Genomic DNA, 57,516 nt, shown 5'->3' with positions numbered 1-57,516 from the left:
ACTAAAGATGGTGCGAAGTTTACTATTATGCTAAAAAAAGGTTATTAAGATGCAAGCCATACATAAAAAACTACACTCCCTTACTCTTTTGATTGCAGAAGATGATGAGAGCACTCTAAAGTGGCTTAGTCGTGTTTTGTCCATCTATTTCAAAGAGGTTAGAGTTGCAAAAGATGCCATGGAGGCTTTAGAGCTTTTTGAACAAACTCCATCTGATGTTATCATCTCAGATATCCAGATGCCACAAGTCGATGGTTTGCATCTTCTGCAAAAGATATCACTACTCTCTCCAAGTACCACGAGAGTTGTCATGACAGCTTACAATACCCCAGAGTACATTAACAGAGCGGTAGAGTCAAATGTTGATTTTTATCTTAAGAAGCCAATAGATATAGATGAATTTTTAGTCGCAATAGCTTCAAGTAGAGCTAAAGTAGATGAGCAGGTGTTTTTTTTAAATGAGGGCTACATGTATGACTACAAACAGAAGTTAGTAAAAAAAGATGAGCAGAGTATAAAACTAACAAAAAAAGAGGTTTTGCTTCTTGAACTTTTGTTAAAAAACAGAAAATCTATAGTTAGTATAGAGCAGATTGAACATAGCGTTTGGGAGGAGAGTGTTAGTGATGATGCTATTAGAATGGTGGTAGTAGGTATCCGAAAAAAACTCTATCAAGGTGTTATAGAAAATGTTAAAGGGCTTGGATATAGAGTAGAGTAGCTTGCATAATTTCAGCAGATAAAACCTTATGCAAATCTTATACATCCCTTATACTAAACTTCTTATTTTAAGTTAGCATTCATAATAGCTAAAATAAGGAGAGAGTATGAAGAAAAAAATTCTTATAGTCGGTGGCGGAACTGCTGGAACTATGACTGCAAATAATCTTGCAAAAAAACTTATGCCAGAGATTGATAGAGGTGAGATAGAAATTACACTGATTTCTAACTCTAAAAATCACTACTATAGACCAGGTGCTATGTATGTTGCTTTTGGAAAATCAGAAGGATATGAGTTTGTAAGAGACCAGCGTTCACTGCTTATGAGCGAGATAAACTTTGAGATACAAGAAGCTACAGAGATAGATACAAAGAACAACTTTGTAAAAGCAAAAAGCGGTAAAAAATTTGAGTATGATTTTTTAGTTTTAGCTACTGGCTGTGAAGCGGCTCCAGATAGAATTCCTGGACTTAGTGAGGGCGGAGACTGGTTTTATACTTATGAGGGTGCTACAAAGTTAGCAAAAAAGTTTCATAACATTACAAAGGGAAGAGTTCTTGTTACAGTAAATTTTCCAAAAACTCCAAACATTCCACATCAGTGTGGTATAGCGCCTGTTGAGACAACCATCATGTTGCATGATTTTTTAACACAAAGAGGTGTAAGAGAGAATATTGAGATACTCTATACTTACCCAACTCATGCGCAAAGTGTAACAAATGGGCTTTTTCTTCAAGAGCCAACTTCAAAAGTTTTACCTGCTGTATTTGATGGTGCAGGAATAAAACATAGAACAGGTTTTACGTTGAGTAAAGTTGATGCCAAGAAGAAGATAGCTTATTCAGCGGAGGGAGAAGAGATTGAGTTTGATATACTCATGTCAACACCACCTTTTATAGCTACAAAATTTATAAGAGAATCAGGTCTCTCGCAAGCATTAGATAATGAGGGTTGGCTTCCAACAGATAAAAAAACTCTAAAGGTAAAAGGGTTGAGTAATGTTTACACACTAGGAGATGTTGTTGACTTGCCCGTATCAAAAGCTGGTGGAACGATACATAATCAAACAGATGTAGTAGCAGATAATATCGCATCAGAACTTCGTCATGGTTACCCAACAGAGAACTATGACGGACTAGTTATTGCCATCGCTCAAATGGGGTTATCTTGCGGTATGCCTCTTTGGTACAACTATGAAGAGGATGTTCAACCAACACCTTGTAGTAAACTAGGTAGCTTTGTGAGAAAAGGCTTTAATAAAGGCATCTACTGGGCAGCAGCTCGTGGTATGGTATAGGAGAAAAAGATGAGCGAAAAAGTGGAAGTTTTAAAAACAAAAGAGATGCAAGAGCTAGAAGCAAAGATGACTATGCTAATCCAAACAGGACGCATAGACAATCTTATAGACCTAATGGCAGTTATTTCAGACAACATAGAGATGACAACACAACCAATGGTTGAGAAGATGATAGGAACAGTTGATAACTTAGCTACGGCTGGATTTATAACAGAAAATGCAGTTCGTTTTGCAAAAAGAGAGAGTGCAAACAATCCAGTGCCTACTCTTTTTGGTATATTAAAGTTGATGAAAGATGAAGAGACAAGAAAGGGGTTGGCCTTTATGCTAAACCTTACTAAGGGAATCGGCAAACAATTATAGTTTTGTTGTTTTATCAGGTTTAGCCCTCCTAATAATGATAGCAATAAACTTAACTGCTTCACATTTTTATATAGAGATAAAGCCATTAGAGCTTTATCTCTCAATGAATAATTTTTATATCAATTTTTTACATGTAAATAACTCTTTTTCCTTCCTTATAAAGTGACACTTCCCAAGGATTAATACAACATAAACATCATTTTAGATAAAATAGCGACAATTTTTATGTAGTAATTATTGGAGAAGCAGATGGATGCAGCTAAGTATATTTGGATGAATGGAAAGTTTGTTAGTTGGGATGATGCAAAGGTACATGTACTCTCTCATACACTACACTATGGTAATGGCGTAATTGAAGGCACTAAGGCATATAAAACCCAAAAAGGTTACGCTATTTTTCGCCTAAATGACCATACAAAAAGATTAAAAGAGTCTGCAAAGATGACTATTATGGAAATTCCTTACTCAGTTGAGGAGCTTAACAAGGCACAAATAGAACTAGTTGCAAAAAATGAGTTTAAGGGCGATAATGTATATCTTCGTCCATTTGCATTTTTAGGTTATGGTGTTATGGGTGTTTACCATAAACACGCACCAGTTGAAACTGTTGTTGCAGCTTGGGAGTGGGGCGCTTATCTTGGTGAAGAGGGTATGAAAAAAGGGATAAAACTTAAAATCGTATCTATGAGCAGACCAGCAAACACTTCAAATATGGGTAAAGCAAAGGCAGTTGCAAACTACTTAAATTCTCAAATGGCTAAGTATGAAGCTATAGACTGTGGATATGAAGAAGCGCTTTTGCTTGATGATCAAGGCTATGTTGCAGAAGCTTCGGGGGCTAGTTTTTTTATGGTAAAGAATGGAGTTTTAATTACTCCTCCAAACGACAACTCACTAGAATCAATTACTCAAAAAACAGTGATTGAGTTAGCGACTGATATGGGCATCAAAGTTGAGCGTCGCCGTCTCTCAAGGGAGGATGTTTACGTTGCAGATGAGGCATTTTTAACTGGAACTGCTGCTGAGATTACTCCTGTTCGTCATGTTGATGGCAGAGATATAGGATGTGGCGCAAGAGGCGAGATGACAGAAAAACTTCAAAGTAAATATTTTGACGTTGTATTTGGCAGAGATAAAAAATATGAGCACTACTTAACATACGTAAACTAAAAAATTAAGGAATTAAAACATGAAGGAAAACATAACAATGGCATCGGATATGAATGACTATTTTAATAAGAAAAAGAGCCAGAGTGATGGGTTTGAGAAAAAATCGAGCGGCGGGAGCGGCGGCGGTGGAAATATTCCTCAAATGCCAAAGATAGATTTTAACTTTGGCGGAGGAAAAGCAGGAGTTGCTTACTTTTTAGTAGCAATTATAATTATTTTAGTTTTAGCAAAACCTTTTACGATTATTGAAGAGGGTGAACGCGGAATTTTAAGTACAAACGGAAAGTACCAAGATCAAGCGCTTCTTCCAGGACTACATTTTATTTTACCTGTAATTCAAAAAGTTTATATTGTAGATACAAAGGTGCGTATCTTTAACTATGCATCTGGAATTGAAGCTGGTGGCGGAAGTCTCTCATCAGGCATAAAGGCTCAACCAGCAATTGCTGTTCTAGATAAACGTGGTCTTCCAGTTGCTATAGAGCTTACAGTGCAGTACAGATTAAATGCGCAATTCGCAGCACAAACAATTTCAAACTGGGGATTTAGCTGGGAAGATAAGATAATCAATCCAGTTGTACGTGACGTAGTTCGTAATGTTGTAGGTAAGTACGATGCTGAGAGTCTTCCACAGATGAGAAATAGCATAGCAGAAGAGATAGAACTTGGAATTAGAGGAAGTGTAACGGGGCTAGAGAACTCTCCAGCAGATTTACAGTCTGTTCAGCTTCGTGAAATTTTACTTCCTCCAAAAGTAAAAGAGCAGATAGAGAATGTTCAAATAGCAAAACAACAAGTTCAAAAAGCTGAGCAAGAGGTTCTGCGTGCTGAGCAAGAAGCACTAAGACGTGCTGCAGAGTCAAGAGGTATAGCAGAGAAGGCTAGAATTGAAGCTCAAGGTCTAGCTGATGCAATTACAATTGATGCAGATGCAAAATCAAAAGCTAACTACTTGATTTCAAAATCATTGACTACTCAGCTACTTCAGTTGGAGCAGATGAAAGTTCAAGGTCAATTTAATGAAGCCCTTAGAGATAATAAAGATGCTAAAATTTTCTTAACACCTGGTGGATCAACTCCAAATATCTGGGTTGATATGAAAGATGCTAAACAGAGAACTTCAACAGCTACTGAGTAGATTTATATGCAAGAGATTATAAATAAAATAGACTGGCAGAAAATAGAACTTCTGCCAGTAGTTGTTCAAGATATCATAACCAATGAAGTGTTGATGATGGCATACATGAACGAAGAGGCATTAACGCTCTCGCTTAGCACAAAAATTGCTCACTACTTTTCTCGTTCAAAACAGCGTATCTGGAAAAAAGGTGAGAGCAGCGGGCATATACAAGAGATAGATAGTTTTAGTATCGATTGTGATAATGACACTCTTTTGATAAAAGTTAAACAGCATGGTGTAGCTTGCCATACAGGGAGACGCTCTTGTTTTTTTACAGAGCTACAAACAGGAACGATAAAGAGCGAGATAGAAGTTAAGAGTGAAGCTCTTTATGGAGTTATTGATACACTCTATCACACCATTCAAGAGAGAAAATTTGCAGATCCAAGCACGTCATGGACTGCAAAACTTCTTAGCAAAGGCGATAATACAATACTCAAAAAAGTTGTAGAAGAGGCAGCTGAGTTTAGTTTTGCATGTAAAGATAGTGATGAAAAAGAGATAATTTATGAAGCAGCAGACTTAACTTACCATGTGCTTGTCGCACTTGCTGCAAAAAATATATCTCCAGATAGAATCAAACAAGAGCTCTCTCGCAGATTTGATATGAGTGGAATCGCTGAGAAAAACTCAAGAGATACATAGAATAACATGTATAAAATAAACGAATTCATTAAAGAGTTAATCCTTTATGATTATATTCTTTTTGGTTCTTTGTTACTTGTTTTTCTGATTTTGCTAATTATTGGCATAGTTTTTCGTCAAAAAACGCTCTTGGCTGTATTTTTAATCTTTTTTGCATTTATAATCCTCATATTTGGCTCAACAGTTGGTTATGTAGAGATGCACAATTATCTTTTTAAAAACGAGACAACACTTACTAGCCAAAAAAAACTCTCCTTTACACAAGCGGTTGTAGTTTATGGAAGAGTTAAAAACGTTTCACAAAGAGATTTTAAAAGTTGTAAGGTTAGTGCTACTGTATATAGATTCAGTGGCAACGAAATTAAAGATTATATAAAAAAATTCAAGCCTATCGTTAAAATGTCGATTGTTGAAGAAGATATTGCCATTGGGCAAGAGCGTGAAATTAAGATTATTATTTCTCCATTTGTTTATGGTGGTGATTATAATGTCTCTCTTGGAGCAGATTGCAGATGATTACACTTTTTAACTTTTGGCACTATTTAGCATTTACGATTGGATTTATTGTTTTGGGTGTGGGAGTTTTTTTTGCATTAAAGCAGAAAAAACAGAGCATGGTTTTCTCTATAATATTTTCAGTTTTGCTTATAACCATTTTAATGTCTGCTGTTTCAATAGTTGTTATTGATAAATATACGAAAATCGCAAAACTTTATAAGCTTGAAAATAAAAGAAATTTAAGTACAGAGCAGATTATGTATAGTGGAATTGTAAGAAATGAGGGTGATTATGAGATTGGAGAGGTCACCTTTGAGATAAAACTCGTAAACAAAGGACATGTAAGTGGCAATGTAAAAGCTGGTACATTTTTTAGCCCAAGAGGTTTTTTTGATTTTTTTGATTTTATAATATCTGATGAATCAAGAAAAGATACCAAACCGCAGCAAATTGAATATAAGTTTGTAGTAGCAAAAAATTTAAAGCCTAAAGAGAGTCAAGAGTTTAGAGTATATTTTGATTATCCACCATACTTTAGTAGTGTTTCACATTTCTCTAACGTTTCTGCGCATTAATACTTAAGATTAAAAGGTTTGAGTGAGCTGTTTATCTTTTTAATCTGAGCATTTTTATCTCTACACCACTCTGGTGCTAGAAGAGAGTCATTATCTATTCCAGCTGTTACTCTTTGAACTGAAATAGTATCTGGCTTCATATTTATAGCTTTTGTAAGCGTATCAAGATATAACTCTTCATTAATTGGCAAAAAATCTCCTTTTGTAAAATCATTTGCAAGAGCTGTTTTTTTTACAACATAAAGAGGGTGATACTTCACAGAATCAATTCCCCACAGATAAGCTTCTTTTGCGGTATGAAGCATCATCTCCTGTGTCTCATCAGGCAGACCAAATATAAGATGTCCACATACATGTAACCCGCTCTTCTTTGCCTTTAAAATCCACTCTTTAACATTTGCGCTATCATGACCGCGATTTATTTTTTTGAGTGTTTCATCATAGACTGATTGTATCCCAAACTCTATCCATATCTCTTTTTCTTTGTTAAGTTGTGCTATGTACTCTAACGTCTCATCTGTTATGCTATCTGAGCGTGTGCCAATACTAAGACCTACTACATTATCAAATGAGAGAGCTTTTTCGTAGAGAGCCTTTAGTGTTGAGAGTGGAGCATAGGTATTTGTAAAAGATTGGAAATAGACTAAAAACTTTTTAGCTCCATACTCATCACGTTGTCTTTTACTAATTGCATTAAATTGCATCTCAAGTTGTAGAAGTTGTTTATCTAAATTTGGATTTATTTGTGAGTTGAGATTTAAATGAAACCCTTTTAGCTCTTGAGTCTCATTTGTACTTGCGCTAAAGGAGTCATTCTCACAAAATGTGCATCCGCCCTTCGCTACTGTTCCATCTATATTTGGACATGTAAAACCAGAGATATTGATACCGACTTTATAAACTTTACAACCAAACTTATCTCGTAAGTAGTTGCCAAAGGTAAAAATTTGTTTCATTAAACTATGTATTTTCCTGTAAAACAAGCAGTACAGTAGTTGTCTGTATCGGTTTTAACACTTCTAAGAAGTGAAGCCTCATCAAGATATGCCAATGAATCAGCTTCAATGAACTTACATATATCATCTTGGCTCATATTTGCAGCGATTAGCTTATCTTTATTTGGTGTGTCAACTCCATAGAAACATGGATCAGTGGTTGGAGGAGAAGATACTCTCATATGAACTTCACTAGCTCCTGCCTCTTTTAACATTCTTACAATTCTTTTTGATGTTGTTCCACGAACTATTGAGTCATCTACAACGATAACTCTTTTGCCTTTGATAATGTCAGTCATTGGAGAGAGCTTCATTTTAACTTTTAAATCTCTCATCTCTTGAGTAGGTTCGATAAAAGTTCGTCCGATATAGTGGTTTCTCATAATTCCCATCTCATAAGGAATACCACTCTCTTGAGCGTAACCTATAGCCGCTGGTACACCGCCATCTGGAACAGGGATAACCATATCTGCTTCAACAGGTTTTATATGCGCTAACTCTCTTCCCATATCTTTTCTGGTCTGATAAACACTTTGTCCAAAAACTTTTGAATCAGGTCTTGAAAAATAGACATATTCAAATATACAGTGCTTTGGAGTTGGCTCAAAAACTTGAATACTCTCTGGCTCTTTGTCTTCATCAAAGATAAGAAGTTCTCCAGGCTTTACATCTCTTATAAACTCAGCTCCTACAAGGTCAAATGCGCATGTTTCACTAGCAACAATATAACCGCCACCTGGAAGTTTTCCAAGGCTTAGTGGACGAAAACCATGACGGTCACGCATAGCAAACATCTTTGTTCTACTTAAAAAGACAAGTGAGAAAGCACCCTCGATTTTCCCAACAGCATCAATAATTCTATCTAGGAGTTTTCTTTTTTCACTTTTTGCTATAAGGTGGATAAGGTTTTCAGTATCCATAAATGTCTGAAAAATCGCACCTTTGTCTATGAGTCTGTTGCGAATCTCTTCAGCATTTGTTAAATTTCCATTATGAACAATTGCCATTTCACCCAAATCATATCTTGCAAAAACTGGTTGAGCATCTAGGATTGAGTCATCTCCAGCAGTTGAGTAGCGGGTATGACCTATTGCACTTGAGCCTCTTAGGGTTTCGAGTTTTTTCTCATCAAAAACACGCATAACTAAGCCACGTTTTTTAATAGTTTGAAGTTTAACTCCGTTTGAAGAGCTTATTCCAGCTGCTTCTTGGCCACGATGTTGAAGTGCGTGAAGTGAAAAATAAGCCAGTTTTGAAGCCTCTTTATTGCCATAAATCCCTACAACTGCACACTTTTCATTCATATCTTCTAGCACATTTCTCTCCTTGGCTAAATAGTTAAATATTTTTGCGATTATACTAAAATCAAATTAAAATAAAATTGATTTAAATTTCTAAACAGTCACTTATAGAATAGAGTCCTGCTTCTTTTTTTGCTAACCATGAGGCAGCTCTTATAGCCCCTTTGCTAAATGTATTTCTTGAAGTAGCTGTATGATTTAGTTCTATAAACTCTCCATCGTTGTAAAAACCTACAGTATGGCGACCAACAATATCTCCGCCACGAAGAGCCATTACGGCTATCTCATCACTATTTCTCTCACCGATGTTGCCATCTCTTCCGCTTACACGAACCTTGTTAAGGTCTAAACCACGCCCACTTGCAGCTGAGTGTGCTAAAGTGAGTGCAGTACCGCTTGGTGCATCTTTTTTATGTTTATGATGCATCTCTACAATCTCTATATCAAAGCCTTTTAATGCTGCTGAAGCTTGATGTACGAGCTTGTTTAAGAGAGCAACTCCTAAAGACATATTTGTAGCATATAGAATAGGCATATTCTCACTTGCTTGTTTTAAAAGATTTAGTTGATGAGCATTTAATCCAGTTGTCCCAATAACTAAAGGTTTTGGAGTTTTAATTGCAGCTTCAAGCAAATCTTCACAAGCCTCAGGAAGTGAAAAATCGATAACTATATCACATGCATTAAGAAATGATTTCATATCAGTGCTAACAAGCACCGATGGGTCAATTGAGAAATCAAGAGAGTTTCTTACATATACAGAACTAAGACTAATATTTTCACTTAATTTGAGGTCGTCTATAAGCAGTTTACCAACTCTTCCATTTGCACCAAAAACACCAACTTTTACCATTTTATTCCCCTTTTATACTTATAACATTTAAAAATTTTATTTTAGTGATTTAATAGCTCATCAACATAAGAGATTGCTTTTAATGCAGCGACTGCACCATCACCAGCTGCACTTACAACTTGCTTAGGAGCTGCAACTCGCATATCTCCAGCAGCAAAAAGTCCTTTTATGGAAGTCTGCATGCTAATATCTACAATAACTTCACCTTGTTTATTCATTTCACATAAAAAGGTCCCATCTTTTTGTTTTAGGGTTTGGTTGTTTACATCATTGCCAACAAAAGTAAATACTCCTGGAACTTTAATATCACGTATTTCACCATTGTTATTTTTTATAAAAATCCCAGTAACACCCATTTCATCGCCATACACTTCTTGTGGAGAGGAGTTTAGGACAAGTTCTATGTTTTGTGTTCTTTTAACTCTCTCTACCGTATTGGGAGCAGAGCGGAATGTGTCACGTCTGTGAACAAGATATACTTTTGAGCATATTTTAGCAAGATAAAGTGCCTCTTCAAGAGCTGTATCGCCTCCGCCAATGACAACTACCTCTTTTCCTTTATAGAAAAATCCATCACATGTAGCACAAGTACTCACACCTTTTCCAAAGAGAGCATTCTCTCCCTTAAAACCAGCACGTCTTGGAGATGAGCCAGTACAAACAATTACACTGTGAGCCTCCGCTACTGTGCCATCTTCTTTAAGAATTTTAAAAATATCTCCATCTTTACTAACTCTAAGAACAGCAACCATCTCATGCTTAAGTCCAAATTTTTGGCACTGTGCTGGCCATGGAATCATTAAATCCATTCCACTGATTTCGCCTGTAACACCAGGATAATTCTCTATCTCAGAACTTTGTGTAATCTGACCACCAGGCATTCCTTTTTCAAACATAACTACATTTTCTAATCCGCCACGAGTAGCGTAGAGTCCAGCAGTTAGACCAGCAGGTCCTCCACCAATAATTGCACAATCCAAAATCATAAACATAATCCTTTTATAAATCTTTTATTTTATTTGATAACTCATTCAAATTATCTAGTTTGAGTATCATACTATCTTGTTTATAAATCTGCTCTTTTGTTTTTTTTATAAAGAAGATAGATGGGGATTCATAGATATTAAACCTCTGGATAAAGCTAAGTGACGTTTTTGTTCCAGACCTAAGAAATGTTGTACCATCGGTCTTTGGAAATACTTGATTGTAGTAGTCAATTGCCAAAATTTGATAGTTAAGTTTTGTTTGAGATAAGAGTTTTGCAGTCTCAGGCTCTCTTGAAGAGTAAAATACTATTATATAGTCATCTTCTGTGGGGCTAAATATATCTTTTTGTTCATAAAACGTCCACTCTTTGAAGTCGATGAATTTATATTCTGAAAACTTGTAGTTGAAGTAAGCAAAAGCAGCAGCTATCATAGCTGCCCCAAAAAAAGAGGCTAGGAGGGTAGATAAAGAAAAGAGACTTCTGCCTCCTTGCTTCACCGAAGAAATCTTTACGCTAAAAGAGCGTCGATTTTTTGTGCAAGAGCAGCTTTAGATTGCGCTCCAACAACTTGATCTACCATTTTGCCATCTTTAAAAAACATGATAGTTGGGATAGAACGAATACCAAATTTTACAGCAATATCTTGCTCTTCATCAGTGTTTACTTTACAAATTTTAGCTTTGCCATCATAATCATTTGCTAACTCTTCAATTACAGGAGCAATCATACGACAAGGTCCACACCATGGTGCCCAAAAATCAACTAAAGAAACACCTTTACTTAATGTAGCTTCAAAATCTGAGCTAGTTAATTCTATATATTTTCCCATTTTAATTTCCTTACTTAATTTTATGTTGGGGCATTATACAGAGCTAAGTCTTTAAAATTGCTTTTACAGTGAATCTATTAAAGATTTATAAACTCTTTTTTTCTGTTGCGATATATTACGCATTGGCTAAAACCTAACTCTTTGACCATTTTCATAGTTTCATCGCTAAATAGCCCAACTTGCTCTGGCTTGTGCGCATCAGAGGCGAATGTTATAGAAATATTTAATTTTTTAACCTCTTTTAGTAAATCATACGATGGGTATGTTTGAGCAATAGGTTTTCTAAGACCCGCAACGTTTATTTCAACAGACATATCAGCATCTTTAATTGCTTTGAGAGCATTTTTTGCAATATATGCAATATTTCCTTTTGGCATAAATTTAAAAATTTTTATTAAATCTAAGTGTCCAACTATGTCAAATAGTTTGCTCTTAGCCATCTCCTCTATCGCATCGAAATATTTTTGCCAGATTTCATCAATATCTTGATTTTCATAATCTTTTATAAACTCTGGATTATCAAACCCCCACTCATTTATAAAGTGTACGCTCCCAATGAGATAATCAACTTTTGCATTTAATACTCTCTCGTCCATGTAGCCTCTTAGATAATCTACTTCATACCCCAACAAAATCTCTATCTTTTCTTTATATAGCTCTTTGACCTCTAAAATGCTCTGCTCATAGCTCTGCATCTGCTCAAAACTAATACGGTATTTTGGATCAAAATTCATCGGTGCATGTTCTGCAAATCCAAAATATTTAATATTGCACTCAATCGCTTTTTCTATATATTCATTTATTTCTCCCTCTGCGTGGTTGCAAAGTTTGGTGTGATTATGTAAGTCAGCTATCATATTGGCATTCCAATTTTATATATTTTTATGATATTATAGTGTCAAACAATAAATTTAGCTAATTTTATAAATATGGAGAATTGATTATGACCCAAGAAGAACTTGATGCTTTGATGAGTGGCGATATTGATGATTTGGATTCATTAGGGGATGAACAGAGCGTTTCTGAGCAAAATGATTTAGAAGAAGATGAAGAAGTTGATGATGATGATTTAGTTTTTGAAGAAGAAGAAACTAAAACAGTTAAAGAGAAACCAGTAGGCTATACAAAAAAAACTGCTCATCACTGGCCTATGCCTGCAACAGAAGAGAATAAAATGGTTCATCAATTAGATGATGTAACCAAAGAGAGTGAAGAGAAAGCTAGTGAAATATTTGACATTATAGAGGGTGTTTCAAATAACCTTATGGATAGTGAAGAGGTTATGAATGGCGTTGTTGAAGTTATAAACAGCAATATCGCCCTCTTTAAAACATTAAACAAAAAATTTCCAGATGTTGAAGCTTTTGCAACACAGTTAGAAAAAAATAGCGCTGCATTAGATGATGCAAATCAGATAATAGAGTCTATGCAGTCTGGCGGAGATTCTATCATGAGCGTTATGGATATTATGCAGTATCAAGATATTCATCGTCAGAAGATAGAGCGTGTTATAAATGTTATGCGCGCACTCTCCAACTATATGAACTCTCTTTTTGAGGGTAGAATTGATGATGAGAAGAGAGTCTCTTCCGCTCAACATATTGTAGGCGATACTCATAACGAACTTGCTTCAAACGAAGATATAGAAGCACTGTTAGCAAGTTTTGTAAAACAATGAGTCAAGTTGAACTGTTGTCTCCCGCTGGGACGCTTGAGAAGTTAAAGATTGCTATTGATTTTGGAGCTGACGCCGTTTATGGCGGAGTGAGTCATTTTTCTCTTAGAATTCGCTCTGGAAAAGAGTTTAGCTTTGAGGAGTTTGAAGAGGGCATAGCTTACGCACATGCAAGAGGCAAAAAAGTTTATGCAACTATCAATGGCTTCCCTTTTAACTCTCAACTTAATCTTTTGAAAAAACATATATTAAAAATGGCAGAATTAAAACCTGATGCTTTTATTGTCGCAACGCCAGGAGTTTTAAAACTATGTCATGAGTTAGCTCCAAACATGCCACTTCATCTCTCAACTCAAGCCAACGTTATGAATGTTTTAGATGCAAAAGTTTACTATGATATGGGTGCTACTCGCATAATTACGGCAAGAGAGATTTCACTTCGTGATTTGGTGGAGATTAAAAAAGAGCTTCCAGAGTTGGAGCTTGAAGTATTCGTTCATGGCTCTATGTGTTTTGCTTACAGCGGACGATGTCTTATCTCTACTCTTCAAAGTGGGCGCGTTCCAAATCGTGGAAGTTGTGCAAATGATTGCAGATTTCCTTATGAGATGTATGCTGCAAATCCAGAGACTGGAACACTCTTTAGGCTTGAGGAGGATGAGGGCGTTGGAACTTATATCATGAACTCCAAAGATTTAAATCTTGCTTCACATGTAAAAGAGATACTCGATACTGGTGCAGTGGATTCTATAAAAATAGAAGGTCGAACAAAAACATCATACTATGCAGCAGTTACAGCAAAAGCTTACAGAATGGCGATTGATGATTATTATAATGGCGTAAATGATGTAGAAAAATATCAGTATGAACTTCAATCTCTTCAAAACAGAGGCTATACAGATGCTTATCTTATCTCAAGACCCTTTGAGAAACATGACACCCAGAGCCTTGATTTTACTATGCAGCTAGGAACTCATCAGGTGAGCGGGCAAGTGGACGAGAGAGGTACACATTTTTTATGCAAATATAAAACTCTTCCACATGATGAACTAGAACTTGTCGCTCCGCTTGATGCAAAGATAGAGATGGTGGATAATGAAATTGGTACTATTTATGAGAGAGAAGGCAGAGTTTATATGAAGCTAAAAAAACTCATAGCCCAAAATAAAAAAGTTTGGGATGAGGTACATAGCGGAAACTTAAATCCGATTACACTGCCGATTAAACTTCCGCCTTATACTTTTTTGAGAATCCCAGCACATCCTGATATGGGAACTTATCCAAAAGTTTAATAAGCTCTATTTATCTATCAAAAAATAGTTTAAAAAGCTATGATATAATCGTCCACCAAAAAAAAAGGAAGATAAATATATGAAGTTTGTTTCAATTGTGATAGGTAGCAGAAGTGATTATGAGATTATGAAGTCATGTTCAGATACGCTTGAGGCGTTTGGTGTCTCTTACGAGATGATTATATCTTCAGCACATCGCTCTCCTGAGAGAACGAAAGATTACATTGTACAAGCAGAAAAAAAAGGTGCTCATGTTTTCATAGCTGCAGCTGGCATGGCTGCACATTTAGCAGGTGTTTTATCTTCTAAAACAGTAAAACCAATTATTGGTGTTCCTATGAGCGCATCAGCTCTAAGTGGAATAGACGCACTTCTCTCAACTGTTCAGATGCCAGCTGGAATGCCAGTTGCTACAGTTGCAATAGGAAAAGCAGGAGCTATAAACTCTGCATATTTAGCTATGCAAATTTTAGCTCTTGATAATGAAGAGTTGGCAGTTAAGTTAAAAGAGGATCGTATAGCAAAAGCTAAAAAAGTTGAGATGGATTCTATGGAGATAGAGACTATCTTACCATAGTAAAAAAAGATAAATGCTAAACGACAGTTATGTCGTGGGCTTCTTGCCGAGGGAAATTAAATGTTAGAGTAAGTTAGAGAATCATCTCTCTAACCCTTACGAATTAACATAAAGATTCTCTTGAATTTACTATGTACTCTTGAGGGTGTGAAATAAATTAAAGGAATGGCTATGAAGTGGATGCGTGATGAAGAGTATATGGAACTAACAGGGCTAGATATGTCTGCTATTGACGATTTAGCACACAGAGGCAAACTTACTCTAAAAGTTGAAGATGGCATAAGATATATCGACCCATCCAAAGGTGCAAGAGAAGTGGTTCCCGCTCAATTAAAAGAGCTCTCTTCACATAACACAAAAGAGATGTTAGTTCAGCCTCAGTTTGTTGAAAAAACAATAGGCACCATCATAAATTTACATGAAAAGGTTCTTGATGCAAAAGATGAGACTCTAAGAGCTGTTAGAGTTGAAAATGAGTTTTTAAGAGAGGCGCTCTCTTCTTTGCAAGAACTTTATGATGAAGATAGAAAAACTATACATACACTTCAAGAACAATTAAAACTCTCCCAGCAAGAAGTCGAATTTATGAGAAGAAAATATAAGCTTATGTGGAACAAAGCCATAGAAGAACATACTGAAAAATAGTGGGTATTTCACAATATGACTATTGATGAAGCTTGTGTTACATGTATAATAAATCAAAGTGTAAAAGTAGCAAATGCAATTGGCGCAGATGAGTTGCTTTCTAAAAAATTAACTTCAACTGTAGAGGAGATGAGCAAATCTTTCTCCTTTAGCGATGCTCCTCCTGAAATAGCCTCTTATGTTTATGAAAAAATGGCGCAAATAGCCAATAAAATAGATTTATACGATGAAGTAAAGACTCTCTCAACAAAAAAAGCTCTCTCTTTTGTTCCACTGTTAAAAGAGAAGTTATTAAAATCTCAAAACAAATTATTAACCGCTACAAAAATAGCTGTGGCTGGAAATGTTATTGATCTTGCTGCTGAAGTGGAATTTGACTTAAAAGAGGAGCTTGATAAAATCTTTTATACTGATTTCGCCTATGATGATTTTTCTCTCTTTGAAGAAAAACTACAGAGTTCAAAGAGTGTTTTAATAATCGGAGATAATGTAGGTGAGCATATTTTTGATTATATGTTTATTGAAACACTCCAAGAGTTCTATCCTAAGATAAAATTTTCATATATGGTTAGAGGAACACCAATCATAAATGACGTAACTATGAAAGAGGCAAAGGAAGCTGGATTTGATGAACTTTGTGAATTAATTGACAGTGGAGTAAACAGCCCTGGATTTGCATATAGTAGAGCAAATTCTTATGCTAGAGAAATTTTTGATAACGTTGATTTAGTCATAAGCAAAGGTATGGGGAATTACGAGTGCATGAGTCCATCGCATAGAAAAAATATCTGCTTTTTACTAAAGGTAAAGTGCGCAGTGGTTGCGGCGCACTTACAAAAAGAGATAGGTGATATAATATGTAAAATCGTATAAAAGATTACTCAAAAACCATAAGTGCGTAGCCATTGTTTTGATACTTGATAGTATCTAAATAGCTATTTGGAGAGATTTTTACAGCTGAGATTACGCTACTCTCATCTATCGCATTTGCGTTTAGACTCATAGCGCAAACAACTATCTTAACGCCCCTTTTATCAAGTTTTATAAGCTGAGACTGAGCTAGTTTTACACTCTCTATTTCATCCTCTTTTACAATCAAATCATAATCTTTTGAGACAATCTTGGAACAGTTTCCATGAATGGTTAGAGCAAAATCAGTGCTATCGCCACTCTTTTGTATCATATCCATGGTTCTCTCTATAAGTACCATTCTGCTGGCTATGTATGACATATCTTTGGCATTGCAATTAAAAACAGATTTGTACTCATGTGCACTAGCAACCGTTATAAAAAGAGAGATTAAAATAAAAATATTTCTCACGACTACTGCCCTAGTCCAAAAACATTTGAGAGTGTGTTTATGTAGTTGAAATATCCAGTAATTGCGACTGCTTCAAGAATCTGCGCATCACTATAACCTAAATCTCTAATTGCATCAATATCCTCTTTTAACATCTTGTAACTATCTTTTTGAGCAGCTCTTAGACAGAAGTTTAGAAGAGCTTTCTCTTTTGCGTCAGTATCTATTGCATCAACACCCTCTAAAATTTTTTCAATTTTTTCATCAGACAACCCGAGCATTTTTGCGATACCTTTATGAACGTCAACGCACATTTTACATCCGTTCTCTTTTGAAACCAGAAGAGCAATAGCCTCTTTTGTGTCGTAAGAGAGTGTCGTCTCATCAAGAAGATATTTTTGAATCATCATATCTGTTGCAAAGTAGATTTTTTCATCCATTGCCATTAGCTTAAAAATTTCTCCAAGTTTTCCTGTTTTTTCTAAAATAGGACGAGCTCTCTCTTGTATAGCTGGAGTCATCTCTTCAAATTCTGGTAGTTTAATATGTGCCATTTTTTTCCCTTTAGGTTTAGTTTCTATTAAAACGTTAAGTAGTGCTTAACGTTTAGAATTATAGAGTACAATCCTTAGTTAAAAGTAAACAGGCAAAAGATGAAATACAAAGTATCTCAAATAGTAAAACTTACTCAAACTCCAAAATCAACAATTTTATACTACATAAGAGAAGGGTTACTTCCAGAGGCAAAAAAACTAAAATCAAACGTTCATAGATACTCAGATATACATGTAGAGATTTTAGAGTATATACGCTACATGAAGCAAGAGATGGGGAGCTCTAACGAAGAGCTCAAAACAATGCTAAAAAATAAAAACAGCTCTTTATCCAGCTCTTTTTCGATGATAGCACCCATGATGCAGACACTAGAAAATATCCCAAAAAATGCAAAACACTACACAAAAGAGGAGTTTTTAAATGAGTATAATATTGAGAGAGAGTTTTTAGAAGAGCTATTAAAAGATGATATTTTAATGCCTCTAGGGAGTGATGACTTTACGCAAAAAGAGGCTTCTCTAATCAAGCTTGTAAAAAACTTTCAAGAGATGGGAGTTGAGCATAACATCCTAAGCGAGTATGTTGCTCACGCAAAAGCTTTAGCAGAACTTGAATACAAAATGCAGAAAAATTTATGTGCAATTAGAGATGATGATAACTTTCAAACTCTATGGAAAATCATGTTTGAGACACTCTTTGGTGCAAAAGAGTACATACATAAGCGCTCAACACATAAAGTTTTATATAAGGCTCTCAAAGAGGAGATTTCAAAAAAGTAAAGTATTGCTTTGATATAATTTCATAATTTTTAAAAGAGGCAACTATGATAACTTTTAGCTCCATGTTACTAAAACTACAAGAATTTTGGATGAAACAGGGTTGTAATATTGTTCAACCTTACGATATTCCTGCAGGTGCGGGAACATTTCATCCAGCTACGTTTTTACGCTCACTAGATTCAACTCCATGGTCTGTTGCTTATGTAGCACCATCACGCCGTCCAACCGATGGAAGATATGGCGAAAACCCAAACCGTTTGGGAAGTTACTACCAGTTTCAAGCACTCATAAAACCTTCCCCTGACAACATTCAAGAGCTTTATCTAAAGTCGCTAGAGTATCTTGGGCTTGATGTAAAAAACCATGACATTCGTTTTGTAGAAGATAACTGGGAGTCGCCAACACTTGGGGCATGGGGACTTGGCTGGGAAGTTTGGCTAAACGGCATGGAAGTAACGCAATTTACATATTTTCAACAAGTCGGCGGGATAGAGTGTAATCCTGTTGCGGTTGAGATAACTTACGGAACAGAGAGACTAGCCATGTATCTACAAGGTGTAGACACTGTTTTTGATATAGTTTGGGGTGAAAATGAGCATGGAAAAACTCTCTATAGAGATGTTCATAAAGAGGCTGAGATAGAGTTTAGTAAGTATAATTTTGAGATAGCAGATACTGAGATGTTATTTGCAGAGTTTAACGCAAAGAGTGCAGAGTGCCTAAAAACCATAGAAGCTAGGCTTCCTCTTCCAGCGTACGACCTTTGTATGATGGCGGCAAGCACTTTTAATGTCCTAGATGCCAGAAAAGCAATCAGCCAAACGGAGAGACAAAACTACATCTTAAAGATTAGAGAGCTATCAAAAGGTTGTGCAGAACTTTACAAAGCTCAAGAGGAAGATAGAAACAAGAGGGTTAAGGGCTAGAGAGCCTTAACCAACAATCGACATACTAAAGTCTGCTTCTACCATTTTTGGCTCAGAGGCAAGTCTCTCTTTTATCATCTGGGCAAAAACGTCTGGAAATATATCAAACTCACCCGCTTTAACATCTTTTAGAACCTTTTTTGCCACATCAATAGGATCTGCTTTTGGCATGTCAACTCCCTCTGTTAATCTTGTGTCAATTGGTCCAGCAAAAACCTCATAAACTTCGCTACCATAGGCTTTTAACTCAGCTCTTAGAGCTTGTGTAAAGGAGTGCAAAGCGCTTTTAGAGATGGAGTACTTTGCCATCAAAGGGAGATTGCAAAGAGCGACTATGGAAGAGATGTTGATGATTTGTAGCTTATGCTCTTTTGCGTACTCAAAGTAGCTTTTGCAGAGGCTTGCCGTACCTTTGTAGTTGACTTGCAAATCGATAAAATCGCCATCAAAAACTCTTGAGTTGGAGTTAACACCAGCATTGTTTATTAGCACATCTATATCGCTCGCCTTCTCTCTTGCCGCCTTTATAGATGTAATATCGGTAATATCAAGCTCTAAGAGTTCAATATTGCTTATATCTTTTAAATGCGCAAGGGAGCCTATATCTCTAGCAGCCGCATAAATCTTTTTTGCTTTTTGCTCTAAGAGAACCTGAACAAAAGCATTCCCAAGCCCACCGTTTGCCCCTGTTACCAAAACTATTTTGTCTTGCATGATATATTCCTTAAAATAAATTAAACAAGATGGTAACATAAAAAGGTGTCTTAAATGTGACACAAAGGGAGTTCAAGTTATCAAGAGCAAGTTTGGATATAATTTTGCAAAATAAACAAATTTATAAAAATAAAATATGTCAATTTGTCATATTTTATAGAAAATTATTAAATTTTAATTACTATAAAACCTAATAAAATTTAGGGGAAGATAGTATGAAAATACCAAATTTATTTACATACAATATGAATGAGTTAACTATGAATATGCAAACTTCACAATCATTATCTATCAGAACAGTTGAATTGTTTGCAGGAGTTGGCGGTTTTAGACTGGGGTTAGAAAAGACCAGTTTAGAAAATAAGTCTTATAGCGTAGTTTGGAGCAATCAGTGGGAACCGTCCACAAAAACGCAACATGCTTCTGACATATATTGTGCTAGGTTTGGCTATGAAAATCACTCAAATGATGATATCTCTACCGTAGATGCTTCTGTAATTCCAGACCACGATTTACTCGTAGGCGGTTTTCCATGTCAAGATTACTCTGTTGCAAGCACTCTTAAAAATTCACATGGAATTGTTGGTAAAAAGGGTGTCTTATGGTGGGAGATATATAGAATTTTGAAGCAAAAAAAAGAGAAAGCACCAAAATATCTTCTGCTTGAAAATGTAGATAGGCTTTTAAAATCTCCTGCCGCTCAAAGAGGAAGAGATTTTGCAATTATTCTCTCATCGCTTAATTCTCTTGGTTATGGGGTTGAGTGGAGAGTTATAAATGCAAGTGACTATGGGATGCCACAAAGAAGACGAAGAGTTTTTATAATGGCGTACAAAAATGGAACAAAACCGTATTTGAATTTGCAACAAAAAACACCATTTGAGGTACTGAGCAAAGATGGAATCTTTGCCAAAACATTTCCTATAAAGATGATTCAAGAAGATGATATATTCTCCTTAAAACTCTCAGATGACTTGGTTGATATTACAGATAATTTCAATAAAAACACTTCTAATAAAAATAGTTTTTACGACTCTGGATACATGATAGATGGAGTCTATTATACAGCTACATGTAAAGCTGAACATGAAGGAAATTTCAGTGTTCTTGGCGATTTTTTACAAGATGAAAAAGATGTGCCAAAAGAATTTTATATAAGTGATGAAGAGCTAGAAAAGTGGAAATATCACAAAAATTCAAAATCAATCGAGAGAGTACATAAGACAACAGGACACAAATATCTCTATAGTGAAGGTAGCATGTCTTTTCCAGATTGCTTAAAAAAACCATCCAGAACAATCATAACTGGCGAAGGCGGAGCAAGTGCTTCACGCTTTAAACACGTTGTTTGTGTTGATGGGAGACATAGAAGATTGACACCAGTTGAACTGGAGAGATTAAACATGTTTCCAGACAATCATACCGCTGGTGTAAGTGATAGCAAAAGAGCTTTTTTAATGGGCAATGCTTTGGTTGTAGGGATTGTTGAGAAACTTGGTAATGTACTTTTAAAAGAGATATAGATGGAATTACCTTATGATATTTTTAATAAACAATCTATTATAGAATTTGCAAAGAAGCTTAAATCTAGTACATTAAAAAAATCTTGTAATAAAACTATTTTGTCACATGAATATTCTGGAAAAGGAAGTTTTGGACAGATACTTGAGAAATTTTATTTTTTATATGCTCCAAATTCTAATGCAGAAGCAGATTTTCCAGAAGTTAATCTTGAATTAAAATCATCGCCATTAAAACAACTTAAAAATAATCAGTTTCGCGCTAAAGAGAGATTATCACTAAATATAATCAATTATCAAGATATTGTTCATCAAAACTTTGAAACAAGTTCTTTTTGGAAAAAAAATGAGAATTTACTCCTAGTTTTTTATTTATATGAAAATGATACCAATGTTTTGGACTATGTGATTAAGCTTGTTGATGAATGGACTTTTCCAAGTATTGATTTAGAAATAATAAAGCAAGATTGGAAAAGAATAAAACAAAAAGTTTTAGATGGAAAAGCTCATGAACTTTCCGAAGGTGATACATTTTATTTAGGAGCTGCACCAAAAGGTGGAAAAGGTGGAAATCCAAGAGAGCAGCCCAATAGTACTTTAACAGCAAAACAGAGAGCCTACTCATTAAAACAAGGCTATGTAAATCATATTATTGCTTCAATATCTGGTAATTCATCTGTATATGGTAAATTAATACAATCAACTGAAATTACTAAAGATAAAACATTAGAAGAGATTGTGGTGTCAAAATTTGAATCTTATTATGATAAAACAATAGAAGATATTTTGGCAATGTTAAATATAAATTTAAACCTTAAAGCAAAAAACTTTTATGCAAATTTAACAAAAGCAATTTTAGGCATAGAGCTAAATAAAGAAATAGAAGAATTTGAAAAAGCTGAAATAATCGTAAAAACTATTCGGCTTAAAGATAATAATTTACCTAAAGAAGATATTTCATTTCCAAATTTTAAATATGAGAATATAGTCAATGAAACTTGGGATGAATCTGAAATAAGCAATATATTAGGACATAAATTTTTATTTGTTTTTTTTCAATTTGAAAATAAAAAACTGATATTCAAGAAAGCTCAATTTTGGAATATGCCATATAAAGATATCTTGGAGGTTGAAAAAGTGTGGGCAAGAACAAAAGAGATTGTTCAAAGTGGGGATATAGTTAAAGATATAAAAACAAATAAAAGTGGCAACAAGATTAGATATACAAACTTTCCAAATAAAAAATTTAACGCAGTATCACATGTAAGACCACATGCAATAAATGCTGACGATACAATATCTTTACCAGTCAGAGACAAATTGACTCATTTAAAAGAGTATACGAAGCATTGTTTTTGGCTTAATGCTTCATATGTAAAAAATGAAATTTATTTAAAATCTCTTTAGATTTAAAAAAGTATTTTACTTAAAAATAGTGTATTATTAGGAATACATTCTTTATTTAGGATATAAATATGGATTCAATTCTTTTAGAAGATAATAGACACTGGGTAAATCAGAGTATATACGGCGACTTTGTTTCAAGAGAAATTTTAGATAAAGCTATAAAATTTCTTGGCACAAAGGAAATTTTGGCTCTTGTTGGCGCTAGACGCGTAGGTAAAAGCACTTTGGCAAAATTGCTCATTCGTGAGCTATTAAAGAGCGTTGAAGCAAAAAATATATTTTTCATCAATTTGGAAAAACCAGAATTTATTCCGTATAAAGATGACGCTTCGTATCTTGGAGTGATTTTTGATGCGTACTTAAAACTTGCAAATCCAAACAGAGAGAAGAAGATATATTTTTTTATAGATGAGGTGCAAATTTTTCAAAATTGGGAAATCTTTGTAAAATCAAAATATGAGAACTCAAATATCAAATTTATCATAACAGGCTCAAATGCATCGCTTTTAACTTCAAACTATGCAACTGTTTTAACGGGCAGAGTACTGAGGCTTGACATTCAGAGTTTTAATTTTAGGGAATTTTTACATTTTAAAAATATAGATTTTTCCACAAAAATTCAAAGAACAGCAAATAAAATTGAGATAAGCAGAGCTATGGATGAGTACCTCAAATGGGGCGGATACTACTCAGTGATGTCAAATAATGATGAAATGCTAAAAAAAGAGTATCTCATGAATGTGGCTGAAGATATCATACTCAAAGATATAGTTCCTAGATACAACATTAAAAGCTCTCAAATCATAAGAGACCTCTTTTATTATCTTGTCTCAAATGCTTCAAGCACTTTAAACTACAGCTCGCTGGCTAAAAAACTAAGCGTTGACCCAAAAATGATAAAAGAGTACATCGGCTATTTTGAAGATAATTTTTTAATCCATACTATTTCTGCGCATCACGATAAGCTGACCTCACAAATCAAATCTGCTAAAAAACTATATGTCAGTGATAACGGTTTTTTAAATTTAGGAGTAAACAGAACAAAAAACTTAGGCACAGCACTTGAGAATTTAGTATTTAACGAGTTATATAAAAAAGATGAAAAAATAACATATAGGAAAGATAATCAAGAGGTAGATTTTTATATGCATGATAGCTTGTATCAGGTGTCTTATGATATTAGTGATGAAAAAACAAAAAAAAGAGAGTTAAACGCTTTTGGAGAGTTCAAAAAAGAGAATGATAGATGTATCTTGATAACATATGACGCAAACGACACAATTAATGGTGTAAAAGTGATAAGTATAGATAGGTTTTTGCTTGAGATTGATGAAGGTTTAAATATTGAATGAAACTCTCATAGGTCAAATCGACAAAATTCTTTTTGAAGAAGAGGCTTTTTTTATAGCTGTTTTAAAGAGTGGGGAGAAGATTAGTGGCTCTTACTATGAGAGTGAGGTTTCGCATCTTAAAGAGAGTGCCATAACGCTTAAAGGCCACTGGGAAGAGCATAAGAAGTATGGAAAAACTTTTAAGTTTGAGTATATAAAAGTAAATCAAAATGAGCTTTTTTTCTTTTTAAATAAAATCATAAAAGGGTTTACAAAAAAGCTCTCCGCGGATCTCATAGAGCATTTTGGAAATGATGGGCTAATTGAGGTTTTAGACAACGATATTGAGAGGCTTTTAGAGTTTAAGGGGATAAAAGAGAAAAAACTCAAAAAAATTCAAGCAAGTTGGAAAAAGTTTCGCTCCATGAGAGAAATCGGGGAATTTTTAACTCCTTATGATGTAACTCCTGCCTTTTTGACAACTATCGCAACTGCTATGAGAGATGTTGAAGAGCCGTGTGCAAAGATAAAAAACAATCCTTACATTTTAACTTCCATAAACTCCATAGGCTTCAAACGTGCGGATGAACTAGCTCTTAAGATGGGCGTGAAAAAAGATGATGAGAACCGCATAAGTTCGGCTATGGACTATGTACTTTTGAACTACTGCGAACAGCAAGGTAACTCTTGCGTGGCAAAAGAGATACTTTTTTTTGAGCTTGATGAACTACTCACTTTTAGCGATAAAAGCTACCTCTATGAGGCTTCTTTAGTTGAGAGAGTTAGTGAGGGAAGCATTGTTTTGATGAAAAATGAGCGTGTCTCTCCCGCTCGTCTTTATGATGCAGAGAAGTATTTGTATGATGAATTTAAAAGAAGAGCAAAACTTGATAATGGCGGTTTTACAAAAGATTTAGATCTATTTTTGAGTGAGCATGATTTAAAACTCGGAGATGAGCAAAAAGAGGCTCTAAAGAAGATAAATGAGGGCTCATCCATACTTTTTTTAGTCGGGTATGCAGGAACTGGGAAAAGTACGACATCTAGGAGTATCCTTGATTTGTTAAATACAAAATATGATAAAAAAGAGATTATTACATGTGCTCTTAGCGGTATTGCCTCACAGCGTATAGCCGATACAACAGGGTATGAGAGTGCTACTATACAATCTCTTTTAGTCAAATTTGAAGAGAGAGACGAGTTTCCCTACTCTGTTGTTTTGATAGATGAAGCATCAATGATAAACTCCTCTTTGTTTGCGAGATTGGTTAGAAAAGTTAGTAAAAGTGCACTCCTTATAGTTGTTGGAGATGATGCACAACTCCCTCCTATTGGGGCTGGAAATGTACTTAGCGATGTTTTAACGCTCTGCCTTGCACCTATTGTAAAACTTACAAAGATATATAGACAGAGTGAAGATAAGGCGATAACTGTTATAGCAAATGATATACGTTTGGGTGTTGTGCCTGAATATAAAAGAGAGTATGAGGATTTTGAGTTTGTAGATGTAAGTATGCAAAACTACTATGCTCTTAAAAATCAGCTCACTCAAGCAGAACTCTCAAGCCAAAGAGAGGAGAACTCAGCGCAAATAGTTGCAGTAATCGCTCACAAAGTAGTTGAATCAATCGAGAAAGCTAGATACAGACTAAGCAACAAGCAGATAAAAGAGTATCTAAACTATTTTCAAGTCATAACACCTATGAAGGGCGGAACTTTAGGCTCAAACAACTTAAATATTGTTTTACAAAACTACTTCAACCCAAACCCAAAGAAGTGCGTTAAAAAGGGCGGTGTGGAGTTTAGACTTATGGATAAAGTGGTTCATACCAAAAATGAAAACATGACATCTTGGAGCAGTGAGGGTTTTAAAAACTCCGAAGATTCGGCTCAAAGACGCATATTTAACGGCATGAGCGGACTTCTTTTTAAGATAGAAGAGGATGATGAACAAGCGTTCGTTTTTTATCCGAATGAGGATGTAGTTGTTGTTTATGAGTATGAGGAGTTGCGTAGTCATCTGATGCTCTCTTATGCGCTTACTATCCATAAAGTTCAAGGGATGGAGTATGATATTGTTGTTATTCCTATGAGTTTTTCACACTACATTATGCACAACACAAAGCTCATATATACGGCTGTTACAAGGGCAAAACATAAGTGTATCTTGGTTGGTGAGAGCATGGCGTTTGAGAGTGCGTGCAAAAAGCTTGACATCACTGCAAGAGATACAGTCCTCTTAGAACTATAAGCATTGATTTATGTACATGTACCTATAATAACTCAATATCAGTTGTGGAGTTTAACATGTCAGGAAATAGACTAAAGATAGCGATTTGCGGAAAGAGCGGTTTGGTTGGCTCGAAATTTACAGACTATTTTTTATCTCAAAAAAATGAAGTTGTTGAGGTAAAAATAAGAGGCGATGTCTCTGCTCTTGATGTGGCTGCGCAGATAAATAGATGTGATATTTTGATAAACCTTAGTGGAGCTACAATACTCTCAAGATGGAGTGAAGCGTATAAAAAAACTCTCTATTTAAGCCGAATAGAGACGACAAAAAAGCTAGTTGATGCAATTGGACTCTGCCATGAAAAGCCTAAACTATTTTTAAATGCTTCAGCTGTTGGAATTTACAAATCTGGGAGTGCGCATAATGACGACTCAGATGAACTCTCAGATGACTTTTTGGCTTATCTGTGCAAAGATTGGGAAGCAGAGGCTAGAAGAGCGAGTGAGTTTGGAGTTAGAAATGTGCAGATGCGCTTTGGTGTTGTTTTTGCAAAAGAGGGAGGTGCACTGCAAAAAATGTTGCCGCCTTTTAAACTTGGGTTGGGCGGAATAGTTGGAAATGGGAAGCAGATAGTCTCATGGATTCACATAGATGATTTGATAAGAGCTGCTGCATTTATCATAAAAACTCCAGATATAAAAGGTGCGGTGAATTTTTGCGCACCAAACCCGCTTAGCAATAAAGAGCAGACAAAAATCATGGGGGAAGTTCTTCATCGTCCGACTATCTTTCCACTACCAACGTTTGTTTTAAAGCTTCTTTATGGAGAGGGTGCAAGTGTGATACTTGATTCAAAAGAGGTCTATCCATCTAAACTTCTTGAGAGCGGTTTTGTCTTTGAGTATGATAATTTTGAAGATGCACTCAAAGAGATTGTGAGATAGGTGATCAGTTATGATAGAAGGTATAGTTTTAAGAGTTGCAAAGAGCGCAATTTTAAGCAGATTTGATAGTAGTTATAGTTTTGATAAAAAAGCGCTTGAGGATGAGTACCCGTTTTTAAAAGAGAGTGGTGCCTCTTTTGTAACGCTAAAGCATAATGGAAAACTAAGAGGCTGTATCGGCTCTATCATCGCTCACAGAACTCTTCTTGAGGACATCATAAACAATGCAATCTCTTCCGCCTTTAAAGACCCAAGATTTAAAGCACTATCTAAAGAGGAGCTAACGAATCTAAATCTTGAAGTCTCTATCTTGACTCCGCCAGAGATTTTAGAGTATGAAGATTATGAAGATTTGCTAAAAAAAGTAACTCCACTCAAAGATGGGCTCATCTTGAACTATGGCTCATATCAAGGGACGTTTTTGCCTCAAGTTTGGGATGAGTTGAAAACTCAAGAACTTTTTTTAGAGCATTTAAGTTATAAAGCTGGTGCTAACCCATCTATTTACGCATACCATCCAACCATATATAGATATAGAGTTGAGGCGATAGAGGAGAATTTTGATGAAGTACTTTCACTATAATGATGAAGATAGCATAACCTGTCTTTTATGCAAACACTACTGCACACTCAAAGAGGGCAGAGGCGGGATTTGCGGTATAAATTACAACATAAATTCAGAGCTTGTGAACAAAACCTACTCACATCCAAGTGCGCTACATGTAGATCCTATTGAGAAAAAACCGCTATATCACTTTTTACCAGCTTCAACCTCGCTCTCAATCGGCACAGTCGGATGTAATTTAAGATGCCCGTTTTGTCAAAACTACTCTATTTCTCAAACATTTGAAGTTGATGAGAGCGTAACTTACATGCCAGAGGATATTGTAAACCTTGCAATCAAGAACAGATGCAAGAGCATAAGCTACACATATAATGAACCAGCTATTTGGTATCCATACGCAAAAGATATTGGAGTTTTGGCAAAAGAGGCAGATATAAAAAATGTATTTGTCTCCAGCGGATATGAATCAAAAGAGGTTCTCCAAGAGCTTCCATCGTGGCTTGACGCTGCTAATATAGATTTGAAGAGCTTTTCACATGACTACTACAAAAAGGTTCTAAAGGCTGAGCTTGATGGAGTTTTAGAATCTTTAGTTTCATTTTCAAAGAGTAAAATTTGGCTAGAAATCACAACTCTTCTTATCCCTGATGTAAATGATAGCTCAGTGGAGATAGAGAAGATGGCGGAGTTTATAGTCACAAAACTAGGACGAGATGTTCCATGGCATTTGAGTGCTTTTCATCCAGACTACAAGATGAATGAGACTGCCCCAACGCCAATAGCAACTTTGCAAAGAGCAAAAGAGATAGCAAAGAGCTTTGGCATAAGGTATGTATATCTTGGAAATGTTCTAAATGATGGCTCAACTTACTGCCCGAAATGTCAAACAAAACTTGTAGCCAGAGATGGATATAGGGCTGAGATTTTAAATATAGAAGATTCTAAATGTACGCATTGCGGCGAAGTTATAGCAGGAGTTTGGAGATGAAAAGAGAGATGAGCGTAGTTGGGAGTTTTTACCCTGCCAGAGCAGTTGAATTAGAGAGATATTTTGAACACTTTAGCACTACTTATGATGAAGAAAACATTTTGCCAGATATAAAAAGCAGAGTTGTAATTGTCCCACATGCTGGTTATATCTACTCAGGATATAGCGCAAACGTAGCTTATAGAGTCTTGAAAAAAAGTGGTGTAAAAAAGTTTTTAGTAATCGGTCCATCACATAGGGTTGGATTTGAGGGTATCTCGTTGGGTGATTTTAGCTCTTATGAGACTCCATTTGGCGCGATTCCTGCATCTTTGGATTTAGTAGAAGAGTTAAGTAATACTTTTTTACTCTCTTGCTATAGAGATACGCACTTTGAACATAGCACAGAGGTTCAGTTTCCTTTTATAAAATACTATATAGAGGGTGCTTCTGTTGTAGAGTTGGTTTACTCTTATATGAAGCCATCAAATCTATCTAAAATCATAGATTTTGCTCTAAATCATAAAGATGTTGGAATCATCATAAGTACAGATTTGAGCCATTTTCACACACAAGAAGAGGCTCTAAGAGTAGATAATATCTGCGTAAGTGCCATAGAGAACTTAGATATAGAAAAACTCCATAGCGGTTGTGAAGCGTGTGGAATTATCGGTGTTGAAGCTATGCTTCTTAGTGCAAAAAAAGCTACTTTAGTTCCACATCTACTTGATTATAGAACAAGCGCAGATGCTAGTGGAGATGAGAGTAGAGTTGTTGGATATGTGAGTGTCTATTTTGCAGAGTAAAAATATATTCTCAGATATTCCAGCTTCACTTAAAGAGGAGTTTTTTGAGACACTTTTAAGCAGTAAAAATATAAAAATAGAGAGAATTATCTCTTATGGGCATGTGACAAAAGAGGGCGAGTGGTATGACCAGAGCCAAAATGAGTGGGTTATTTTACTAAGTGGCGAGGCGGTGCTTTTATTTGTTGATGGTGAGGAGGTACATTTAAGAGGTGGAGATTATATAAACATACCAGCACACAAGAAACATAGAGTTTCATGGACAACGCCAAAGCAGGAGAGTGTTTGGTTGGCTATTCATTATTAAATGAGCATGGGATTTCGCTAAACTTCCAAAACTTTTTATAAGGATTTTGTTTGAGCTATTTTAAATTCTCTTTTATTTTTACATTTATTGCACTGCTTATTTCGCTTTGGTGGGGTTATCATCTTGGCGGATGGAGTAGCGCGCTTAGCATGATGTTAGTTACTCTAATCTTAGCTTCTATGGAAGTTTCCCTCTCTTTTGATAACGCTGTTGTAAATGCTTCAATCCTTAAAACATGGGATGAGTATTGGAAAAAGCTCTTCTTAACCGTTGGTATTCTGATTGCTGTTTTTGGTATGAGACTTCTTTTTCCTCTTGTTATAGTTGCTCAAACTGCAGATATGGGCATCTTAGAAGTTTGGAATTTAGCACTTGATAATCCTGTGGAGTATTCAAGCAAACTAATTGCCCATCATGCAGAAATATCTGCTTTTGGAGGTGTATTTTTACTTCTTGTATTTCTTAACTTTATGCTTGATGAAGAAAAAAATATTCACTGGATTGAGATAATTGAGAAAAAACTTGGACTTCTTGGCAAGATTGAAGCCATCTCTATTTTTGTATCGATAGTTGTTTTAATGTTTTTTGCAACATTCGTAGAAGAAGGGCAAAAACTAGCTGTGCTAAACGCTGGACTTTGGGGTATTATAGTCTATGTCAGTGTTGATATATTAGGATTTGTTTTAGAAAAAGAGGACGAGAAAAAACATATTTCAAGCACAGTAAAAAAAGGCAGTATCGGCGGATTTTTATACCTTGAAGTTTTAGACGCATCTTTCTCTTTTGATGGTGTCATAGGTGCTTTTGCAATTACAAAAGATATTGTAGTTATCATGCTTGGACTTGGTATTGGAGCTATGTTTGTGAGATCAATTACAATCTATTTAGTGGAAAAAGGGACGCTTGATTCATATATATACCTCGAACATGGTGCTCATTATGCCATCGGTATCTTAGCTTTTATCATGCTATTTGGTATGAAATTTCATATTCCAGAACTCTTTACAGGACTTGTAGGAGTCGCTTTCATACTACTCTCCTTGTACTCATCCATAAAATACAGACGCCTCTCTTAGAGCGTCATAAACTAACAAAAAGCATAGCAGTAACTATAATGTGCTATAATGCACTTCAAAATTTTTAAAGGAAATTTAAATGACCAAAAGCGACCCCGACTCGCGTAGTTTTACTAACATGTTCATAGGAGAAGTTCTATGACGCTACTCATAACTTATCTCTTAATCGCTCTTTTAGTATCGTTTCTCTGCTCAGTTCTTGAAGCAGTTTTACTCTCAAGCACAAATTCATATATTCAGAGCTTGTCAAATGGGCAAAATGAATATTTAGTAAATAAATTAAAAGATTTAAAATCAAATATTGATAAACCAATATCTTCTATTTTAACAGTCAATACTTTTGCGCACACAATGGGTGCAGCAGGTGTTGGTGCTCAAGCACAGATAGTTTTTGGAGAGGAGTGGCAAGCTCTTGTTGCATTTATTGTAACGCTGCTTATTCTATATTTCTCAGAGATTATTCCTAAGACAATAGGCGCACTTTACTGGAAAAAACTTTTACTTCCATCTGCTTATATAATCTCATTTATGATGGTTCTTAGCAGACCTTTTACTTGGTTTTCATCAATTTTAACAAATATGATATCTAAAAACCAGAAGCATCAAAGTAATTTTTCACGTGATGAAATTATGGCTATTGTCGCTATGGGTGAGAGAGAGGGTGCGATTTTATCAAAAGAGAGTGATTTGATAGAGAATCTGCTGAAACTGAAAAATATTAAAGCAAAAGATATTATGACTCCAAGAAGTGTTGTGTTTGCACTTAGAGCAGATACAAAAGTTGAAGAAGCTATTGAAGATGATAGGATGTATATTCACTCACGTATTCCGATATTTAGAGACACTTTAGATGACGTTGTAGGAGTTGTTTTTAACCAAAAAATACTTGAAGAGAGTAATGAAGATCACGATGAAATAACGCTTGAGAGCATCTCTCATGAGGTTCATATGGTTTCTGAGAATCTTCCAGTTCCGCAATTAATAGATCTTTTTGTAAAGAGAAAAACACACCTTTTTATTGTTTTTGACAACTATGGTCAAACCGTAGGTGTTGTGAGTCTTGAAGATGCGATAGAGACACTCTTAGGCGTTGAGATTGTTGATGAGATGGATGAGATTGAAGATATGCAGCTTTTTGCAAAAGATAAAAGTAAGCAGTTTCAAGATCGTATGAAAGTTGAGAGAAAAAAGATAGAAAAAGCTAAATTGGTTTAAAGAGGGTTCTTCATGGTTAAAGTAAGTGCTGTTCAGATGAGTATGAGTGAGGATAAAGCCTCAAACCTTGATAAAGCTGAGAACTTGGCTAGAGAAGCTGCCAAGAATGGTGCGCAGATTATACTCTTGCCTGAGCTCTTTGAGGGTTACTACTTCTGTAAAGATATGGATGAGAAGTACTTTTCGTGGGCAGCTCCAAGAGAGGGAAATCCTCTTATAAATAGATTTGCCTCTTTGGCAAAAGAGCTAAAAGTAGTTATTTTAATCAGCTATTTTGAGAAGAGTCAAGAGGGATATTTTAACTCTCTTGTTGTGGCAGATACCGATGGCACTATCATGGATAACTACCGCAAAACGCACATTCCAGATGGTCCTGGATATGAAGAAAAATTCTACTTCAAATCTGGAAATACAGGCTTTAAAGTTTATGACACCGCTTATGCTAAGATAGGTGTTGGAATCTGCTGGGATCAGTGGTTTTGCGAAACAGCTAGAGCACTAACGCTTATGGGTGCAGAGATAATCTTCTATCCAACAGCAATTGGAAGTGAGCCAGAGATACATCTTGATTCAAAAGAGCATTGGCAAAGAGTTCAAATGGGACATGCCGCTACAAATACTGTTCCAGTCGTTGTTGCAAACCGAATCGGAGAAGAGAGAGGTGCTACATGTACTCTTAATTTCTATGGCTCGTCATTTATAACAGATTACACAGGTGCAAAAATTGCTGAAGCTAGTAGAGATAAAGAGGAGATTATTTACGCCTCTTTTGATATAGAGGATAACCAAAAACAGAGACAGTACTGGGGACTTATACGAGATAGAGAACCAAAAGCGTACGCTAAAATTTGTGAACTTAAAACAGGAATATAAAAATATGAAAAAAAGACCAGCAATAGCTCTCTTAAGCGCAGCTCTGCTCTCTACACAATTAAGCGCATTTGATATGGGTTCTATGATGAAGGCTGCAACTCCTTTACTATCAGGCACTCCAGCAACTACAAAAACTACTAAAGAGGACAATGCACTCTTATCATCACTAAGCGCACTTGGAGTAACTAAAACTCAAGCAGCAGGTGGTGCAGCGGCACTTTTAAGTGGTGCAAAAGACAAAATGGAACCTTCAGAGTTTCAAGCACTTACAAAACAAGCTCCTGCGTTAGGCAACATTATGAATTCTACTTCAGCTGCTGCTTCTCTTTTGGGTGCAACATCTCCAGAGAGCCAATTTAGTGCTTTGGGTATAGATGCATCAATGATTGCTCCATTTAAAGATACTATTATCAGCTACGCGAAAGAGTATGTATCTCCTGAGATAATTACTGCATTAGTTGGTGCATTAGAGCTCTAAAGCGTATCATCTAACTTTTTTGGAACTCTTTTTGCTATAAATGCTAAATTATCCTATAAAGGTTAGAGTACATGGAGATTGTTTTACGCAATAATCTTATTCTTATCAATACGGACTTTGATACGCTAAATAGCGGATGGATGAGAGAGTTTTTAAGTCATCATGCTAGAGGAATGCTTTTTTTAGATAAAGCAGTTCTTGTCTTTAGAAATGAATCACTTAGTGAATCTAGAAACGAGTTCATAAAAGAGCTAAGCCAGTATCACGCCCTAAAACATGATTTTTCACATGAATTTTTTCTTCGTTCAATGCTTAAATTTGGAAATCAACCAATCAGAATAGAGTTAAATAAATCTCAAGAGCCAAAAAACATAAAAGTAAATCTTTACGCATATGATAAAAACAGAGTTCTAATCACGTTAGATAGAGCTAACTCTTGGGTTATGAGCTACTTACGCTCACAACTTGAAGTCTATATAGAGCGAGGAACAGATAGTTCTTTGGTTCTTGATTTGTCAGATTTAAAATCAAGAGAGAGGTTAGATAAAACTCTAAATAAACGCAGTGTTTTACACTATCAAATAACTTATACCTTTGATAACCGCTTTATGAGTAAGCTTTATAGCGAATTTGCACACTACAGCTTTGGCAATCTTTGCAAAGAGGAAGAAGATAGAGAAAAAAATTACTTTTATATGGTTCTAGAGTGCCCAGTTGGAGCTAGTCAAGATGCGCTAAGAGAGAGCTATAAAAAATTGGCAAAAGTTTATCATCCAGATAAGCTTCATAACGAATCACCCTACATAATAAAACGCTATACTCAGAAGTTTCAACTCTTACAAGAGGCATACGCTGCGCTTAGGGCTAGTTAAGAAGAGTAGGTTTTTAGCAAAGTTTTACATGTAAAACTCATTTATAAATCCCCTCTATCAGCTTAATGTTTGAGCTGTTCTTTACAAGAGAGCTGAAATTTTCACAGCTGTAGAGCGCTAGCTCTTTACCTTCTAAGAGTTTTAACTCTTTTGAAAACCCTCTTTTTGAAAATATAACTATTTGTGTTGGCTCTATGCCTATTTTTTTGCATTTATCTATTATTTTATGCCACTCAGCTTTAGTTACTTTATGGTTTGTCCATTTGCACTCGGCTACATAAATTTTATCGTCGTGAGTGATTGTGAGTATGTCTATCTCAACATTTGCTTCCCAGTAGCTTCCTGAGCTTAAAATTTGAGAATCTCTTAGATTATAGTTTAGAAGTATCTCTGAGAGCTCCTCAAAAACTAAACTGGTATAGCTATTTCGCCTTGTCTCAAAGGCTTTAAAAAACTCATCATATTGATAGAGTGCTATTGTTTTGGAATGAGGTGCTACAAAGTAGAACCAAAATCTGATAAATGGATGCGTAAATAGAACTTTATGTGAGATTCTGTATCTTGCTTCTTCACGTTTTAGTTTCTCATTTGGACGGCTGGTGCGGATTGGCTCCTCTCTTGAGTACTCTATTTGGATTAACCCTTTTTGCTCAAGATAATTTAGCGCAGCTCCTCCATTAGCATTGTTTAACCCAGCTCTGTTAAATGATGAAAAAATCTTTCTGTTACCAATTGCTAGAGCTTTTAGAAGTCTTAAGTACTCTGGATTTGAGAGAGTTAGTTCCTCAATCTTTTTGTTTAATGTTTTATAGTTATCAAGGATAAGCTCTTTTATGAGAGCAGATGCATCTTTTGTTGTCTCTATCTCCCAACCAAGTCCGCCAAAAATAGCAAAATACTCGATTTGAGTCTCCATATCATCAGGATAATTTCTTGCATAAAATGAGCGAAACTGCTCTAGTAGTTTAGTTTTTAGCATGGGGTGATTCTATCATAATTCGCTTCCCCATTTCAACATATCTATCCCATATTTTTCACGTATCTCTTGCGAGTGATTTGTAAGGCGATACATTTTTTGATCCTCTTCAAAGCCTATGAGAGATAGCTCTTTACGTGATTCTCTCGTAAAACTTGAGCAGTTTATGCTCATTCTTATTAGATGTAATCTTTTATGAACATCGGCTTCATCAAAAAGTTTTAGGCAGAGTGAGTCAAATTTTTTTTCTGTAAAAATCTCGCAAAGAGAGATATTTTTATGTGATTTTTGGCTCATTTCATAGTTTAGTGATAGATGAAAAACTGTTGGAATGACTTTTAGCTTTAAGATGGCAAAACTAAGATGACGAGCGAGTACATGCACTCTTCTTCTTAGTTCATTTCGATCACGAAGTGGGTCAAACGTCCTTGAGATGCCTATGGATTTTCTTATATGTTTGGTTGTTATATCATCATCACTAAGTCCACAAACCCTAAGATATAGCTCTTTTGCATAAGGTCCCCATGACTCTATCGTGCCTCGTCTTTTACTCAACTCTCCAAGTGTGTGAATTTGCGCATCCAGAAGTTTTTCGCTCATGCTTTTACCGATTCCTGCAAATTTTGTAACAGGGATTTTTTCTATAAAACTCTCCAGCTCATTTTCAAAAATGACTCTGCATCCAAAAGGTTTTGCATAAGTAGTAGAGAGTTTTGCGATGTAGCGAGTTTTTGCTGCGCCAATTGAGACGGGAAGTTTAGTAACACTCTTTATCTCATCTCTTAGAGCAGCTATAAAGTTTGGCACGTCACTATCATCCACCCAACCGCTCAAATCCCCATAAAACTCATCAATACTGGCTTGTTCAACAAGTGGTATCTTAGTCTGTAAAAACTCGTGAAGTTCATGTGAGAGCTTTTGATAAAGTGACATGTCGGGCGCTTTTATGATTAGATGAGGGCAAAGTGACAGGGCTTCTTTTATGCTCATTGCGGTTTTAACACCATACGCTCTTGCCTCATAACTAGAAGTTGTAAGTATGCCTCGCACTCGTCCGTCTTCATCCTTAAAAGCGTCTATATCGTCATCTCTCTCTTCATAAGCCTTGTAAAAAGTAGGTACAAAAGAGCCAGAATTTTCAAAGTTTACGGCCTGTTTTTTTGCATCTTTGTTAAATATTTTCGTATCGCTGCGTCCGCCGATTGCCACAGGCTTAAACTCAAGAGAGGGCTCTTGTATACGAGCGGCACTTACAAAAAAGCAGTCTATATCTATGTGTATTTTCATAAACGCAATTGTAGGTAAATTTGAGAGTAGAGGTTTAAAATATGACAAATTGATATATTTCATCTAGATTTCCAGTTCTGATTTTTTATCCATTCTTTAAATATATGCAAAGTTTATACAATGCTTATTGTTGTAGAATACTTTTTTTAAATATATGAGGAATTAATAGTTTTGAATAATAAGAAATTTACCTTTATAGACCTTTTTGCTGGTATTGGTGGTTTTCATCAAGCTATGCATGAGTTAGGTGGAGAATGTGTTTTTGCTTCTGAAATTGATATTTATGCTAGAAAAACTTATAAATATAATTTTAAAAAATATTCCCCTGAATTATTTGAAAATGGCTTATTTAACGAAGATATAAAGACAATTATGCCAGAAGAAATCCCTGATTTTGATTTATTGTGTGCTGGTTTTCCTTGTCAGCCATTTAGTCAGGCAGGCAAAAAATACGGCTTTGATGATAATCACAAATCAGAAAGAGGTAATTTATTTTTTGACATAGCAGAAATAATAAAAGTTAAACGACCAAAAGCATTTTTTTTAGAGAATGTGAGAGGTTTAGTTAATCACGATAATGGAAATACCTTTAAAACTATTCAGCATATACTTACGGAAGAATTAGGCTACTCTTTTTATCATCAAATTATTAAAGCTTCTGATTACGGATTGCCACAATTAAGACCCAGAACATTTATGATAGGTTTCAGAGATGAAGATATTTTAAAAGGTTTTAATTTTCCGCCTAAAATACCTTTAAAATTCAATATGAGTGATGTATGGGGTGGAGAATGTAGTAGAGAAATAGGCTTTACTGTTCGGGTGGGTGGTAGAGGTTCTAATATTGATGATAGAAGAAACTGGGATGCTTATTTAGTTAATGGCGAAGTTAAAAGACTGTCATTTAAAGAAGCTCAAAAAATTCAGGGTTTTCCCGATGATTTCCATTTTCCTGTCAGTCCTACTCATTCTATGAAACAATTAGGCAATAGTGTAGCTATTGACGCTGTTAAAGCAGTTGGTAGCAAAGTAATTGAATATATGAATAATCTTAACAAAAGAGGCAAGCCAATGAATAAGACTAATAACAAAGGTGAATGGAGTGAATTATTTGCTTTTATAAAAATATTATTAGAACAAAAATTATTGCTCTCAGATAAAGAGTTAAACCCTACGGGAGATTTTTTTAAAATCAATAAAATTACTACTGAAAATTTAGATTTAGAATTTATCCCAGTAAGTGATTTTAAAATTAAATCGATACATACGAAAACAAAAGAAGAAGCAGAAATAGACATAAGCAGTATCATTACAGATGAAACATTAACTAATATTCTTAATCAAATTAAAGCTGGAAGTGGCACTTTTGAAATAAATGATTTTGAAATAATACAAACAGCATTAGGGTTTAGTATTGTAAAAGGCGGTAATAGTTCTCAAAAGGCAGATATAGTTTTAGATATAGAGCATAACACATTTGTTAAAGAGAATGAGGGTTTTGGTATTAAATCATATTTAGGAAGTAAGCCGACTTTATTAAATGCTTCTGGTAATACAAACTTTATGTTTGAGATTGATGGTTTAGACAATAGTAAAATTAGTGAAATTAACCAAATTTCTACTGCAACCAAGCTTAGAGATAGAATAGTAGCAATAAATAAAAATGGTGGCACATTCCGTTATTTAAAAGCTGAAAAAGATACTATGAATTACAATTTAAAGATGGTTGATAATGTCTTACCTGAAATTATTGGTTATCTCTTAATGGCTTTTTATGGGAATAGAATTTCTAATTTATCTGATATTGTAAATTATCTATGTGACTATACAGATATTTTAACTCATTTGGATATAGACGACAAAGCTATGTTGATAAATAAATTAAAAAAGTTTCTTGTTGATATATTATTAGGTTTTTTCGCTGGAGAAAAATGGAATGGCTCTTATGCGAGTAATGGAACAATAGTTGTAAAGGAAAATGGCGATTTAATTACGTTTCATATAATCAATATGGAAAACTTAAAAAATTATTTGTTTGAAAATATAAAATTAGATACACCATCAACATCACGACATAAATTTGGAACAATAATTCAGGATAAAACAAAAAATTATTTTAAATTGAATTTACAGTTAAGATTTTAGTTATTGAGCATATACGTTAATATATTCCGCCAACTAATCAAATTTTTTGCATGTTGGTTTAAAATAGAGATAGACAAAATGATATGAACTCTGCGTACTTAATGAAGATGATATTATGATTGTGGAAGGAAATTAAAGATGGATTATGTTGTTATAGCTATTGCGGTTGTGTTTGTAGTGGTATTGCTCCTTTTTATTCTTGGTTTGTTTATTACTATCTTTAAATCAGATAAAAAACTAGAAAGTGGTAAATTGAATACATTGTTTTGGCTTAGTTTGGGCGTATTGCTAGTTATTAATTTGTTTGGTTAAAAATAGACGCCATAGACATTTTTTATTGTTCTCAAGTTCTACTTTTCTCGCTCTCGAACAACGCCCCTGAGAATGAATTTAGAATGAATTTCCACTTTTTCCAAATCACACCCCTATGAAGAATGGCACTAACTTAAGCTATATCATCACATTTTAGGGTGTCCATTTCCAATAACTTTCTCCCTATTAATTTAAAAAGTTTGTCATAGAAGAACTCTATATTATGTTCAAGAGAGTGCAAATAGAGTTGTAGCGTATTTTCTGTTTGGAGTCACTGCAATAGAGTGGCGAGAAGCCAACAAAATCAAGAGGAAGTGTCTCGTTGAAGTGAGTGTTATTGATGGCTGTCAATGGGCTGTTTTGTTGAAGAAGATATTATGATGTTTAAAAAATTAACTAGGATAAAAAATGTCTAATATTAAAGATTTTATGACTCAAGACCATAGAGATTGCGATGAGATTTTTGTAGAGATGGAGAATGCGGTTGTTTCTAAAAGTCAAGATGTTTTGGTTAAATTTGAAGCATTTTATGATGCTTTGACAAATCACTTTAAAATGGAAGAGATGGTTCTTTTTCCAGCATTTGAGCAAGAAACAGGCATGTCTGAGGGTCCAACGCAAGTTATGGTTATGGAGCATGAGCAGATGAGAGAGCTGTTATCAAAGATGAGCAAAGCAATTGAAGGCGGAGATAATAATAAGTTTTTTGGTTTGTCTGAGACTCTTATGATTTTAATGCAGCAGCACAATATGAAAGAGGAGCAGATGTTCTATGTTATGGCCGAGCAACACTTAGGTGATGACGCAGACCATATTATTTCGCATATGAGAACTCTTAGGCATTAATAGTTTTCATACTCACAGCTAAAAGAGAGATGCAGCGTTTTAAAGAGTTAAAGAGGACGAGATACAAAAGAGATTACTTGAGCAGGATTTTAGTAAAAAATAGTTTGCTTTTTTTAAATTCAAGATGAGTGCATTGGAACTTTTAGAGTGGTTAACATAAAAGTTCCAAAAGGTTGAGTTTTAAAACCAGCACTTTTTGTTATCAACATATACTCTTTGAAAATCTTCATCTGATTTAACAATATAGATTATAGACTCAATAAAAGCGATAAGACCAATGATTAAACTAGGCAGACCCAATAGTACAAAACCTACTAGAAATAACACCAACATAATTACCCCAGCGCTATTGCATCCAAGATAAAACTTGTGGATTCCAAAAGCACCCAAAAAGAAAGCAAGCAGAGCAGCTGCTATTTTACTCTTGGCCTCTACAAAAGATACACTTCTATCAAGGTATATAGCTGTTGCATTCTCTGCGCTTATGGCAAAATCAACAATCTGATTAACTTTTGGGCTTTTCTCACTCTTCCACTCTGAAGTGTTAAAATTATATCTGTTGCCATCATCTGCCGAGATAACACCTGAACTACTTTGAGTATTAAAATCTAATATTTTACCCTTCATGTAAATCCTTCGTTTAAGATGGAGGCATTGTATATGCACTTTTCTTATCTAAGTATTAAATTTGAGTTATTTAAATAGATAAGTACTTTTATACTCTTACAATGACAATAAAATAGTTGCTATAATTTCACTTATGAAACATATACTGCTTATTTTTACTCTTTTTTTTACTGCATGTAGCATTAAAAATTATGAGCATACTCAAACAAAAATTATCACAATAAAATCACCAAAGATAAAGTTTTCTGATGCTGGCTATCTTAGAAATAGCGGTAAGACGATAGAACTTGAGCTATTTATTGCGGGTAAAAGTATAGAGAAAATTGTCATAAATCATATGGTTTGTACGAGTGAGGGGTGTATGAGCAAGAGCGGATTTAACAAAGATTATCTGCATAGTTCATACCCTGATGATACTATGCAAAATATGCTTCTATCTCGTATGATTTATGATGGTGCAAATCTGAGTAAAAATAGTGATGGATTTGAGCAGAGTATAAAAAATGATGATGTGGATATCATCTACAGAGTTGATTCACATGGAGTTTTTTTTAAAGACAGAGCAAACGGGATTATTTTTAAGATAAAGGATTTAGATGAGTAAATTTGTAGGAGCACATGTAAGTGCGAGTGGCGGAGTTTTTAATGCGGTTGAAAATGCACAAAAGATAGGGGCAAAAGCGTTTGCGCTATTTACTAAAAATCAGAGGCAGTGGAGTGCAAAAGAGTTTGATAGTGAAACTATAGATAAATTTAAAACAGCATTAGAAAAAAGCGGAATTTTGCCTCGCCATGTACTTCCTCATGACTCTTATCTTATAAATCTTGGGCATCCAGAGCTTGATGCGAGAGAAAAATCATTAGACGCATTTTTGGATGAAGTGCAAAGATGCTCTCTTTTAGGGCTTGATAGATTAAATTTTCACCCAGGAAGCCATCTAAAGAAGATAAGTGAAGATGAGTGTTTGGCAAATATATCTGAATCTATGAATAGGGTTTTAGATAAAACAAGCGGTGTCAGTTTGGTTATAGAGAATACTGCAGGACAGGGAAGCAACCTTGGTTGGAAGTTTGAGCACCTAGCGCAGATAATCGACAAAGTAGAAGATAAAAGTCGTGTGGGAGTCTGCATAGATACATGTCATATGTTTAGCGCAGGGTATGACATAAGAACAAGAGAAGCTTACGATAAGAGTTGGGGTGAGTTTGATAAAATAGTGGGTTTCAAATATCTTATGGGCATGCACATAAACGACTCAAAGGCAAAGTTTGGCTCACATGTAGATAGACATAACTCTTTAGGAGTCGGCGAAATCGGTCTTGATACTTTTAAATTTATAATGAATGACGAAAGAATGGATGATATTCCTCTTATTCTTGAAACCATTGATGATAGTATATGGGCTCAAGAGATTAGGCTACTTTATTCGTTTGTAAATTAAGTGCTATTTGTGTAGAATTAAAAACTATTTAACACAGGAGGAAATTTGTTATGAGAAATGCGTTTGTTTTTTTACTACTTGGCTCTGCTCTTGTAGCAGGTGGATATAAAATTCCTGAGACTTCACTAAACTCTGTTGCTCTTGGTGCCGCAAATGTCGCACATGCAAATGGTGCTGATGCAGCGTATTACAACCCAGCAAATATGGCTTTTATGAAAGATGAAGCAGTTATTGAGGGAAACCTAATTTATATTGGGCTTAGTGATGTAAACTTTCAAGGTTCGTACACAAGTAGTTTGGGAACAACTAGCGGATATAACATAGACTCAAAAAGAGAAAATTTTATTATCCCCTCACTTCACTATGTCTCACAAGATATAAGCGGAGTTCGTCTTGGAGTTAGTTTAGTCTCTCCAGCAGGGCTCTCAAAAAGATGGCAAGATGCTCCAGCTGTGTATAGCTCGGAGGAGTTTACGCTAAAAACTGTTGAACTAAATCCAAGTGTTGCGTTTAAAGTAAGTGAGAACATTGGTGTAGCTTTAGGTCTAAGAGCTATCTACACAGATGGTATTGTAAAGAGTACTTCACCAATCGCTTCTCGTGATATGAGCGGTGATAGCATAGATTTTGGATATAACTTAGCGCTCTCATATAAGCCAACATCAGAGTTAGAATTTGCGCTGACATATCGCTCAAAAGTAGATTTAACCTCAAAAGGCTCTGCTACTCTTTTTTATCGTGATATTGCAAATAGTTTTGGAGGCGGCGTGGGAGCGACTTACAGCTCTTCTAGCTCTGCTTCAGTTAGTGTACCTGTTCCAGCTCTTTTAAATATAGCAGCAGCATATACGTTTCTTTCAAAAACAACACTAGAGTTTGTGTATGAGAGAAACTACTGGAGTGCATATAAAGAGCTTGATTTTAACTATGGAAGTGGCGTAAATCCAGTGACTAACATTGTTTTTGGCACGTCAATTGCAAAAAACTTTAAAGATTGCGATGTCTTTCGCTTTGGTGTAACGCAAGAGTTAAATGCGCTAAAACTTATGGGTGGTCTAGTGATAGATAAATCCCCAGTACCAAACTCAACAATAAGTTTTGAGCTTCCAGATAGCGATTCACTCTCGTTCTCAATGGGTGCAAGGTATCAAATAAACGACAAATTAAACATAGGATTAGCGGCTCTTTACTCAGTGCGAGAAAACAGAAGAGTCTCAAACGCATCAATAGATGGCGAATTTTCAGATGCAAACGTACTTATAGTTTCATCTGCAATAGAGTATAAATTTTAAGGAAATATTTGGAAACATTAATAGATTTTTTAGAGACGCTTGATGTAGAGAAAACTCTCATATTTGCTCAACTAAAATGTAGTAAAACAGAGGCTGAGCTACTTCAAGCTTTAGCAAAAAGATATATACAAGGTGAAGATGATGTCTTGGTTTTTGACCTTTTAAAAGAGCTTTATGGCGAGAAAAAATATGACGGAATCAAACACCTAAAAGAGGTAAAACTTCTTTTAGAACTTGGTTGGCTTCATCAACAAAGTTTTGCACCTATGAAGATTTCAGAGGTGACCCCTCTTGAACTTTTAAACAGTGCACTTGGCCTTTCTGCTTCATTTTTAAAGCTTCTTCAAGATGGGGCATTAGAGAGCGAACTGCCAGATATTAAGCCATATAGCGATCATTTAGAGTATCTTCAAGATCAATTTTTGCGAATAGATTTGTATCAAAAAATGAGTGCAATTCGTCAAAATGTTCATGAGCACTCACTTGGAATTGATAGAACTCAAGCAAAGCTCAAACTTCTTGAAAAGCGTATAGAAGATAGAGTAGAACAAACAACAGGAAAGCTTGTACTCGATAAGTTCTTTAAACAAAAAAAGATGGATTCAAAAGAGCAGGTTATATTTTTAGCACTTCTTCGTGAAGAGTACAGCGCAACAGATGCTTCACTTAGAGATATGAATGCACTAATAGAGCTTATTTCACTTGATGAGTATGACCGCATAAAAAACCGCGCTCTTTTAGAAGATGGCTCAAATCTTATAAACGATGGCATTATTGACTATGAAGAGATGTTAAACCCTTTTGGAGGAATTTCAAGAGCTTTTTATATAGTTGATGAGGTGCTTCAAAACATAATTCATCCTCAAAAAAATAAAAAAATCCGCCGTATAAAGTTAAATACTCTTATAGATGAACAGGATATTTTTGAGCTAATAGCGCCAGAGACTTCACTAGAGGATGTTGTGTTGGCAAAAGAGACACAAAGCACTTTAGAAAATTTGATGCGACAACTAGATAAAGAGGTTATTAGCAGACTTGTAGAGTGGGGCGTAAAGGACAAAAAAAGCGGAATTGACGCTAGAATCATCTTTTATGGGGCGGCAGGAACAGGTAAAACTATGACAGCTTACTCACTTGCAAAATCACTAAAGAGAGAAGTTTTAGCGTTTGACTGTTCAAAAATTCTCTCCATGTATGTGGGTGAGAGTGAGAAAAATGTTCGTAAAATTTTTGATACTTTTTATGATTTGTGTGAAAAAACAAAGACAGAACCGATACTTCTGCTAAATGAAGCAGACCAGTTTTTAGGAGCAAGATCAAGCGGAGCAAGCAGCGGAGCTGATCAGATGCACAACCAGATGCAAAATATATTTTTAGAGCAGATTGAGAAGTTTAGAGGTGTTTTAATAGCTACTACAAACTTGCTTGAGAACATAGATAAAGCATTCTCAAGACGTTTTAACTACAAAATAGAGTTTAAAAAACCAAACCAAGAGCAAAGATTATCACTATGGAAAAAGATGCTTCCTAAAGGGGCTCCTTATGAAGAGGGCTTTGATGTGGATATGCTCTCAACTTACTCTCTAACTGGTGGGCAGATAAATTTAATCATCAAAAATACAGCTTATAAAGTAGCAGTTAGAGAAAAGGCGCTCTTTTTACTAGAAGATTTTATTCAAGAGATAAAAAGAGAAAAAGACGCAAGTTTTGATAGTGAAAAAATGATGGGTTTTTTAAATAAATAGGATTACAAAAATGCAAGGATATATACTTCTCTCACATGGAAGCAAGGTTAAAGAGTCAAATGATGCAAGTAGTAAAGTTTTAGAGGAGCTAAGTAAAAGTTTACAAAACGCTCAACTTGCTTTTTTAGAGCTGGCTCAGCCAGATTTTGAGAGTGCAGTAAAAAATCTCAAAGAAGATGGCGTGACTTTTATAAAAGTTTTGCCTCTTTTTCTAGCTCCAGGAAAACATGTAAGAGAAGATGTCCCACATCTCTGTGAGACATTTAGTAAAAAATATGATATCAAGATAACAGTTTTAGAGCATATTGGTACAAATAGCGGATATGTGGAACTCATAAAAAATATTTTATTGCAAAAGTAAAGTCGTTATGAAACACTCCATTTTTATGAAAAAAGCTATAAAAGAAGCTACTTTCGGAGTTGAGAGAGGTGATGGCGGACCCTTTGGTGCAGTAATAGTAAAAGATGGCAAAGTTATAGCAAAAGCGCACAACAGAGTCTTAAAATTAAACGATGCTACTGCTCATGCTGAGATTGAGGCGATAAGAAAAGCCTCAAAAAAACTGCTTACTTATGATTTGAGTGAATGTGAAATATATACTACATGTATGCCATGCCCGATGTGTATGGGAGCGATTAGATGGGCAAATATTAAGAGTGTTTACTTTGGCGCAACCAGCCAAGATGCTGATGATATAGGCTTTAGAGATAAAGAGTTTTATGAGAAAGATTTTTTAGAGTTAAAAAATATACAAAGAGCTGAGTGTTTAGAGCTCTTTGAAATGTGGCAAAAAAAAGAGGATAAGAGGCTTTACTAAGGTTTCTGTACAACTAATTGCAATCATAGAGATAGTTTGCGTTGATGGTTATAGTTGTTGGCTCTTTTGTGGGAGTTGGCATTGCACTTCTTGCTACCATCATATTTTGTGCTTCGTAACGAACAAAACCATCCATTAAAAGCTCTATATTTTTTACACTACATGTAGCAATTTTTTCTTCTAATAGAGTTTGTGCGTACTCTTTTGCATACTTTATCGCTCTAAACTCCAAGCTCGTTTTTGCTATTTTTATGTTCTCTTTATCAACTACCCATCTAAGTGGCGCTTGTCTTAGCTCTAGCTCTTTGAGAGTGTCAAAATAAGTTAAAAGTGCATCTATCTCTTCTACTTGTTTAAAAGTACACTCAAAATTAGCAGTTCCTATAAAGCCCAAAAGCTCCCTTTTTTTAGAATTGTAGTTGTACTCAGGATTTATGCTATAAGCTGCACCTTTGCAGATAGACTCTTTTTTTATACTCTCTATCGCTTTATGCAAAAGCTCTTTTGTCTCTGTTGCACTCTCTTTTTTTGCACTCAAAGAGAAAGTTAGCTCCATTTTGTCTGGCTCAAGAGTCTCATCAAATGTTTTGTTTATTTTTAGCTCGTATCCATAGCTAAAAGTTGCAAGCAGAGTTATAAGAAAAAGTTTTATTAGATTCATAAATAGCCTTTTTATTTTTGAAATAATTGTAGCTTTTTTATCTCTACAAATCAAACACAAATTTTTTTCCAAAAGGGTGTTTCTTTTATACTCACATAATCTAAATAGCTAAAATTACATGTAGTGATTTGTAACATTAATTATTTCAAATTGCATCATAAGCTTGCATTTAATACTCTTTTTGCTACAATCCACGTAACTGTTTTTTCTAAAAATATGTATAAATATTTGAGTTAAACGGCTTATGTTTTTATACGTTTTAAAACAATTATAATAGCAAAGGTAGGTTATATGGAGCATGTAGTCACTTCAAATCCGTATTTTGGGGTATTTGTACTTTTTCTTTTGACATTTGGTGCATTTACGATGACAACGATTATCGCTCGTTTAGCGAGTCGTGCATTAGCGGCTAAGAGTAATGAAAAAATTAAATTGTCAGTTTATGAGTGTGGACCAGAGGTCACAAAACAACCAAATAGAATCTCTCCACAATTTTATCTATTTGCACTTCTATTTTTACTTTTTGATGTAGAGATTATCTTCATGTTCCCATGGGCTGTTGATTTTAAGTTGCTTGGTTGGTTTGGTTTTGCTGAGATGTTAATGTTTATACTTCTTTTAACTATCGGTTTTGTATATGCATGGAAAAAAGGAGCGCTAGAATGGCACAACATAAAATAAATTATACACAAAACGGCGGCTTACCTGTTGCACTTACAAGTATAGATAAAATTGTAAACTGGGGGCGTTCAAACTCACTTTGGGCAATGACTTATGGTCTTGCATGTTGCGGTATTGAGATGATGGCAAGTGGAGCTTCAAGATATGACTTCGATAGATTCGGAACTATCTTTAGAGCATCTCCAAGACAATCTGATGTGATGATTGTTGCTGGAACTTTGACTAAAAAACATGCTGAATTTATAAAAAGATTATATGACCAGATGACTGAGCCAAAATGGGTTATCTCTATGGGTTCATGCGCAAATACTGGCGGTATGTTTAATACTTACGCAACCGTTCAAGGGGTTGACAGAATTATTCCAGTTGATTTGTATCTGCCAGGATGTGCTCCACGTCCTGAGACACTTCAGTATGGCGTAATGCTGTTACAGAAAAAAATTCGTGCAAACAAAGCGTCTCGTGCGCAAGTGGCTAAGAGGTTAATGTAATGAGAGCTTATAAACCAAAAGACAACGTACAAGCAAAAGCCTACTATACAGACAGATTTTACGTCTCTCCTCAAGTTCCAAAATCTCCTGTGGAGAGTGATGAGAATTTTGCTAAAGATTTAGAAGTAATCAAATCAAAATTTAATGTTCTTGATGCGTATATTCAAGTTGGGCAAATGGTGGTTTATATCAATCCAGCTGATAATTATAAAGTACTAGAACTCTTAAGAGATGAGTGTGAATATACTCAACTCTCAGAGATGAGTGCGATTGATTGGTTGGCTGCCAAAGGTGAATTTGAAGTTTTTTATCAGATGCTTAGTATGAACAAACGTAAACGTCTGCGTATAAAAATGTTTATCAAAAAAGGCGAGGCTATAAACTCTGTAGAGAAACTTTTCCGCTCTGCTGATTGGTCTGAGAGAGAGATGTTTGATATGTTTGGCATTGAAGCAAACGGACACCCTTTTATGAAGAGAATCCTTATGCCTTATGATTGGCAAGGACATCCACTTCTAAAAACTTATCCACTTCAAGGTGATGAGTTTGCTGCTTGGTATGAAGTTGATAAAATTTATGGTAAAGAGGCACGTGATGTTATCGGACCTGAACTTCGTGATACTGCTAAGGTAGATAGATATGATAGCCAGAGATTTGCACGCTTAGGTTATGAAGTGCCTAAGGGGACAAAAATTACTGGTAATGAGCCTAAAAATGAAGAGAACTACCAAGAAGAAGGTGGTGTATTTATGATTAAGAAATTTGATAAAAAAGATTCGGTCGTTGTTGACGATCCTCAAAGATAGGTGGAAATAATAAAATGCAAGTAAAAAATAGATTAACCCCGTTTTTTGAAAATATCACTTTTGATAGAGAAGACAATGAGATGATTCTAAATTTCGGTCCACAACATCCCTCAGCTCATGGACAACTTCGTCTTATGCTTCATCTTCAACAAGAGATGATAGTAAAGGCTCATCCAGATATCGGTTATCTTCACCGTGGTATGGAGAAGATGGCTGAAAATATGATTTATAACGAGTTTATGCCAACAACCGACCGTATGGATTATATCGCTTCATCCGCAAATAATTATGGATTTGCACTTGCAGTTGAGAGACTCATAGGTCTTGAAGTTCCTCGCCGTGCAAAAGTTATCCGTATGATGCTCCTTGAGATAAACCGTCTTATGAGTCACCTTTTCTGGTTGGCAACAACTGCGCTTGATATAGGTGCTATGACAGTTTTTCTTTTTGCATTCCGTGAGAGAGAGTATCTTATGGATATTATGGAGGGGTATTGTGGTGCTAGACTTACACATGCTGCTATTCGTATCGGGGGAGTTCCATTAGATATTCAAGATACATTTATTACTCAATTAAAAACATTCCTAGATAAACTTCCACAAAATATAAAAGATTATGAAGATTTACTAGATACTAACCGTATCTGGCTTATGAGAATGGAAGAAGTTGGTGTAATATCTAAAGAGATGGCGCTCTCATGGGGCTGTTCAGGACCGATGCTTAGAGCTAGCGGTGTTGCTTGGGATATCCGTAAAGAGGAGCCTTATGAGCTTTATGATGAAGTTGAGTTTAGAGTTCCTTATTCAGATAAAGGCGACAACTTTGCAAGATACAGAATCTATATGGAAGAGATGAGAGAGTCTGCAAAGATTCTTTATCAAACAATTGACATGTATGAGAAATGTGTAAAAGATAACCAAACAGAACTTATGGCTCATGCTCCAAAATATATCTCTGCGCCAAAACTTGACATAATGACTCAAAATTACTCTTTGATGCAACATTTTGTTTTAGTTACGCAAGGTATGAGACCGCCTGTTGGCGAGGTTTATGTAGCAACAGAGTCACCAAAGGGCGAACTTGGTTTTTACATAAATTCTCAAGGTGGACCATATCCATATAGATTAAAACTGCGTGCTCCATCGTTTTGGCACACTGGGATTTTAACTGATATTTTACCAGGGCATTATATCCCAGACGTTGTCTCTATTATTGGTACTACAAATATAGTTTTTGGAGAGGTTGACCGCTAATGAAAAAATTTATAATTTTTTCTCTCATCGAAGATGAAGCTTTAGTGAGGGGAATTTTCAAAGAATTCACTTCTTTGAAAAAGGAGACGACAATATGAAAAGATATGATTTAAGACATTTAAAAGATGGTTTTGAGCCTAGAATGAAAGAGATACTCTTAGCTCATAAAGCTGCAGAAGTGGCAATTTTCATTTTTGAGATTGGAGATTTTACTCCAATTCAAAGATCTGCGGATTTAGTAAAAGAGTGCGGATATGAGTTGCTTAACTCTTTAAAGTTCAACGAAGTCGACTGGACTATCGTTACAAAAAAATAGATAGGATTTGAATTTTGAGCAAAGTATATTTTTCTACTTGGAACGGTGAGTTTGTAAACAACATCAACACGCCGATAGAGGAGTGGAAAGAGTCAGCTTACAATCTACCAGCACAGTATGATAGTCACCGTGAATCAAAAGCCTTTATAGGCTGGGATGGCGTTGCACTTTTTGATAAAGATGTAGATGTTATCCGTTTGGCTATGGAGTACGCAGCGCAATATCAAGAGTACTCTGAAGCGTGTGGAAGATGTGCGCCTGGACGCTGGGGTGGCAGAATTTTATATGATCAACTTGATAAAATAGCTCGTGGTGAAGGCAGTGTAGCAGATTTAGACCACTTAAGAGAGATTGGTAAAAGTATGCAAATCACTTCAAAATGTGAGATTGGAAAAACTGTTCCAAACCCTATTCTTGACTTGATGACACATTTTGAGCATGTTTTTTTAGAGTGCATTAATGAGCACAAACCATCAATCCACTATAGCGAATCTATCGCATATATCGCTAAAATAACTGCGCCTTGTACAGATGCTTGTCCATCACATGTAGATATTCCTGCATATATTGAGGGAGTTCGCGACCTTAGAATGGACGATTCACTTATGGCAACTCGCCAAACAATGCCTCTGGCGCATGTTTGCGGTCGTGTTTGTCCGCACCCTTGTGAAGATGCATGCAGAAGAACAAACCTTGATGAGCCTATCTCGATTATGGCGCTGAAGCGTCTTGGAGCTGATTGGGAGACTGATCATGGATATGATTTCTTCCACCCTATCCAGAAGAAACCTAATAATGGCAAGAGAGTTGCTGTTATTGGTGCAGGTCCTGCTGGGCTTACAACTGCTTATTATTTGGCAGCTGAGGGTATTGAAGTTGATGTATATGAAGAGCTTCCAGTCCTTGGCGGAGAGGTTGCTGTTGGTGTTCCTGAGTACAGGATGCCAATTGATAAATACAACAAAGATATCGAATGCGTAAAAGATATGGGTGTTAATTTTATAGTAAATAGCAAGATTAACGCTGATGATATGAGAAGATTTGAGAGTGAATATGACGCTGTTATGGTTGCAACTGGAACAAGAATCTCTAAAAAAGTTTATTGTAATAATGAGAGATTTGAAATCAAAGGTTATTGGGGTGCAATCGACTTCTTAGATAAAGTAAACCTTTATGATAAGTATGGATATGCAATCTCAAAAGAGGATCAAGAAAAAAATTTACTAACAACTCCATATCTTGATTTAACTGGAAAAACACTTGTTTGTGTTGGTGGCGGATTTACATCTATGGACGTTGTAAGATGTGCTATACGTGCAAACGCTAAAAAAGTTTACATGATATACCGTAGAGATGAGAAGACTATCATCAAAAACACAACTTACGAAGAGTATCACGAGGCAGTTGAAGAGGGTGTGGAGTTTCTTTTTCACTCAGCAGTTGCTGAGATGATAGATGAAGAAGATATCTTAAAATCTTTACTCGTAGATAAGTTTGAACTAGTTCCAGACCCAAATGGAGGACGTGCAGAGCTTGTTAAGATTGAGGGCGCTTCTTATGTAATCGAAGCGGATTATCTTATACCTGCAGTTTCTCAATCAGCTGACTTGAAACTTCTTCCTCAAGAGTGGGAGATTGAGAAGACTTCTTGGGCTACTATCAAAACAAACGGCAAGGATTATATGACTTCAAGAAAAGGCATCTTTGCTTCAGGGGATTGTGAATATGGCCCAATGACAATTGTAAATGCAGTTGGTCAAGCAAAAAGAGCAGCTTCGGTTATGGCTAGATATGTTCAAAGCGGTGAAGTAACTCTGAGTGACGATGAAATTATGGAAGACCATTTAAGAAAACTAAGAGTTTACGATAAAAAAGAGAAAGTTACAGGTTGGCTTGCTGGAGTTCCAAGACAACATAGCCAAGTTCTTGAAGTTGAAGATAGAAAATATAACAACAAAGAGGTAAACTTAGGCTTCACGCAAGAAGAGGCTATGAGCGAAGCTGAACGCTGTATGCGTTGTTATTACATAGCAATGGTACAGGCATAAGAGGATGGGTGAGATGAAAAAAGAGATTAATTTTAAAATTAATGGTGTCTCAGTCGTTGCTTCAAGAGGCGAGACTATACTAAACGTTGCTCGCAAAAATGGAATTTATATTCCTACAATGTGTTATATATCTAAGACTACACCATGTGCATCTTGTCGTATGTGCGTTGTAGAGGCTAGTGGTATGGATGGATTTGTGCTTAGTTGTAACACACCACCAGTTGAGGGTGTAGAGATAACAACACAGAGTGCAGCGCTAAATCATGAGAGAGTAAACATTATGAAGCTCTATGATGTAAATCATCCATTAGAGTGTGGTGTTTGCGATAAATCTGGAGATTGCGACCTTCAAAACAAAACTTTAGAGTTTAACGTAGGTCATCAAGATTTCTCAGCTCGTGATCAGCTCCGTCCAATAAAGCATTGGGGACTCATAGATTACGAGGCATCTCTTTGTATTATGTGTGAAAAGTGTGTACATGTATGTAATGAAGTTATCGGAGATGATGCTATTGAGATAAAAGTTGGTGGTTATAACTCTATAATCGTTCCAAAAAACTCTGAACTCTTAGATTGTACTTTTTGTGGAGAGTGTATTGCAGTTTGCCCAGTTGGAGCACTTACAAGTAGTAGTTTTAGATACAGAGCAAATGCGTGGGAGCTAGAGCGTGTACCTTCTACATGTGCTCACTGCTCAGCTGGATGTCCGCTAGAGTATGAGACAAGACACAGCTCTATAAATGGAGATGATGAGATATACAGAGTAAAAAATAACTTTGAATTTACATCTCTTTGTGGAGCAGGGCGCTTTGGTTTTGACTTTGACAACAAGGCTAAAAGAGACGAAGGTGCGTTTAATAAAGCTATAGAAGCAATAAAAAGTGCAAAAGCAATTCGCTTCTCTTCTATGATAACAAACGAAGAGGCTCATATACTGGAGCTTTTAAAAGCAAAACTTGGGATAAAACTCTTCAATGAGGATGCAAGAAAGTTCGCTTCATTTATGCGCTCATACAGCTCTGTAAGTGGAAAACTTCACCACAGTGGCTCTCTTGATGCAATAAAACAATCAGATGCCGTTGTGGTAATTGGAAGCAGAATCGCAACCGATAATCCAGGTGTTAGATATGCGCTTACAACAGCTTCAAAGCATAACGGTGCAAAGATAGTATATACACATCCAATGGAAGATACTTTAATGCAAAATGTTATAACTCAGATGATGAAGCATGAAGTAGGCACTGAAGAGGGTGTAATGGCACTTTTGGCAAACGCTCTTTTAAGTGATGCGCAATTGGATGATGATGAGAGAGCATTTTTTGATGAGTTGGACTTGGGATATATCTATGCTGAGACAAATATCGGTGAAGAAGAGTTCTCGCAGATGATGAAATCTTTTGCAAGAGCGACTAGACGTACTCTTGTTATAGGAAATGATCTTATTGCTCATGAGCGCTCAAACAACATTGCAAAATTAGCAGCGCTTATTGAAAAGTATAGTGATTTCTCTTTAGTTGTTGTTCCTCGTGAAGTGAATACTCTTGGTGTCTCACTTATAAACTCTTTGAATGTTGATGAAAATATATCTGATGTTGTTGGTTATAACGCAAAAGGCTCTTTTGTTATCTCTTCACTTGAAGGCGCAGATTTGGCTATTGCAGCCCTTAATCAACAAGAGGGAACATTTGTTAGCATAGACAATAGAGTGCTTCCTACAAATGTTGCGCTAACTTTTGATGGATATACTCTAAATGATATTGCAAAAGCATTTGATATAATTAAAGATGAGACAATTGATTATACAAAAGAGTTAAGCGTCAGTTCTGGATTTAAAGCTATAGCTTTTGATGATTTAGAAAACTTTTTATCTCCTCTTGGCGAAGATAACAGAGGCTATATCCTTGATGAAGTTGAGTGCAGAGTTGATGGCAAAATCCAAGAGCTTGACGATATGCCTGAATTTAATGGAACTATAATCTATCAGTGTGACCCAGTGCTTCAGTTTAACAACTATACGGCAAAAACCAAGCAACTCCCTAAAGAGAACCTCTTAAGAGGTTCTGCGCAGTTTGCAGTTGCTGCTAAGATAAGTGATGGGGATAGAGTTGAGATAAGTTATGGCTCTACAAAAATTACAAGAGAGTTTAGAGTAGATAATGAGCTAAAAGGAACTGTAGCTCTAAATCCTACATTTGATATTAGTGTAGATGCTAGTAGATACAGATTTGAAAAATCCAAAATAGTGAGAGTAGTGTAATGAGTAAAATTACAATAAACATTGATGGAAGAGAGATACAGACACAAGAGGGTGAATATATTTTAAATGCCGCTCGTGCCAATGATATCTTTATACCAGCGATTTGCTATCTAACTAGATGTAGCCCTACACTTGCGTGTAGATTATGTTTAGTTGAGGCTGATGGCAAACAGGTATATGCATGTAATGCAAAGTCTAAAGAGGGTATGAGCGTTGTTACTTCTACTGAAAATATCATAAAAGAGCGCCGTGCTATCATGGAAGTGTATGATGTTAATCATCCTCTTGAGTGTGGTGTTTGCGATCAGTCTGGCGAGTGTGAACTTCAAAATTACACTTTAGAGATGGGCGTTGATGCTCAACACTATGCAGTTAAAGATGTCAATAGAAAAGATATAGATTGGGGTCATATCCACTACAACCCAGGTCTTTGTATCGTATGCGAGAGATGTGTAACTACATGTAAAGATATGATAGGCGATAACGCTCTAAAAACAGTTGCGCGTGGTGCTGATGCACTTGAAGCTGAGTATAAAGAGAGTATGCCAAAAGACGCTTATGCGATGTGGAATAAACTCAACAAATCTCTTATTGGGCTTACAAGCGGCGAAGAGATGCTTGATTGTACAAGTTGTGGCGAGTGTGCTGCTGTTTGTCCTGTTGGCGCTCTTGTTGACACACACTTTATATACAAATCTAATGCGTGGGAATTAAAGCAGATTCCTGCAACTTGTGGACACTGTTCTGCGGGATGCCAAATAAGTTATGATGTAAAACATACAAGCATTGATAACACAGAGGCAAAAATTTATCGTGTTATGAATGAGTGGAACTATGTTGCACTTTGCGGCGCTGGAAGATACGGTTTTGACTATCAAAATGTAGTGGACGCTAAAGATGAAGTAGCATTTAAAAAAGCAGTAGAAGCATTTAAAAAAGCGGATACTCTAAAATTTACTTCAACTATTACAAACGAAGAAGCTTACCTTCTTCAAGCTCTTAAAGAGAAATTTGGCTATAAACTTGTAAACAAAGAGGCAAAAGCGCTTCAGAGATTCTTAAACAGTTACAGCGAAATTAGTGGTACTAAACTTTATGGTTATGACTTAGAAGCAACTCATAATGTAAACTTTGTTATCTCAGTGGGAACAGCTCTAAAGAGCGATAACCCAAATGCGAGATATGCTCTAAATAACTCTATGACTGTAAATAAAGGTGCTGGATTATATTTTCATCCTCTAAAAGACCCAGTAATTGAGGGGCTTGGCAAAAGTATAATGACTATGTATCATGCTCCACTTCAAGAAGAAGTTGTCCTTTATCTAATCCTTGATTTATTTGCAGATAAAGAGAAACTTCCATCTGAGATAGTTGAGTACTTAGCATCATTTCACTCGAAAAAAACTATAACTGTTGAAGAGATAATCAAAGAAGAGATTACTGAAATAGTTAAAGTTATGAAGAAAAATGAAGAGAGTGGCGAAGAAGAAGAGGTTGAAGAAGAGAAGAAAAAAATGGTTCCTAAAAAAATCTCTAAAGAGGTTGAAGTTGATGAAAACGCCCTTTTAGAGATTTTAGGCGCTAAAGAGAACTTTATGGAAGAGTTAGAAAAAAACTTGGCTAAAAAAGATAGTTTCTCTCTAATTGCTGGACCAGATTTATATACACATCCAAACTCAAAAAATCTTGCTCGCTTATTGGCATTGATAGAGAAATATAGTGCATTTGAAGTAACAATGATTCCTACTCTTACGAACTCTCTTGGAGTAGCACTTATTTGTGAACTTGATGATGAAATTGGCTCTTATGCTATTGGTTACAACACTAAAGCAGACTTTACACTCTCAGCTTTAGGCGATGGAGATTTGGATATGCCTGCAATCAATCAACAAGAGGGAACTCTAACAAGCATAAATAAAAGAGTAAACCCGACAAATGCGGCTATTGGTTATAATGGATATGAACTTAATGATATTGCAAATGCGTTAGGTTTTGATGCACAACATGTAATAGAATATACAAAAATGCTTCCAACAAAAAGCGGGTTTATCTCAAAAGATTTTGATGAGTTACCAAACCATTATGAGAATGATGGCACAGAGTGTCGTGGATACCTGCTTGAAAATATTGCAGTATCTACATGTGGTGATGAGAGTGTTGAGAAATTTAGTGATACAAAACTTGAGGGAACTCTGATTTATCTGGCAAATCCAGTTAGACAGTTCACTCCATTTACGCATAAAACTACAAATCTTGATGAGGTAAGTGGTGTTTATATGAGTGAAGAGTTCTTGGCTAAATCTGATTTTAATGAAGGAGAGACCGTGAGAGTTAAGAGTGCGAACGGTGAACTTGTAGCAAGCATAGTTAGTGATAACAAAATAAGCGGGGATATTATAGTTCTGCCGACTTTTGATTCTAAATTAAATTCAGAGGCGCTGTTTAGCTCATACCGCTTTGCAACAGCTTCGATTGAAAGGGTGTAATATATGGAAGCGTCATATTTTATAGAGACGATAATAAAAATCGTCGTTATTGTACTGATATTCTCAGCATTAGCTGGGATTGGAACCTACTTTGAGAGAAAGGTTCTTGCATTTATGCAGCGCCGTCTTGGACCTGTAAACGTTGGTCCTTTTGGATTGTTGCAAGTTGCAGCTGATGGTATCAAACTCTTCACAAAAGAGGATATTGTTCCTACAAATGTTGTGGGGAGAATCTTTAAAATTGCACCAGTAATTACAGCAGCAACAGCTTTTATGGCAGCTGCTGCAATTCCATTTTTACCATCTTTTACAATTTTTGGATACGAAGTCCATCCAATAGTATCAGACATAAATATTGGTATCTTATACATACTAGGAATCATGGGAGTTGGTCTTTATGGTCCGCTTCTTGGTGGTATGGCTTCTGCAAATAAGTTCTCACTTATCTCAGCGGCAAGGGGCGCAGCTGTATTTATCTCTTATGAGGTAGTTACTGGACTCTCTATTTTAGCGCCTATTATGATGGTTGGCTCTTTGTCACTGATTGATTTTAAT

At 35.6% G+C, this 57,516-nt stretch carries 62 protein-coding genes (2 of these 62 only partly in view); 48 read left to right on the top strand and 14 right to left on the bottom strand.

The window, feature by feature from the left end; genetic code table 11:
• The 9 genes from SUDEN_RS09765 to SUDEN_RS09725 form a co-directional block, all read left to right on the top strand.
• Positions 1–48 carry the 3' portion of a PAS domain-containing sensor histidine kinase gene (locus SUDEN_RS09765; protein ID WP_011373495.1) on the top strand. It extends 1,380 nt beyond the left edge of the window, so the window shows 48 of its 1,428 coding nt (coding positions 1,381–1,428); its start codon lies beyond the left edge, outside the window; it ends in the stop codon at positions 46–48.
• Position 49: 1 nt separating this feature from the next.
• Positions 50–721 carry a response regulator transcription factor gene (locus SUDEN_RS09760; RefSeq protein WP_011373494.1) on the top strand — a complete coding sequence of 224 codons (672 nt, stop codon included), beginning with the start codon at positions 50–52 and terminating at the stop codon, positions 719–721.
• A gap of 106 nt (positions 722–827) precedes the next feature.
• The gene (locus SUDEN_RS09755; RefSeq protein WP_011373493.1) at positions 828–2,018 is read left to right on the top strand and encodes an NAD(P)/FAD-dependent oxidoreductase; all 1,191 of its coding nucleotides are present in this window, start codon (positions 828–830) and stop codon (positions 2,016–2,018) included.
• A 9-nt stretch (positions 2,019–2,027) separates the two neighbouring features.
• Positions 2,028–2,381, top strand: a complete 354-nt coding sequence (locus tag SUDEN_RS09750; RefSeq protein WP_011373492.1) for a DUF1641 domain-containing protein — start codon at positions 2,028–2,030, stop codon at positions 2,379–2,381.
• 249 nt (positions 2,382–2,630) lie between these two features.
• Complete coding sequence (locus SUDEN_RS09745) at positions 2,631–3,551, top strand: branched-chain amino acid transaminase (RefSeq protein WP_011373491.1); 921 nt, start codon at positions 2,631–2,633, stop codon at positions 3,549–3,551.
• A 37-nt stretch (positions 3,552–3,588) separates the two neighbouring features.
• Positions 3,589–4,689 (top strand): prohibitin family protein, encoded by a 1,101-nt coding sequence (locus tag SUDEN_RS09740; RefSeq protein ID WP_041672569.1) that lies wholly within the window; start codon positions 3,589–3,591, stop codon positions 4,687–4,689.
• A 6-nt stretch (positions 4,690–4,695) separates the two neighbouring features.
• Entirely contained in the window at positions 4,696–5,376 is a 681-nt protein-coding gene (hisIE, locus tag SUDEN_RS09735) for a bifunctional phosphoribosyl-AMP cyclohydrolase/phosphoribosyl-ATP diphosphatase HisIE (protein WP_011373489.1), read from the top strand.
• A 6-nt stretch (positions 5,377–5,382) separates the two neighbouring features.
• Entirely contained in the window at positions 5,383–5,892 is a 510-nt protein-coding gene (locus SUDEN_RS09730; protein ID WP_011373488.1) for a DUF2393 domain-containing protein, read from the top strand.
• Positions 5,889–6,449: a DUF2393 domain-containing protein gene (locus SUDEN_RS09725; protein WP_011373487.1), complete on the top strand. Its 561-nt coding sequence runs from the start codon at positions 5,889–5,891 to the stop codon at positions 6,447–6,449. Before SUDEN_RS09730 ends, SUDEN_RS09725 begins: the two co-directional genes overlap by 4 nt.
• On the opposite strand, the gene SUDEN_RS09720 is transcribed toward SUDEN_RS09725, so the two are convergent.
• The 7 genes from SUDEN_RS09720 to SUDEN_RS09690 form a co-directional block, all read right to left on the bottom strand.
• Positions 6,446–7,405, bottom strand: coding sequence for a TIGR01212 family radical SAM protein (locus tag SUDEN_RS09720; protein ID WP_011373486.1), 960 nt, complete (start codon positions 7,403–7,405; stop codon positions 6,446–6,448). The two genes, SUDEN_RS09725 and SUDEN_RS09720, sit on opposite strands and share 4 nt — an antisense overlap.
• Positions 7,405–8,760, bottom strand: a complete 1,356-nt coding sequence (gene purF, locus SUDEN_RS09715; RefSeq protein ID WP_011373485.1) for an amidophosphoribosyltransferase — start codon at positions 8,758–8,760, stop codon at positions 7,405–7,407. The genes SUDEN_RS09720 and purF overlap by 1 nt, the downstream gene beginning before the upstream one ends.
• Positions 8,761–8,830: 70 nt before the next feature.
• Entirely contained in the window at positions 8,831–9,598 is a 768-nt protein-coding gene (gene dapB, locus SUDEN_RS09710; protein WP_011373484.1) for a 4-hydroxy-tetrahydrodipicolinate reductase, read from the bottom strand.
• A 41-nt stretch (positions 9,599–9,639) separates the two neighbouring features.
• Complete coding sequence (trxB, locus tag SUDEN_RS09705) at positions 9,640–10,581, bottom strand: thioredoxin-disulfide reductase (RefSeq protein WP_041672568.1); 942 nt, start codon at positions 10,579–10,581, stop codon at positions 9,640–9,642.
• A 16-nt stretch (positions 10,582–10,597) separates the two neighbouring features.
• On the bottom strand, positions 10,598–11,083 hold the full coding sequence (locus SUDEN_RS09700) for a hypothetical protein (protein ID WP_041672317.1): 486 nt from the start codon (positions 11,081–11,083) through the stop codon (positions 10,598–10,600).
• 11 nt (positions 11,084–11,094) lie between these two features.
• Positions 11,095–11,415 (bottom strand): thioredoxin, encoded by a 321-nt coding sequence (trxA, locus tag SUDEN_RS09695; protein ID WP_011373481.1) that lies wholly within the window; start codon positions 11,413–11,415, stop codon positions 11,095–11,097.
• Between the two features lie 77 nt (positions 11,416–11,492).
• Positions 11,493–12,272: a histidinol-phosphatase gene (locus SUDEN_RS09690; protein ID WP_011373480.1), complete on the bottom strand. Its 780-nt coding sequence runs from the start codon at positions 12,270–12,272 to the stop codon at positions 11,493–11,495.
• 86 nt (positions 12,273–12,358) lie between these two features.
• Here SUDEN_RS09690 and SUDEN_RS09685 point away from each other — a divergent pair, with 86 nt between their 5' ends.
• The 5 genes from SUDEN_RS09685 to SUDEN_RS09665 all read left to right on the top strand — a co-directional run bounded on the left by SUDEN_RS09685 (position 12,359) and on the right by SUDEN_RS09665 (position 16,477).
• Positions 12,359–13,093, top strand: coding sequence for a hypothetical protein (locus SUDEN_RS09685; RefSeq protein WP_011373479.1), 735 nt, complete (start codon positions 12,359–12,361; stop codon positions 13,091–13,093).
• Complete coding sequence (locus SUDEN_RS09680) at positions 13,090–14,382, top strand: peptidase U32 family protein (protein ID WP_011373478.1); 1,293 nt, start codon at positions 13,090–13,092, stop codon at positions 14,380–14,382. The genes SUDEN_RS09685 and SUDEN_RS09680 overlap by 4 nt, the downstream gene beginning before the upstream one ends.
• 79 nt (positions 14,383–14,461) lie before the next feature.
• A complete protein-coding gene (gene purE / locus SUDEN_RS09675; RefSeq protein ID WP_011373477.1) occupies positions 14,462–14,959 on the top strand; it encodes a 5-(carboxyamino)imidazole ribonucleotide mutase in 498 nt (165 codons plus the stop codon).
• Between the two features lie 171 nt (positions 14,960–15,130).
• Positions 15,131–15,604 carry a DUF3972 domain-containing protein gene (locus tag SUDEN_RS09670; protein ID WP_011373476.1) on the top strand — a complete coding sequence of 158 codons (474 nt, stop codon included), beginning with the start codon at positions 15,131–15,133 and terminating at the stop codon, positions 15,602–15,604.
• Positions 15,605–15,619: 15 nt separating this feature from the next.
• Complete coding sequence (locus SUDEN_RS09665; RefSeq protein ID WP_011373475.1) at positions 15,620–16,477, top strand: damage-control phosphatase ARMT1 family protein; 858 nt, start codon at positions 15,620–15,622, stop codon at positions 16,475–16,477.
• Positions 16,478–16,481: 4 nt separating this feature from the next.
• Here SUDEN_RS09665 and SUDEN_RS09660 read toward each other — a convergent pair whose 3' ends face one another.
• Positions 16,482–16,925 (bottom strand): DsrE family protein, encoded by a 444-nt coding sequence (locus tag SUDEN_RS09660; RefSeq protein ID WP_011373474.1) that lies wholly within the window; start codon positions 16,923–16,925, stop codon positions 16,482–16,484.
• 2 nt (positions 16,926–16,927) lie between these two features.
• Positions 16,928–17,458 (bottom strand): carboxymuconolactone decarboxylase family protein, encoded by a 531-nt coding sequence (locus SUDEN_RS09655; RefSeq protein WP_011373473.1) that lies wholly within the window; start codon positions 17,456–17,458, stop codon positions 16,928–16,930.
• Positions 17,459–17,557: 99 nt separating this feature from the next.
• Between SUDEN_RS09655 and SUDEN_RS09650 the strand changes: the two genes are divergently transcribed.
• Together SUDEN_RS09650 and glyQ are read left to right on the top strand one after the other, a co-directional pair.
• The gene (locus tag SUDEN_RS09650; protein WP_011373472.1) at positions 17,558–18,238 is read left to right on the top strand and encodes a MerR family transcriptional regulator; all 681 of its coding nucleotides are present in this window, start codon (positions 17,558–17,560) and stop codon (positions 18,236–18,238) included.
• Between the two features lie 44 nt (positions 18,239–18,282).
• A complete protein-coding gene (glyQ, locus tag SUDEN_RS09645) occupies positions 18,283–19,164 on the top strand; it encodes a glycine--tRNA ligase subunit alpha (RefSeq protein WP_011373471.1) in 882 nt (293 codons plus the stop codon).
• 6 nt (positions 19,165–19,170) lie between these two features.
• Here glyQ and SUDEN_RS09640 read toward each other — a convergent pair whose 3' ends face one another.
• Positions 19,171–19,878 carry an SDR family oxidoreductase gene (locus SUDEN_RS09640; RefSeq protein ID WP_011373470.1) on the bottom strand — a complete coding sequence of 236 codons (708 nt, stop codon included), beginning with the start codon at positions 19,876–19,878 and terminating at the stop codon, positions 19,171–19,173.
• Between the two features lie 215 nt (positions 19,879–20,093).
• Between SUDEN_RS09640 and dcm the strand changes: the two genes are divergently transcribed.
• From dcm to SUDEN_RS09570, 14 genes are all read left to right on the top strand, one after another.
• Positions 20,094–21,401: a DNA (cytosine-5-)-methyltransferase gene (gene dcm / locus SUDEN_RS09635; protein WP_011373469.1), complete on the top strand. Its 1,308-nt coding sequence runs from the start codon at positions 20,094–20,096 to the stop codon at positions 21,399–21,401.
• The gene (locus SUDEN_RS09630; RefSeq protein WP_011373468.1) at positions 21,402–22,805 is read left to right on the top strand and encodes a Sau3AI family type II restriction endonuclease; all 1,404 of its coding nucleotides are present in this window, start codon (positions 21,402–21,404) and stop codon (positions 22,803–22,805) included.
• A gap of 68 nt (positions 22,806–22,873) precedes the next feature.
• Positions 22,874–24,157 carry an ATP-binding protein gene (locus SUDEN_RS09625; protein WP_011373467.1) on the top strand — a complete coding sequence of 428 codons (1,284 nt, stop codon included), beginning with the start codon at positions 22,874–22,876 and terminating at the stop codon, positions 24,155–24,157.
• Positions 24,150–26,387, top strand: coding sequence for an AAA family ATPase (locus tag SUDEN_RS09620; RefSeq protein ID WP_011373466.1), 2,238 nt, complete (start codon positions 24,150–24,152; stop codon positions 26,385–26,387). Before SUDEN_RS09625 ends, SUDEN_RS09620 begins: the two co-directional genes overlap by 8 nt.
• A gap of 56 nt (positions 26,388–26,443) precedes the next feature.
• Positions 26,444–27,313: a TIGR01777 family oxidoreductase gene (locus SUDEN_RS09615; protein ID WP_011373465.1), complete on the top strand. Its 870-nt coding sequence runs from the start codon at positions 26,444–26,446 to the stop codon at positions 27,311–27,313.
• A 10-nt stretch (positions 27,314–27,323) separates the two neighbouring features.
• A complete protein-coding gene (amrA, locus tag SUDEN_RS09610; protein WP_011373464.1) occupies positions 27,324–27,896 on the top strand; it encodes an AmmeMemoRadiSam system protein A in 573 nt (190 codons plus the stop codon).
• Positions 27,877–28,866, top strand: coding sequence for an AmmeMemoRadiSam system radical SAM enzyme (gene amrS, locus SUDEN_RS09605; protein ID WP_011373463.1), 990 nt, complete (start codon positions 27,877–27,879; stop codon positions 28,864–28,866). The genes amrA and amrS overlap by 20 nt, the downstream gene beginning before the upstream one ends.
• Positions 28,863–29,651 carry an AmmeMemoRadiSam system protein B gene (gene amrB / locus SUDEN_RS09600; RefSeq protein WP_011373462.1) on the top strand — a complete coding sequence of 263 codons (789 nt, stop codon included), beginning with the start codon at positions 28,863–28,865 and terminating at the stop codon, positions 29,649–29,651. The genes amrS and amrB overlap by 4 nt, the downstream gene beginning before the upstream one ends.
• Positions 29,632–29,958, top strand: coding sequence for a cupin domain-containing protein (locus SUDEN_RS09595; protein WP_238374807.1), 327 nt, complete (start codon positions 29,632–29,634; stop codon positions 29,956–29,958). The genes amrB and SUDEN_RS09595 overlap by 20 nt, the downstream gene beginning before the upstream one ends.
• A gap of 50 nt (positions 29,959–30,008) precedes the next feature.
• A complete protein-coding gene (locus SUDEN_RS09590; protein WP_011373460.1) occupies positions 30,009–31,034 on the top strand; it encodes a DUF475 domain-containing protein in 1,026 nt (341 codons plus the stop codon).
• Positions 31,035–31,172: 138 nt separating this feature from the next.
• The gene (locus SUDEN_RS09585) at positions 31,173–32,249 is read left to right on the top strand and encodes a CNNM domain-containing protein (protein WP_011373459.1); all 1,077 of its coding nucleotides are present in this window, start codon (positions 31,173–31,175) and stop codon (positions 32,247–32,249) included.
• 12 nt (positions 32,250–32,261) lie between these two features.
• Entirely contained in the window at positions 32,262–33,122 is an 861-nt protein-coding gene (gene aguB / locus SUDEN_RS09580; protein ID WP_011373458.1) for an N-carbamoylputrescine amidase, read from the top strand.
• Positions 33,123–33,126: 4 nt separating this feature from the next.
• Positions 33,127–33,600 carry a DUF2780 domain-containing protein gene (locus tag SUDEN_RS09575; RefSeq protein ID WP_011373457.1) on the top strand — a complete coding sequence of 158 codons (474 nt, stop codon included), beginning with the start codon at positions 33,127–33,129 and terminating at the stop codon, positions 33,598–33,600.
• 71 nt (positions 33,601–33,671) lie between these two features.
• Positions 33,672–34,472: a J domain-containing protein gene (locus SUDEN_RS09570; RefSeq protein ID WP_011373456.1), complete on the top strand. Its 801-nt coding sequence runs from the start codon at positions 33,672–33,674 to the stop codon at positions 34,470–34,472.
• Between the two features lie 37 nt (positions 34,473–34,509).
• Here SUDEN_RS09570 and SUDEN_RS09565 read toward each other — a convergent pair whose 3' ends face one another.
• Both SUDEN_RS09565 and SUDEN_RS09560 read right to left on the bottom strand, forming a co-directional pair.
• Entirely contained in the window at positions 34,510–35,451 is a 942-nt protein-coding gene (locus SUDEN_RS09565; RefSeq protein WP_011373455.1) for a DUF234 domain-containing protein, read from the bottom strand.
• Positions 35,452–35,463: 12 nt separating this feature from the next.
• On the bottom strand, positions 35,464–36,798 hold the full coding sequence (locus SUDEN_RS09560) for a Y-family DNA polymerase (protein ID WP_011373454.1): 1,335 nt from the start codon (positions 36,796–36,798) through the stop codon (positions 35,464–35,466).
• Positions 36,799–36,906: 108 nt separating this feature from the next.
• Between SUDEN_RS09560 and SUDEN_RS09555 the strand changes: the two genes are divergently transcribed.
• The 3 genes from SUDEN_RS09555 to SUDEN_RS09550 all read left to right on the top strand — a co-directional run bounded on the left by SUDEN_RS09555 (position 36,907) and on the right by SUDEN_RS09550 (position 40,038).
• Positions 36,907–38,880 carry an HpaII family restriction endonuclease gene (locus SUDEN_RS09555; RefSeq protein ID WP_011373453.1) on the top strand — a complete coding sequence of 658 codons (1,974 nt, stop codon included), beginning with the start codon at positions 36,907–36,909 and terminating at the stop codon, positions 38,878–38,880.
• A 138-nt stretch (positions 38,881–39,018) separates the two neighbouring features.
• Positions 39,019–39,192 carry a hypothetical protein gene (locus tag SUDEN_RS11345; RefSeq protein ID WP_158301047.1) on the top strand — a complete coding sequence of 58 codons (174 nt, stop codon included), beginning with the start codon at positions 39,019–39,021 and terminating at the stop codon, positions 39,190–39,192.
• 408 nt (positions 39,193–39,600) lie between these two features.
• The gene (locus SUDEN_RS09550) at positions 39,601–40,038 is read left to right on the top strand and encodes a hemerythrin domain-containing protein (RefSeq protein WP_011373452.1); all 438 of its coding nucleotides are present in this window, start codon (positions 39,601–39,603) and stop codon (positions 40,036–40,038) included.
• A 180-nt stretch (positions 40,039–40,218) separates the two neighbouring features.
• On the opposite strand, the gene SUDEN_RS09545 is transcribed toward SUDEN_RS09550, so the two are convergent.
• Entirely contained in the window at positions 40,219–40,665 is a 447-nt protein-coding gene (locus SUDEN_RS09545) for a TM2 domain-containing protein (RefSeq protein ID WP_011373451.1), read from the bottom strand.
• 133 nt (positions 40,666–40,798) lie between these two features.
• Between SUDEN_RS09545 and SUDEN_RS09540 the strand changes: the two genes are divergently transcribed.
• From SUDEN_RS09540 to SUDEN_RS09515, 6 genes are read left to right on the top strand one after another with little or no spacing between them, the layout of a single operon-like run.
• A complete protein-coding gene (locus tag SUDEN_RS09540) occupies positions 40,799–41,269 on the top strand; it encodes a hypothetical protein (RefSeq protein ID WP_011373450.1) in 471 nt (156 codons plus the stop codon).
• The gene (nfo, locus tag SUDEN_RS09535; protein ID WP_011373449.1) at positions 41,262–42,107 is read left to right on the top strand and encodes a deoxyribonuclease IV; all 846 of its coding nucleotides are present in this window, start codon (positions 41,262–41,264) and stop codon (positions 42,105–42,107) included. Before SUDEN_RS09540 ends, nfo begins: the two co-directional genes overlap by 8 nt.
• A gap of 50 nt (positions 42,108–42,157) precedes the next feature.
• Positions 42,158–43,399 carry an OmpP1/FadL family transporter gene (locus SUDEN_RS09530; RefSeq protein ID WP_011373448.1) on the top strand — a complete coding sequence of 414 codons (1,242 nt, stop codon included), beginning with the start codon at positions 42,158–42,160 and terminating at the stop codon, positions 43,397–43,399.
• Between the two features lie 8 nt (positions 43,400–43,407).
• Positions 43,408–45,144: an ATP-binding protein gene (locus SUDEN_RS09525; RefSeq protein ID WP_011373447.1), complete on the top strand. Its 1,737-nt coding sequence runs from the start codon at positions 43,408–43,410 to the stop codon at positions 45,142–45,144.
• Positions 45,145–45,154: 10 nt separating this feature from the next.
• Positions 45,155–45,505, top strand: coding sequence for a sirohydrochlorin chelatase (locus tag SUDEN_RS09520; RefSeq protein WP_011373446.1), 351 nt, complete (start codon positions 45,155–45,157; stop codon positions 45,503–45,505).
• Between the two features lie 7 nt (positions 45,506–45,512).
• Positions 45,513–45,962 carry a nucleoside deaminase gene (locus SUDEN_RS09515; protein ID WP_011373445.1) on the top strand — a complete coding sequence of 150 codons (450 nt, stop codon included), beginning with the start codon at positions 45,513–45,515 and terminating at the stop codon, positions 45,960–45,962.
• 13 nt (positions 45,963–45,975) lie between these two features.
• Here the strand turns inward: SUDEN_RS09515 and SUDEN_RS09510 are convergent, their stop codons facing one another.
• Positions 45,976–46,623 carry an SIMPL domain-containing protein gene (locus SUDEN_RS09510; RefSeq protein WP_011373444.1) on the bottom strand — a complete coding sequence of 216 codons (648 nt, stop codon included), beginning with the start codon at positions 46,621–46,623 and terminating at the stop codon, positions 45,976–45,978.
• A gap of 291 nt (positions 46,624–46,914) precedes the next feature.
• Here SUDEN_RS09510 and SUDEN_RS09505 point away from each other — a divergent pair, with 291 nt between their 5' ends.
• The 9 genes from SUDEN_RS09505 to nuoH all read left to right on the top strand — a co-directional run.
• Positions 46,915–47,304 carry an NAD(P)H-quinone oxidoreductase subunit 3 gene (locus SUDEN_RS09505; RefSeq protein WP_011373443.1) on the top strand — a complete coding sequence of 130 codons (390 nt, stop codon included), beginning with the start codon at positions 46,915–46,917 and terminating at the stop codon, positions 47,302–47,304.
• On the top strand, positions 47,286–47,795 hold the full coding sequence (locus SUDEN_RS09500; RefSeq protein ID WP_011373442.1) for a NuoB/complex I 20 kDa subunit family protein: 510 nt from the start codon (positions 47,286–47,288) through the stop codon (positions 47,793–47,795). Before SUDEN_RS09505 ends, SUDEN_RS09500 begins: the two co-directional genes overlap by 19 nt.
• Positions 47,795–48,601 carry an NADH-quinone oxidoreductase subunit C gene (locus SUDEN_RS09495; RefSeq protein ID WP_011373441.1) on the top strand — a complete coding sequence of 269 codons (807 nt, stop codon included), beginning with the start codon at positions 47,795–47,797 and terminating at the stop codon, positions 48,599–48,601. The genes SUDEN_RS09500 and SUDEN_RS09495 overlap by 1 nt, the downstream gene beginning before the upstream one ends.
• 14 nt (positions 48,602–48,615) lie before the next feature.
• Complete coding sequence (nuoD, locus tag SUDEN_RS09490) at positions 48,616–49,854, top strand: NADH dehydrogenase (quinone) subunit D (RefSeq protein ID WP_011373440.1); 1,239 nt, start codon at positions 48,616–48,618, stop codon at positions 49,852–49,854.
• Between the two features lie 94 nt (positions 49,855–49,948).
• Complete coding sequence (locus SUDEN_RS09485) at positions 49,949–50,170, top strand: NADH-ubiquinone oxidoreductase subunit E family protein (protein ID WP_011373439.1); 222 nt, start codon at positions 49,949–49,951, stop codon at positions 50,168–50,170.
• A 14-nt stretch (positions 50,171–50,184) separates the two neighbouring features.
• Entirely contained in the window at positions 50,185–52,218 is a 2,034-nt protein-coding gene (locus SUDEN_RS09480) for an FAD-dependent oxidoreductase (protein WP_011373438.1), read from the top strand.
• Positions 52,219–52,231: 13 nt separating this feature from the next.
• A complete protein-coding gene (locus SUDEN_RS09475) occupies positions 52,232–54,475 on the top strand; it encodes an NADH-quinone oxidoreductase subunit G (protein ID WP_041672314.1) in 2,244 nt (747 codons plus the stop codon).
• A complete protein-coding gene (locus tag SUDEN_RS09470) occupies positions 54,475–56,961 on the top strand; it encodes an NADH-quinone oxidoreductase subunit G (RefSeq protein ID WP_011373436.1) in 2,487 nt (828 codons plus the stop codon). Before SUDEN_RS09475 ends, SUDEN_RS09470 begins: the two co-directional genes overlap by 1 nt.
• 3 nt (positions 56,962–56,964) lie before the next feature.
• Positions 56,965–57,516, top strand: the 5' portion of a protein-coding gene (gene nuoH / locus SUDEN_RS09465) for an NADH-quinone oxidoreductase subunit NuoH (protein WP_011373435.1). Its footprint extends 435 nt past the window's final position; 552 of the gene's 987 nt are visible here — the first part of the coding sequence; its start codon is at positions 56,965–56,967; its stop codon lies beyond the right edge, outside the window.

Origin of the sequence: Sulfurimonas denitrificans DSM 1251, from assembly GCF_000012965.1 — a bacterium.
In the GTDB taxonomy this organism is placed as follows: Bacteria; Campylobacterota; Campylobacteria; order Campylobacterales; family Sulfurimonadaceae; genus Sulfurimonas; species Sulfurimonas denitrificans.
This window is presented reverse-complemented; position numbering and strand designations above follow the sequence as displayed.

Bases quoted from the DNA above. Each gene is read 5' to 3' on its own strand.
- SUDEN_RS09575 (WP_011373457.1), top strand. From the start codon at position 33,127: ATGAAAAAAAGACCAGCAATAGCTCTCTTAAGCGCAGCTCTGCTCTCT.
- SUDEN_RS09520 (WP_011373446.1), top strand. From the start codon at position 45,155: ATGCAAGGATATATACTTCTCTCACATGGAAGCAAGGTTAAAGAGTCA.
- SUDEN_RS09690 (WP_011373480.1), bottom strand. From the start codon at position 12,272: ATGATAGCTGACTTACATAATCACACCAAACTTTGCAACCACGCAGAG.
- amrA (WP_011373464.1), top strand. From the start codon at position 27,324: ATGATAGAAGGTATAGTTTTAAGAGTTGCAAAGAGCGCAATTTTAAGC.
- SUDEN_RS09615 (WP_011373465.1), top strand. From the start codon at position 26,444: ATGTCAGGAAATAGACTAAAGATAGCGATTTGCGGAAAGAGCGGTTTG.
- trxA (WP_011373481.1), bottom strand. From the start codon at position 11,415: ATGGGAAAATATATAGAATTAACTAGCTCAGATTTTGAAGCTACATTA.
- SUDEN_RS09550 (WP_011373452.1), top strand. From the start codon at position 39,601: ATGTCTAATATTAAAGATTTTATGACTCAAGACCATAGAGATTGCGAT.
- SUDEN_RS09740 (WP_041672569.1), top strand. From the start codon at position 3,589: ATGGCATCGGATATGAATGACTATTTTAATAAGAAAAAGAGCCAGAGT.
- SUDEN_RS09515 (WP_011373445.1), top strand. From the start codon at position 45,513: ATGAAACACTCCATTTTTATGAAAAAAGCTATAAAAGAAGCTACTTTC.
- aguB (WP_011373458.1), top strand. From the start codon at position 32,262: ATGGTTAAAGTAAGTGCTGTTCAGATGAGTATGAGTGAGGATAAAGCC.
- SUDEN_RS09470 (WP_011373436.1), top strand. From the start codon at position 54,475: ATGAGTAAAATTACAATAAACATTGATGGAAGAGAGATACAGACACAA.
- SUDEN_RS09745 (WP_011373491.1), top strand. From the start codon at position 2,631: ATGGATGCAGCTAAGTATATTTGGATGAATGGAAAGTTTGTTAGTTGG.
- SUDEN_RS09485 (WP_011373439.1), top strand. From the start codon at position 49,949: ATGAAAAGATATGATTTAAGACATTTAAAAGATGGTTTTGAGCCTAGA.
- dapB (WP_011373484.1), bottom strand. From the start codon at position 9,598: ATGGTAAAAGTTGGTGTTTTTGGTGCAAATGGAAGAGTTGGTAAACTG.
- SUDEN_RS09640 (WP_011373470.1), bottom strand. From the start codon at position 19,878: ATGCAAGACAAAATAGTTTTGGTAACAGGGGCAAACGGTGGGCTTGGG.
- SUDEN_RS09720 (WP_011373486.1), bottom strand. From the start codon at position 7,405: ATGAAACAAATTTTTACCTTTGGCAACTACTTACGAGATAAGTTTGGT.
- SUDEN_RS09725 (WP_011373487.1), top strand. From the start codon at position 5,889: ATGATTACACTTTTTAACTTTTGGCACTATTTAGCATTTACGATTGGA.
- SUDEN_RS09545 (WP_011373451.1), bottom strand. From the start codon at position 40,665: ATGAAGGGTAAAATATTAGATTTTAATACTCAAAGTAGTTCAGGTGTT.
- nuoD (WP_011373440.1), top strand. From the start codon at position 48,616: ATGCAAGTAAAAAATAGATTAACCCCGTTTTTTGAAAATATCACTTTT.
- SUDEN_RS09650 (WP_011373472.1), top strand. From the start codon at position 17,558: ATGAAATACAAAGTATCTCAAATAGTAAAACTTACTCAAACTCCAAAA.
- SUDEN_RS09540 (WP_011373450.1), top strand. From the start codon at position 40,799: ATGAAACATATACTGCTTATTTTTACTCTTTTTTTTACTGCATGTAGC.
- SUDEN_RS09760 (WP_011373494.1), top strand. From the start codon at position 50: ATGCAAGCCATACATAAAAAACTACACTCCCTTACTCTTTTGATTGCA.
- SUDEN_RS09755 (WP_011373493.1), top strand. From the start codon at position 828: ATGAAGAAAAAAATTCTTATAGTCGGTGGCGGAACTGCTGGAACTATG.
- SUDEN_RS09630 (WP_011373468.1), top strand. From the start codon at position 21,402: ATGGAATTACCTTATGATATTTTTAATAAACAATCTATTATAGAATTT.
- SUDEN_RS09730 (WP_011373488.1), top strand. From the start codon at position 5,383: ATGTATAAAATAAACGAATTCATTAAAGAGTTAATCCTTTATGATTAT.
- SUDEN_RS09655 (WP_011373473.1), bottom strand. From the start codon at position 17,458: ATGGCACATATTAAACTACCAGAATTTGAAGAGATGACTCCAGCTATA.
- SUDEN_RS09565 (WP_011373455.1), bottom strand. From the start codon at position 35,451: ATGCTAAAAACTAAACTACTAGAGCAGTTTCGCTCATTTTATGCAAGA.
- nfo (WP_011373449.1), top strand. From the start codon at position 41,262: ATGAGTAAATTTGTAGGAGCACATGTAAGTGCGAGTGGCGGAGTTTTT.
- SUDEN_RS09505 (WP_011373443.1), top strand. From the start codon at position 46,915: ATGGAGCATGTAGTCACTTCAAATCCGTATTTTGGGGTATTTGTACTT.
- SUDEN_RS09680 (WP_011373478.1), top strand. From the start codon at position 13,090: ATGAGTCAAGTTGAACTGTTGTCTCCCGCTGGGACGCTTGAGAAGTTA.
- dcm (WP_011373469.1), top strand. From the start codon at position 20,094: ATGAAAATACCAAATTTATTTACATACAATATGAATGAGTTAACTATG.
- SUDEN_RS09530 (WP_011373448.1), top strand. From the start codon at position 42,158: ATGAGAAATGCGTTTGTTTTTTTACTACTTGGCTCTGCTCTTGTAGCA.
- amrS (WP_011373463.1), top strand. From the start codon at position 27,877: ATGAAGTACTTTCACTATAATGATGAAGATAGCATAACCTGTCTTTTA.
- SUDEN_RS09500 (WP_011373442.1), top strand. From the start codon at position 47,286: ATGGCACAACATAAAATAAATTATACACAAAACGGCGGCTTACCTGTT.
- SUDEN_RS09670 (WP_011373476.1), top strand. From the start codon at position 15,131: ATGAAGTGGATGCGTGATGAAGAGTATATGGAACTAACAGGGCTAGAT.
- SUDEN_RS09510 (WP_011373444.1), bottom strand. From the start codon at position 46,623: ATGAATCTAATAAAACTTTTTCTTATAACTCTGCTTGCAACTTTTAGC.
- SUDEN_RS09665 (WP_011373475.1), top strand. From the start codon at position 15,620: ATGACTATTGATGAAGCTTGTGTTACATGTATAATAAATCAAAGTGTA.
- glyQ (WP_011373471.1), top strand. From the start codon at position 18,283: ATGATAACTTTTAGCTCCATGTTACTAAAACTACAAGAATTTTGGATG.
- hisIE (WP_011373489.1), top strand. From the start codon at position 4,696: ATGCAAGAGATTATAAATAAAATAGACTGGCAGAAAATAGAACTTCTG.
- amrB (WP_011373462.1), top strand. From the start codon at position 28,863: ATGAAAAGAGAGATGAGCGTAGTTGGGAGTTTTTACCCTGCCAGAGCA.
- SUDEN_RS11345 (WP_158301047.1), top strand. From the start codon at position 39,019: ATGGATTATGTTGTTATAGCTATTGCGGTTGTGTTTGTAGTGGTATTG.
- SUDEN_RS09685 (WP_011373479.1), top strand. From the start codon at position 12,359: ATGACCCAAGAAGAACTTGATGCTTTGATGAGTGGCGATATTGATGAT.
- SUDEN_RS09585 (WP_011373459.1), top strand. From the start codon at position 31,173: ATGACGCTACTCATAACTTATCTCTTAATCGCTCTTTTAGTATCGTTT.
- SUDEN_RS09570 (WP_011373456.1), top strand. From the start codon at position 33,672: ATGGAGATTGTTTTACGCAATAATCTTATTCTTATCAATACGGACTTT.
- SUDEN_RS09560 (WP_011373454.1), bottom strand. From the start codon at position 36,798: ATGAAATATATCAATTTGTCATATTTTAAACCTCTACTCTCAAATTTA.
- SUDEN_RS09750 (WP_011373492.1), top strand. From the start codon at position 2,028: ATGAGCGAAAAAGTGGAAGTTTTAAAAACAAAAGAGATGCAAGAGCTA.
- SUDEN_RS09495 (WP_011373441.1), top strand. From the start codon at position 47,795: ATGAGAGCTTATAAACCAAAAGACAACGTACAAGCAAAAGCCTACTAT.
- SUDEN_RS09475 (WP_041672314.1), top strand. From the start codon at position 52,232: ATGAAAAAAGAGATTAATTTTAAAATTAATGGTGTCTCAGTCGTTGCT.
- purE (WP_011373477.1), top strand. From the start codon at position 14,462: ATGAAGTTTGTTTCAATTGTGATAGGTAGCAGAAGTGATTATGAGATT.
- SUDEN_RS09625 (WP_011373467.1), top strand. From the start codon at position 22,874: ATGGATTCAATTCTTTTAGAAGATAATAGACACTGGGTAAATCAGAGT.